Annotated in this window: 45 protein-coding genes, 2 pseudogenes and 1 riboswitch; of the genes and pseudogenes, 17 read left to right on the forward strand and 30 right to left on the reverse strand. The window is 64.6% G+C overall.

What is annotated here, in order from left to right; genetic code table 11:
* Positions 1 to 385: 385 nt before the first annotated feature.
* Entirely contained in the window at positions 386 to 1,831 is a 1,446-nt protein-coding gene (locus DL237_RS13720; RefSeq protein ID WP_233544999.1) for an efflux RND transporter periplasmic adaptor subunit, read from the forward strand.
* Positions 1,828 to 5,391 carry an efflux RND transporter permease subunit gene (locus DL237_RS13725; protein WP_119399653.1) on the forward strand — a complete coding sequence of 1,188 codons (3,564 nt, stop codon included), beginning with the start codon at positions 1,828 to 1,830 and terminating at the stop codon, positions 5,389 to 5,391. Before DL237_RS13720 ends, DL237_RS13725 begins: the two co-directional genes overlap by 4 nt.
* Before the next feature lie 211 nt (positions 5,392 to 5,602).
* On the opposite strand, the gene DL237_RS13730 is transcribed toward DL237_RS13725, so the two are convergent.
* Positions 5,603 to 7,393 carry an ABCB family ABC transporter ATP-binding protein/permease gene (locus DL237_RS13730; RefSeq protein ID WP_407691916.1) on the reverse strand — a complete coding sequence of 597 codons (1,791 nt, stop codon included), beginning with the start codon at positions 7,391 to 7,393 and terminating at the stop codon, positions 5,603 to 5,605.
* A 323-nt stretch (positions 7,394 to 7,716) separates the two neighbouring features.
* Positions 7,717 to 9,180 carry a LysM peptidoglycan-binding domain-containing protein gene (locus DL237_RS13735; RefSeq protein WP_233545000.1) on the reverse strand — a complete coding sequence of 488 codons (1,464 nt, stop codon included), beginning with the start codon at positions 9,178 to 9,180 and terminating at the stop codon, positions 7,717 to 7,719.
* Positions 9,181 to 9,281: 101 nt separating this feature from the next.
* On the opposite strand from DL237_RS13735, the gene DL237_RS13745 reads away from it, so the two are divergent.
* A complete protein-coding gene (locus DL237_RS13745; protein WP_119399656.1) occupies positions 9,282 to 9,833 on the forward strand; it encodes an LOG family protein in 552 nt (183 codons plus the stop codon).
* 24 nt (positions 9,834 to 9,857) lie between these two features.
* Here the strand turns inward: DL237_RS13745 and DL237_RS13750 are convergent, their stop codons facing one another.
* From DL237_RS13750 to DL237_RS20740, 6 genes are all read right to left on the reverse strand, one after another.
* Entirely contained in the window at positions 9,858 to 10,313 is a 456-nt protein-coding gene (locus DL237_RS13750; protein WP_119399657.1) for a host attachment family protein, read from the reverse strand.
* Between the two features lie 214 nt (positions 10,314 to 10,527).
* Positions 10,528 to 11,127: a superoxide dismutase gene (locus DL237_RS13755; protein WP_119399658.1), complete on the reverse strand. Its 600-nt coding sequence runs from the start codon at positions 11,125 to 11,127 to the stop codon at positions 10,528 to 10,530.
* A gap of 160 nt (positions 11,128 to 11,287) precedes the next feature.
* Complete coding sequence (locus DL237_RS13760) at positions 11,288 to 11,875, reverse strand: sarcosine oxidase subunit gamma (protein ID WP_119399659.1); 588 nt, start codon at positions 11,873 to 11,875, stop codon at positions 11,288 to 11,290.
* Positions 11,868 to 14,879: a sarcosine oxidase subunit alpha family protein gene (locus DL237_RS13765; protein ID WP_119399660.1), complete on the reverse strand. Its 3,012-nt coding sequence runs from the start codon at positions 14,877 to 14,879 to the stop codon at positions 11,868 to 11,870. Before DL237_RS13765 ends, DL237_RS13760 begins: the two co-directional genes overlap by 8 nt.
* A 55-nt stretch (positions 14,880 to 14,934) precedes the next feature.
* Positions 14,935 to 15,264: a sarcosine oxidase subunit delta gene (locus tag DL237_RS13770; protein WP_119399661.1), complete on the reverse strand. Its 330-nt coding sequence runs from the start codon at positions 15,262 to 15,264 to the stop codon at positions 14,935 to 14,937.
* A 111-nt stretch (positions 15,265 to 15,375) separates the two neighbouring features.
* Positions 15,376 to 15,528: a hypothetical protein gene (locus DL237_RS20740; RefSeq protein WP_199672094.1), complete on the reverse strand. Its 153-nt coding sequence runs from the start codon at positions 15,526 to 15,528 to the stop codon at positions 15,376 to 15,378.
* 467 nt (positions 15,529 to 15,995) lie between these two features.
* On the opposite strand from DL237_RS20740, the gene DL237_RS13780 reads away from it, so the two are divergent.
* A complete protein-coding gene (locus DL237_RS13780) occupies positions 15,996 to 16,397 on the forward strand; it encodes a hypothetical protein (protein ID WP_119399663.1) in 402 nt (133 codons plus the stop codon).
* A 197-nt stretch (positions 16,398 to 16,594) separates the two neighbouring features.
* On the opposite strand, the gene DL237_RS13785 is transcribed toward DL237_RS13780, so the two are convergent.
* Positions 16,595 to 17,845: a sarcosine oxidase subunit beta family protein gene (locus tag DL237_RS13785; RefSeq protein WP_119399664.1), complete on the reverse strand. Its 1,251-nt coding sequence runs from the start codon at positions 17,843 to 17,845 to the stop codon at positions 16,595 to 16,597.
* Positions 17,846 to 18,139: 294 nt separating this feature from the next.
* Here DL237_RS13785 and ccmI point away from each other — a divergent pair, with 294 nt between their 5' ends.
* From ccmI to DL237_RS13800, 3 genes are read left to right on the forward strand one after another with little or no spacing between them, the layout of a single operon-like run.
* A complete protein-coding gene (gene ccmI / locus DL237_RS13790; RefSeq protein ID WP_119399665.1) occupies positions 18,140 to 19,393 on the forward strand; it encodes a c-type cytochrome biogenesis protein CcmI in 1,254 nt (417 codons plus the stop codon).
* Positions 19,390 to 19,869, forward strand: coding sequence for a Holliday junction resolvase RuvX (gene ruvX, locus DL237_RS13795; protein ID WP_119399666.1), 480 nt, complete (start codon positions 19,390 to 19,392; stop codon positions 19,867 to 19,869). Before ccmI ends, ruvX begins: the two co-directional genes overlap by 4 nt.
* On the forward strand, positions 19,866 to 20,117 hold the full coding sequence (locus DL237_RS13800; RefSeq protein WP_119399667.1) for a DUF1289 domain-containing protein: 252 nt from the start codon (positions 19,866 to 19,868) through the stop codon (positions 20,115 to 20,117). The genes ruvX and DL237_RS13800 overlap by 4 nt, the downstream gene beginning before the upstream one ends.
* A gap of 39 nt (positions 20,118 to 20,156) precedes the next feature.
* Here DL237_RS13800 and DL237_RS13805 read toward each other — a convergent pair whose 3' ends face one another.
* Complete coding sequence (locus tag DL237_RS13805; protein ID WP_119399668.1) at positions 20,157 to 20,981, reverse strand: sulfite exporter TauE/SafE family protein; 825 nt, start codon at positions 20,979 to 20,981, stop codon at positions 20,157 to 20,159.
* 218 nt (positions 20,982 to 21,199) lie between these two features.
* Between DL237_RS13805 and DL237_RS13810 the strand changes: the two genes are divergently transcribed.
* The gene (locus DL237_RS13810; protein WP_119399669.1) at positions 21,200 to 22,378 is read left to right on the forward strand and encodes a multidrug effflux MFS transporter; all 1,179 of its coding nucleotides are present in this window, start codon (positions 21,200 to 21,202) and stop codon (positions 22,376 to 22,378) included.
* A gap of 117 nt (positions 22,379 to 22,495) precedes the next feature.
* Here DL237_RS13810 and dusA read toward each other — a convergent pair whose 3' ends face one another.
* The 10 genes from dusA to DL237_RS13860 all read right to left on the reverse strand — a co-directional run bounded on the left by dusA (position 22,496) and on the right by DL237_RS13860 (position 33,700).
* Positions 22,496 to 23,527 carry a tRNA dihydrouridine(20/20a) synthase DusA gene (gene dusA / locus DL237_RS13815; RefSeq protein ID WP_267897025.1) on the reverse strand — a complete coding sequence of 344 codons (1,032 nt, stop codon included), beginning with the start codon at positions 23,525 to 23,527 and terminating at the stop codon, positions 22,496 to 22,498.
* Positions 23,528 to 24,867: 1,340 nt separating this feature from the next.
* Positions 24,868 to 26,487 (reverse strand): hypothetical protein, encoded by a 1,620-nt coding sequence (locus DL237_RS13820; protein WP_119399671.1) that lies wholly within the window; start codon positions 26,485 to 26,487, stop codon positions 24,868 to 24,870.
* Entirely contained in the window at positions 26,484 to 27,599 is a 1,116-nt protein-coding gene (locus DL237_RS13825; RefSeq protein WP_119399672.1) for a protein-glutamate methylesterase/protein-glutamine glutaminase, read from the reverse strand. Before DL237_RS13825 ends, DL237_RS13820 begins: the two co-directional genes overlap by 4 nt.
* On the reverse strand, positions 27,596 to 28,450 hold the full coding sequence (locus tag DL237_RS13830) for a CheR family methyltransferase (protein ID WP_119399673.1): 855 nt from the start codon (positions 28,448 to 28,450) through the stop codon (positions 27,596 to 27,598). Before DL237_RS13830 ends, DL237_RS13825 begins: the two co-directional genes overlap by 4 nt.
* A 3-nt stretch (positions 28,451 to 28,453) precedes the next feature.
* Positions 28,454 to 29,023 (reverse strand): chemotaxis protein CheW, encoded by a 570-nt coding sequence (locus DL237_RS13835; protein WP_158585645.1) that lies wholly within the window; start codon positions 29,021 to 29,023, stop codon positions 28,454 to 28,456.
* Positions 28,971 to 30,608 (reverse strand): methyl-accepting chemotaxis protein, encoded by a 1,638-nt coding sequence (locus DL237_RS13840; protein WP_119399675.1) that lies wholly within the window; start codon positions 30,606 to 30,608, stop codon positions 28,971 to 28,973. Before DL237_RS13840 ends, DL237_RS13835 begins: the two co-directional genes overlap by 53 nt.
* Entirely contained in the window at positions 30,608 to 31,135 is a 528-nt protein-coding gene (locus tag DL237_RS13845; RefSeq protein ID WP_119399676.1) for a chemotaxis protein CheW, read from the reverse strand. The genes DL237_RS13840 and DL237_RS13845 overlap by 1 nt, the downstream gene beginning before the upstream one ends.
* Positions 31,132 to 33,051, reverse strand: a complete 1,920-nt coding sequence (locus tag DL237_RS13850; protein ID WP_119399677.1) for a chemotaxis protein CheA — start codon at positions 33,049 to 33,051, stop codon at positions 31,132 to 31,134. The genes DL237_RS13845 and DL237_RS13850 overlap by 4 nt, the downstream gene beginning before the upstream one ends.
* Entirely contained in the window at positions 33,048 to 33,416 is a 369-nt protein-coding gene (locus DL237_RS13855; RefSeq protein WP_119399678.1) for a response regulator, read from the reverse strand. Before DL237_RS13855 ends, DL237_RS13850 begins: the two co-directional genes overlap by 4 nt.
* Positions 33,413 to 33,700 carry a hypothetical protein gene (locus tag DL237_RS13860; RefSeq protein WP_119399679.1) on the reverse strand — a complete coding sequence of 96 codons (288 nt, stop codon included), beginning with the start codon at positions 33,698 to 33,700 and terminating at the stop codon, positions 33,413 to 33,415. Before DL237_RS13860 ends, DL237_RS13855 begins: the two co-directional genes overlap by 4 nt.
* Before the next feature lie 511 nt (positions 33,701 to 34,211).
* Between DL237_RS13860 and DL237_RS13865 the strand changes: the two genes are divergently transcribed.
* On the forward strand, positions 34,212 to 34,424 hold the full coding sequence (locus DL237_RS13865; protein ID WP_147405351.1) for a type 2 periplasmic-binding domain-containing protein: 213 nt from the start codon (positions 34,212 to 34,214) through the stop codon (positions 34,422 to 34,424).
* Between the two features lie 25 nt (positions 34,425 to 34,449).
* On the opposite strand, the gene DL237_RS13870 is transcribed toward DL237_RS13865, so the two are convergent.
* The 7 genes from DL237_RS13870 to DL237_RS13900 are packed head-to-tail and all read right to left on the reverse strand — an operon-like array spanning position 34,450 to position 43,821.
* Complete coding sequence (locus DL237_RS13870) at positions 34,450 to 35,451, reverse strand: siderophore-interacting protein (RefSeq protein WP_119399681.1); 1,002 nt, start codon at positions 35,449 to 35,451, stop codon at positions 34,450 to 34,452.
* Entirely contained in the window at positions 35,451 to 37,151 is a 1,701-nt protein-coding gene (locus DL237_RS13875) for an ABC transporter ATP-binding protein (RefSeq protein WP_119399682.1), read from the reverse strand. Before DL237_RS13875 ends, DL237_RS13870 begins: the two co-directional genes overlap by 1 nt.
* Before the next feature lie 9 nt (positions 37,152 to 37,160).
* Entirely contained in the window at positions 37,161 to 37,925 is a 765-nt protein-coding gene (locus DL237_RS13880) for an ATP-binding cassette domain-containing protein (protein WP_119399683.1), read from the reverse strand.
* Entirely contained in the window at positions 37,922 to 39,886 is a 1,965-nt protein-coding gene (gene fhuB, locus DL237_RS13885) for a Fe(3+)-hydroxamate ABC transporter permease FhuB (protein WP_119399684.1), read from the reverse strand. The genes DL237_RS13880 and fhuB overlap by 4 nt, the downstream gene beginning before the upstream one ends.
* Positions 39,883 to 40,746 (reverse strand): iron-siderophore ABC transporter substrate-binding protein, encoded by an 864-nt coding sequence (locus DL237_RS13890; RefSeq protein WP_233545010.1) that lies wholly within the window; start codon positions 40,744 to 40,746, stop codon positions 39,883 to 39,885. The genes fhuB and DL237_RS13890 overlap by 4 nt, the downstream gene beginning before the upstream one ends.
* An 8-nt stretch (positions 40,747 to 40,754) precedes the next feature.
* On the reverse strand, positions 40,755 to 42,851 hold the full coding sequence (locus DL237_RS13895) for a TonB-dependent siderophore receptor (protein WP_119399771.1): 2,097 nt from the start codon (positions 42,849 to 42,851) through the stop codon (positions 40,755 to 40,757).
* Between the two features lie 43 nt (positions 42,852 to 42,894).
* Complete coding sequence (locus tag DL237_RS13900; protein WP_119399686.1) at positions 42,895 to 43,821, reverse strand: AraC family transcriptional regulator; 927 nt, start codon at positions 43,819 to 43,821, stop codon at positions 42,895 to 42,897.
* Positions 43,822 to 44,446: 625 nt separating this feature from the next.
* Here DL237_RS13900 and DL237_RS13905 point away from each other — a divergent pair.
* Positions 44,447 to 45,007, forward strand: a complete 561-nt coding sequence (locus DL237_RS13905) for an NUDIX hydrolase (RefSeq protein WP_119399687.1) — start codon at positions 44,447 to 44,449, stop codon at positions 45,005 to 45,007.
* Positions 45,008 to 45,015: 8 nt separating this feature from the next.
* Positions 45,016 to 45,843: a bifunctional hydroxymethylpyrimidine kinase/phosphomethylpyrimidine kinase gene (thiD, locus tag DL237_RS13910; protein WP_119399688.1), complete on the forward strand. Its 828-nt coding sequence runs from the start codon at positions 45,016 to 45,018 to the stop codon at positions 45,841 to 45,843.
* A gap of 63 nt (positions 45,844 to 45,906) precedes the next feature.
* On the opposite strand, the gene thiE is transcribed toward thiD, so the two are convergent.
* Genes thiE through thiC form a run of 3 tightly spaced genes read right to left on the reverse strand, consistent with a single transcriptional unit; the run spans position 45,907 to position 49,165 of the window.
* The gene (gene thiE / locus DL237_RS13915) at positions 45,907 to 46,548 is read right to left on the reverse strand and encodes a thiamine phosphate synthase (RefSeq protein WP_119399689.1); all 642 of its coding nucleotides are present in this window, start codon (positions 46,546 to 46,548) and stop codon (positions 45,907 to 45,909) included.
* Positions 46,545 to 47,345, reverse strand: a complete 801-nt coding sequence (gene thiM, locus DL237_RS13920; RefSeq protein WP_119399690.1) for a hydroxyethylthiazole kinase — start codon at positions 47,343 to 47,345, stop codon at positions 46,545 to 46,547. The genes thiE and thiM overlap by 4 nt, the downstream gene beginning before the upstream one ends.
* Entirely contained in the window at positions 47,345 to 49,165 is a 1,821-nt protein-coding gene (gene thiC / locus DL237_RS13925; RefSeq protein WP_147405352.1) for a phosphomethylpyrimidine synthase ThiC, read from the reverse strand. The genes thiM and thiC overlap by 1 nt, the downstream gene beginning before the upstream one ends.
* A 93-nt stretch (positions 49,166 to 49,258) precedes the next feature.
* Positions 49,259 to 49,379, reverse strand: a riboswitch (TPP riboswitch).
* Positions 49,380 to 50,251: 872 nt separating this feature from the next.
* On the opposite strand from thiC, the gene DL237_RS13930 reads away from it, so the two are divergent.
* The 6 genes and pseudogenes from DL237_RS13930 (at position 50,252) to DL237_RS13955 (ending at position 57,344) form a co-directional block, all read left to right on the forward strand.
* Positions 50,252 to 51,163, forward strand: coding sequence for a metal ABC transporter substrate-binding protein (locus DL237_RS13930; RefSeq protein WP_119399773.1), 912 nt, complete (start codon positions 50,252 to 50,254; stop codon positions 51,161 to 51,163).
* Positions 51,164 to 52,105, forward strand: a pseudogene (locus tag DL237_RS13935) (manganese/iron ABC transporter ATP-binding protein); the annotation flags it as partial.
* 550 nt (positions 52,106 to 52,655) lie between these two features.
* Positions 52,656 to 53,501, forward strand: a pseudogene (locus tag DL237_RS13940) (metal ABC transporter permease); the annotation flags it as partial.
* A gap of 335 nt (positions 53,502 to 53,836) precedes the next feature.
* The gene (locus tag DL237_RS13945; RefSeq protein ID WP_199672096.1) at positions 53,837 to 54,688 is read left to right on the forward strand and encodes a metal ABC transporter permease; all 852 of its coding nucleotides are present in this window, start codon (positions 53,837 to 53,839) and stop codon (positions 54,686 to 54,688) included.
* 126 nt (positions 54,689 to 54,814) lie between these two features.
* Positions 54,815 to 55,813, forward strand: a complete 999-nt coding sequence (locus DL237_RS13950) for a hypothetical protein (RefSeq protein ID WP_147405353.1) — start codon at positions 54,815 to 54,817, stop codon at positions 55,811 to 55,813.
* A 940-nt stretch (positions 55,814 to 56,753) separates the two neighbouring features.
* Positions 56,754 to 57,344, forward strand: a complete 591-nt coding sequence (locus DL237_RS13955; RefSeq protein WP_119399693.1) for a pseudouridine synthase — start codon at positions 56,754 to 56,756, stop codon at positions 57,342 to 57,344.
* Positions 57,345 to 57,671 lie beyond the last annotated feature (327 nt).

The following is a 57,671-nucleotide window of genomic DNA, read 5'->3' on the forward strand; positions in this document are numbered from 1 at the left end:
TTGCCCCGCGCTTGCCCCGCCGCTTGCCCCGCCGCTTACCCCGCGTGGCGCCAGGTGCGCGTTTACCGAAACCCCGCGCCGCTCCACGTCCTGCGGCGCCAGCCCCCCAGCCCCCCAGCCGCGCATCCCCGCAGATCGACACGCCTGCCCTCGCCTGCCCGGCACGCCGGCGGCGTCTCGCCAGCTCAGGCCGCCCCCGGGCCGTCCGCAGGCCTGTCGCGCCCTTTCTACCCAATATCCCTGAGTTGCCTTGCGGTATCAGAATGCGCATTCTTCGCGCTTTGGTGGTGCGATTTTTCCAGGGGCGCTTGTATTGCGCAAAACGATGACCACCTGCGATCAATTCTTCGCTATAAAATAAATTTCGGAACGATGGGTACCGATCATGCGTTTGATACCGTTTATCTCTGCCCTGCTGGTCGTCGCCGCGCTTTATCTGCTGCTGCTTGAGCGTGACGCGCTGATGACCTTTGCCCGTGGCGAAGGGCTCGATCGGGCCATCGCCGTGGCCAGAAGCGCCGAGGCCGCGCCCCGCCCCTCGCCAGCCGGACAGGACGCCCAGGCGAATGCCGCACAGGACACCAACACGCAGCCCCAGGGCGCGTCGGAAAGCGCGGGCACCCAAACCATGGTACCGGATGCGACTGGCCCGGACACGACTGGCCCAGACACGACCGACACTCAAATCGCTGCCGCCGATGCTGCCGCGTCGGATGCAGAGGCAGATGACCAGGAACCGGTGCGCGTCGTGGCCTTGCACAGCACCGCCCGGATGGTCGACAGCGCCGTCCTGCTGCGCGGCCAGACCGAAGCGGCCCGCTCCGTCGAACTGCGCTCGGAAACCAGCTCGATCGTGGAATCCGAACCGCTGACCAAGGGCACGATGGTCCACAAGGGCGACCTGCTGTGCAAACTCGAATCCGGCACCCGTGAAACCGCCCTCGCCGAAGCCCAGGCGCGTCTGGCCGAAGCCGAAACCGGCCCCCCCACGGACGAGGCCCGCGTCGCCGAGGCCGAAGCCCGCCTCGAAGAGGCCCAGATCAATTTCAATGCCGCCGAAAAGCTTTCGGACAGCGGCTTCGCCTCCAACACGACCCTTGCCTCTGCCCGCGCCTCCGTCCGTTCCGCCGAGGCCACGCTGGCCGCCGCACGCGCCGGTCTTTCCAGCACCCGCGCCGCGATCCAATCGGCCCGCGCCGCCGTGGCGACCGCGCAAAAGGAAATCGACCGCCTTGCCATTCATGCCCCCTTCGACGGCCTGCTTGAATCCGACACGGCAGAGCTGGGCTCGTTCCTCCAGGCCGGCGGCCTCTGCGCCACGGTGATCGGCCTCGATCCGATCCGTCTGGTCGGCTACATGCCCGAAACGGATGTCGAACGCGCCCGCATCGGTGCACCGGCCCAGGCCCAGCTTTCGGCCAGCGGCACGCAGGTGACGGGCCAGGTCACCTTCCTGTCCCGTTCGGCCGATCCCACCACCCGCACCTTCCGGGTCGAGGTCACGGTCCCCAACCCCGATTTCGCCATCCGCGACGGCCAGACCGCATCCATCGCGATCCAGGCGCCGGGCGTCGACGCGCACCTGCTGCCGCAATCGGCCCTGACCCTGAACGATGACGGCACCCTCGGCGTCCGCGTCGTGGCCGACGACGACCGCGCGGCTTTCGTCCCCGTGTCTCTGCTGCGCGACACCGCCGACGGCGTCCTGCTGACGGGCCTTCCCGAAAACGCCGACGTCATCACCATCGGCCAGGAATACATCGTCGCCGGCGTCCCCGTGCTGCCCACCTTCACCGATCCGGACGCCCCCGCAGCGGAGCCGCTCCAATGACCAGCGTCGTCGACTGGGCCGCCTCGCGCGCCCGCATGATCCTCGCCTTCATCGCGTTGTCCCTGCTGGCCGGCGGCTATACCTACGCCAGCCTGCCGAAAGAAGGCGAGCCGGACATCGAGATCCCCGCCCTCTTCGTCTCGGTCCCCTTCCAGGGCATCTCGGCGCAGGACAGCGAAACCCTGCTGGTCAAACCGATGGAGACCCAGTTCTCCGATCTGGACGGCCTCAAGACGATGACCTCGACCGCCGCCGAAGGCTATGCAGGCGTCGCGCTCGAATTCGAATTCGGCTGGGACAAGACCAAGACCATGGCCGATGTCCGCGACGCCATGGGCAAGGCCGAAGGCGATTTCCCCGAAGGCGCCGACACCTATACCGTCAACGAAATCAACTTCTCCGAATTCCCCATCATCATCGTCAACCTGACCGGCTCGGTCCCCGAACGCACCATGGTCCGCGTTGCCAAGGCCCTTCAGGAACAGGTCGAAGGCCTGGACGCCGTCCTCGAAGCCGGCATCGCAGGCGAGCGTGACGAGATGGTCGAGGTCCTGATCGACCCCCTCCGACTTGAGAGCTACAACGTCACCGCCAACGAACTGCTCTCGGTCGTGCGCAACAACAACCAGCTGATCGCGGCCGGAGAGGTCGACAGCGCCGAGGGCACCTTCGCCATCAAGATCCCCGGCTCCTTCGACGACGTGCGCGACATCTACGCCCTGCCGGTGAAACTCAACGGCGACCGCGTCGTGACCCTGGGCGACCTCGCCACCATCCGCCGCACGTTCGAGGACCGCACCGGCACCGCCCGCTTCAACGGCACCCGGACCGTGGCCCTGCAGGTGGTCAAGCGCAAGGGCTACAACCTGATCGACACCGCGGCCGAGGTGAAACGCCTCGTCACCGACAGCGCACAGGCCTGGCCCGAGCAGTTGCGCGCCTCGGTGCACGTCGGCACCTCGAACGATCAGAGCCGCGTCGTCGCCTCGATGGTCAGCCAGCTCGAAGGTTCGGTGCTGACCGCCATCGCGCTGGTGATGATCGTCGTCCTCGCCGCCCTCGGGCCGCGTCCCGCGCTGCTGGTCGGCTTTTCCATCCCCACGTCGTTCCTGCTGTGTTTCGTGCTGCTGGGAATGATGAATATCACCATTTCCAACATCGTCATGTTCGGGCTGATCCTGGCCGTCGGGATGCTGGTCGACGGGGCCATCGTGGTGGTGGAATACGCCGACAAGCGCATATCTGAGGGCGCTGGCCCGATGCATGCCTATGTCGAGGCCGCCAAGCGCATGTTCTGGCCCGTCGTCTCCTCCACCGCGACGACGCTCTGCGCCTTTCTGCCGATGCTGTTCTGGCCCGGCGTGGTGGGGCAGTTCATGGGGATGCTGCCGGTCACGCTGATCTTCGTGCTCTCGGCCTCGCTGGTGGTGGCGCTGATCTACCTGCCGGTGATGGGCGGCGTCATCGGCCGCGTCTCGCGCAGTTTTGCGCGAAGCTCGGACGCGCTGCGGCGCGCCCTGCCCTGGGCGGCGCGCGCCGCGCTGGTGCCCCTGGCCATCTACGCGATGTTCCTCGGCGCGATGCAGGTGATCAACCCCGCCTACCTGCCCGGCGTGCCCCCGCTGCCCGGCATCCTCGCCCCTGTTCCGGGCATCGTGCTGTTCCTGCTGGCCGCCTTCGCCGCCTCGATCAGCCTTGGCGCCGCCCGCCTCGACTGGCGCAAACCGCGCATTCAGGGCGGCCACCGCCGCACCGCCTTCGGCTGGGTGATCAAGGCGATCACGGGCAATCCGATCATGCCCCTGGTCACCATCGCCGCCGTCATCGCCTTCATCATGGGCACGTTCAGCTATTACGGCACGCACAGCAAGGGCGTGGAGTTCTTTGTCGAAAGCGAACCCGAACAGGCCATCGTCTACGTGCGCGGGCGCGGCAACCTCAGCCTGGCGCAAAAGGATGCGCTCGTGGCCGAGGTCGAACAGATCGTCCTGGCCCATCCCGGCGTGAAAAACGCCTTTGCTTTCGCCGGTGACGGCGGGCTGAACTCCAACACCGGCGGCGCCGAGGCCCCCCTCGACACCATCGGCCAGGTCCAGCTTGAAATCATTCCCTGGGAAGATCGCCGCGACCGTCCCGACCTCGACGGCAACCGGGTGATCGACGAACTCACCGCCGCCGCCTCGGCTGTGCCCGGCATCAAGATCGAGATCCTGGCGGGCGACATGGGGCCGGCCTCGGCAAAACCCGTGCACCTGCGCCTGATCGGCGATGACTGGGATCAGCTCATCGCGGCCACCACGCTGGCGCGCGCCGAATTCGAACGCCTCGACGGTCTGACCCTGATCGAAGACACCCTGCCCCTGCCCGGCATCGACTGGCAGATCGACGTCGATGTCGAAAAGGCCGGGCGCTACGGCGCCGATGTCGCCACGGTCGGCGCCATGGTCCAGCTGATCACCCAGGGCCTGCTGCTCGACACCATGCCCGTCGACAGTTCCGACGAAGAGATCGAGATCCGCCTGCGCCTGCCGCCCGAAGACCGCGTGCTCTCCACCCTCGACACGCTCAAGGTGCGCACCCCGCAGGGCCTCGTGCCGCTGTCCAACTTCATCACGCGCCAACCCGTCGCCAAGCTGGCGCAGATCAAGCGGGTCGGCCAGAAACGCTTCTTCGACGTCAAGGCCGGCGTGGCCACCGGCCTGACCACCCCGGTGACGGACCCCGACACCGGCACGACGACCGAGGTTCCGGTCACCCCCTCCGAACGGATCGAAAAACTCACCACATGGCTCGACAGCGGCGTCCTTCCGCCCGGTGTCAGCTATGAATGGACCGGCGACCAGGAAGACCAGGAAGAAAGCCAGACCTTCCTGATGACCGCCTTCTCGGCAGCGCTGGCCCTGATGTTCATCATCCTGCTGGCGCAGTTCAACAGCTTCTACAACGCGGCCCTGGTGCTGCTGGCGGTGGTGATGTCGACGGCCGGCGTGCTGATCGGCATGCTGGTGATGGACCAGGCGTTCTCGATCATCATGACCGGCACCGGCATCGTCGCGCTGGCGGGCATCGTGGTGAACAACAACATCGTGCTGATCGACACCTACCAGGAATACTCCGGCTACATGCCCCGGATCGAAGCGATCATCCGCACAGCCGAGGATCGCATCCGCCCGGTGCTGCTGACCACCATCACCACCATGGCGGGCCTCGCCCCGATGATGTTCGGCCTCAGCCTCGATTTCATCGGCGGCGGCTACTCGATCGACAGCCCGACGGCGCTCTGGTGGAAACAGCTCGCCACGGCAGTGGTCTTCGGGCTCGGCATCGCCACGGTGCTGACGCTGGTCTTCACCCCGTCGATGCTGGCGCTGCGCGTCTGGCTCACCACCTACGCGCACTGGGTGGCGCGCCTGCTGGCGCGGCTTTCCTTCGGACGCGGCAGTCGTGCGGCGCAGGACTGGGCCTTGCGCCGGGCCGCGCGGCGCACCCGTGCCCCCGAAATCCTCTGGCCGCTGGAGGACCAGGACACGCCCCGCTCCACCCTGCGCGCCGCGGAATAGTCCGCAAGCGCCGCACCGCTCGGCTACCGTTCAGATACCGCCCAAATACCGACGTCCGAAATCAGCGTTTTCAAGGGCTTGTACCCCGTATACCGACGTGTCTCACCGACACGCCCGGCTCCCTCGTCATCTGGCCCCAAATACCCAAACGGCAGTCGCACCAACCAGGCGCGACATCGACCCGTCAGCGCCCCCCGGACGGGCTGTAAAATCAGGCCGCGTCCTCTGCCTCCGCCGATTGCTTCTGCCACAAGGACGCATAGCGCCCATTGCGCATCAGCAGCTCGACGTGGGTTCCCTCCTCCACGACAAGCCCCTGTTCCAGAACGACAATCCGGTCGGCATCGGCAATCGTCGACAAACGGTGCGCAATGGTCAGCACCGTCCGCCCCTCACCGGCCAGGGTCAGCGCCGACTGGATCTCGCCCTCGGTATCGGTATCAAGCGCCGACGTCGCCTCGTCCAGCAACAGGATCGGCGGGTTCTTCAGCAGCGTACGCGCAATGCCGACCCGCTGCTTTTCCCCGCCCGACAGCTTCAGCCCACGCTCGCCCACACGGGTGTCGTACCCCTCCGGCAAGGACAGGATGAAATCGTGGATCTGCGCCGCCCGCGCCGCCGCTTCCACCTGCTCCCGCGTGGCATGATCGTGGCCGTAGGCGATGTTGTAACCCACTGTATCGTTGAACAAAACAGTATCCTGCGGCACCACGCCGATGGCCTCGTGCAGACTGTCCTGCGTCACGTCGCGCAGGTCTTGACCATCGATGCGGATGGCCCCGCCGGTGACGTCGTAGAACCGGAACAACAGCCGCCCGATGGTGGATTTCCCCGACCCGGATGACCCGACCAGCGCCACCTTCTGCCCCGGCGCCACCCGCAGCGACACGCCCTTCAGGATCACCCGCTCCGGGTCATAGCCAAAGATCACATCATCCAGCTCGATCGCCCCGCCCGTCACCGCCAGACGCTTGGCGCCCGGCTTGTTCTGCACTTCGGCAGGCTGGTCCAGCAGCAGGAACATTTCGCCCATGTCCACCAATGCCTGACGGATCTCGCGGTACACGGTGCCCAGCATGTTCAGCGGCAGGGTGATCTGGATCATGTAGGAATTCACCAGCACGAAATCGCCCACGGTCAGCGTGCCATTCTGCACCCCGATCGCCGCCATCACCATCACGGCAACAAGGCCGATCGTGATCAGCAACGACTGCCCAAAGTTCAGAAAAGCCAGCGAATACGCGGTCTTGACCGCTGCTGCCTCGTACCCCGCCTGCGCATGATCATAGCGCCGCGCCTCGCGCGCCTCGGCGCCGAAATACTTGACCGTCTCGAAATTCAGCAGGCTGTCGACGGCCTTCTGGTTGGCGTCCGTGTCCTGATCGTTCATCACCTTGCGCAGCTTGACCCGCCACTCGGTCACCTTGAACGTGAACACGGTATAAAGCGCAATCACCGCCGCGACGACGACCAGGTAGCTGATATCGAACAGCGTCGCCAGGACGATGGCGATCATCAGCAGTTCGATGATAAGCGGCCCGATGGAGAAAAGCAGGAATCTCAGAAGGAATTCAACGCCCTTCACCCCACGCTCCACGATGCGGCTCAGCCCGCCGGTCTTGCGCGTCAGATGATAGCGCATCGACAGACGGTGAATATGCACGAAGGTTTCCAGCGCCAGCTTGCGCAGCGCACGCTGCCCGACACGCGCAAAGATCACGTCGCGCAGCTGTTGGAAGCCGACGCCCATCAGCCGCGCCATGCCATAAGCCACGGTTAACCCGACTGCGCCATAACCCAGCATCCAGGCCGCGCTGTCGCCGCCATCCTTTGCCAGCGCATCGACCGCCGCCTTGTAGAGAAACGGAGTCCCCACCGCCACGAGCTTGGCAATGAACAACACGAACAACGACAAGGCCACCCGACGTTTGATCCAGGGATGTTCAGCGGGCCACAGATAAGGCACGACGCGCGCCACGATCTTGCCACCGTTCTTGGGCATTTCGGTCGTCGTCAGCACGGAATGTCGCGGACTCATGCAGTTGGCTCCTTGTTCTGGCTGGCGCGATGGCTGGCCTGCCGCCCCTGCTTGCGGGCGTGGTCACGCAGATGCCGGTAGACGGCTCTGTCGCATCCGGCCGCTCCGGGCCGGGGCGAGGTATACCTTATCACCGCGGGAGTCCAACATTCCATGCGTATTTTGGCGGGTGCCACAGGTGACAGGGCGCACCGCTCATCCACAACCCCGCAGCGGCAGGTCAGAATTATTTCAAATCAATTCAACAGGATAGATGGAGATCCCGGCGTTCAGACCCACCGATCCGGCTATTCCGCCTCGGGGACGGTGAAAATCTGCCCCGGATAGATCAGATCGGGGTCACGGATCAGATCGCGGTTCGCCTCGAAAACCCGCACGTACAGAATACCTGCCCCATAGTTCTGCCGCGCAATCGCCCAAAGGGTCGAACCAGGCTGCACCGTGACCTGTGACACCTGGCCCCGGCTCATCAGCTCCGCTGCCTCCGGCTCGGCGCGTTTGAAGGGCGTTTCGACCCGGCTCAGCACCGTTCCGGCCTCATCCACCTCGTCGACCCGCAAACGGTAGACCCCGGTATCGACCTCCGGCAGCGTGGTCCCCCATTGGCCGTCGGTTTCGATCTGCGTCGTCGTGTTGGGCCTGTCATCCAGGTAGACCCGCACAAAGGCCCCCGGCGTTCCCCGGCCCGACAACACCACCTCGCCAACCGCATCATACGAGATCGTGTCGAGCTGCACGGACCCCGGCACACTTGGCGCCGCGCCGTTTTGCAGCACACGCACGCCGTCGGGGTCCGCCAGCAGCACCGTCGCAGCACCGTTGGGCGGCAAGGCAGCACCTGTCTCGGTCGCCCCCTCCGCCGGCGGCAGAACGGACGTGGGGGCAGCCACGTTCGCTGCAACGGGTGCGGCGCTCGGCAGCTCGCCGGTCTGATCCGCCTGCTCAATGGCAGGATCAGTATCGACAGGCGCAGGCGTCGGCGCGGCACCTGCGGTGGCTTCGCCGGTACCAGATGCCGATGCACTGACATCCCGTTCGGCCGCGCCCGCCAACTGCGCGTCTGCGACATCGCCAGTAAGTTGTTCACCTTCCTCGGCTTCAGGTCCCTCGGTCACTTCGGGCTGTTCGGCAGCTTGCGCCAGCGCCTCGCCTGCCGCAGCGGCCTCGCTCGGTGCCAGGATCACCTGCTCGACAGAGCTGACCTCGCCCTCCCCCTTCGGGCCGTGCATGATCAACGTCATCACCCGCGGCGCATCGCTCTGCCCCAGGTCCAGAAACGAGACAAAGCGCCCGTCCCCGCCGGCAATCGGGCGATCCATCTCCGTTCCGTCCAGCAGCACGGACACCGGCCAATCCGGCGCGCCAGCCCCTGCCACCAGGGCCGTGCCATCCGGTTCGATCCGCACCACGTCGAAACGCGGCGGTGCGGGCAAAGGGGGCAAGGGCGCGGTTTGTCCGACGACGCTGTCGTCTGCCGCTTGTCCCGCATCTTCGGTCACCGCTTCAGGGGCTGTTGCCGCAGTTTCGGTAGCCTGCTGCGCCGTGGTTTGCGAGGCGGGGGTTTGCGAGGCGGTGGTTTGCGCCGACGTCGCTTCGACCTGGGCCGCGGGGGCCGAGATGACAGGACCGGCGGTCTCAGGGGCGGGTGTTTTGGGACCGATCCAGCCGAACTGAATGGCCGCCGCCCCTCCGACGACGAAAACCGTCGCGGCGGCAACGCCCGGCCATCCTGCAAATTCCCCCGATTTCACGTGTCATCCCCCAACAACATCGCCGCTGAACGCGGTTGAGCACATATATCAAGCGGGTTAACAACGGTCAAAAGCGCAATGGTCTCAAGGAGTGCCCAGCCATGACGAAACCCTCGATCTGTGTCTATTGCGGCTCACGTCCGGGGGTCCGGCCCGTATATGTGGCACAAGCTGCGCGGTTCGGGCGGTTGTTGGCAGAGAGGGATTGGCGACTGGTGTATGGTGCCGGGGATGTCGGCCTGATGGGAGAGGTCGCCCGCGCCGCACAAGCAGGCGGCGCCGAAACCTTTGGCGTGATCCCGACCCACCTTGTTTCCGCCGAGGCCGGAAAGCGCGACCTGACCCGTTTCGTGATCACCGAAACCATGCACGAGCGCAAGAAGGTGATGTTCATGAACAGCGACGCGATCGTCGTGCTGCCGGGTGGCGCGGGTACGCTGGATGAATTTTTTGAAGTTCTGACATGGCGCCAACTGGGTCTGCACGCCAAACCCATCATCCTGCTAAATCCCGATGATTACTGGACCCCGCTGACCGACATGATGGCGCGGATCGTACAGGAAGGATTCGCAGATGCCTCGATGCTGGACATGACGCGCAGTGTGGATGATGCCGAGGCCGCGATGAACGCCCTCGCCACCATGCTTTCCTGACGCGCCGTCCTGAACGGCCCGAGGTCAGGCGGCGATCAGCCCATTGCGCAACTGGCGCTCGATTTCGTCAATGGGATGGTTCGTCAGGGTCTTCGGAACCTCTGCGATCACGCGCGCCGCAACTTCCTTGTGAAGCACCTGGCGCAGTTCTCCCAGTGTCTTGGGGGGCGCGATCAGGACGATCTGGTCGAACGCGCCGCGATGTGCACGCGCATACAGCAAGTGCGCCAGATCATCGGCAAACCGCTCTTTTGCCAATTCGTGCCAATCAGTGTCATCCAACGCGGATCGCTGTCCGGGGCCGCCGTCGCTCATCCGGCCGGGTCGGTTTGCGGATTGGTCTATGTCCTTGGGGTTTTCCTGTTCTTCCTTGCGAATGACCTGAAGAAACGGATCGGCCTCATCGGTCACGTTGCGCAGGAACAGGGCCTTTTCGCCATCTGCGACCAGAACCCATGCCTTGTGTGGAAGTCCGCTCATCTCAATTCCCCCGTCTCTGCTCTCTGGATCGAGTTACGTGTCATTTTGTGCGTCCTTTCATGCGGTTGCACGAGAATGAAACGCCCCCGGATCTGCGGCAGTTCCTGAACGACAAACCCCCGCGCATTGCTGCGCGGGGGTTTGCTCAAACGCGGTGTGGATTGCGCCGAAATCGGCCCGGGGCGCGCCAGGCATCCGGCGCAATCGCGTCAGATCACATGCGCGATGCGACGTTTTCCCAGTTCACCAGCTTGTCGAGGAAGTTCGACAGGTAGGCGGGACGCTTGTTGCGGAAATCGATGTAGTAGGAGTGTTCCCACACATCACAGCCCAGCAGCGCGGTTTGGCCAAAGCACAGCGGGTTGACGCCGTTTTCGGTCTTGGTGACCTTCAGCGCGCCATCTGTATCCTTGACCAGCCATGCCCAGCCGGAGCCGAACTGACCTGCACCGGCAGCGGAGAATTCTTCTTTGAATTTATCAACGGATCCGAACGCTTCGACCAGCGCCTTTTCCAGTTCGCCCGGCATGGCGGAGGTGCCCGGGCCCATCATTTCCCAGAACTGGTTGTGGTTCCAGAACTGCGAGGCGTTGTTGAAGATACCGTTCTGGGCAACGGCCTTGGGGTCGTAGGTGCCCTTGATGATCTCTTCGACGGACTTGCCTTCCCATTCGGTGCCGGCAATCGCCTTGTTGCCGTTGTCGACATAGGCCTTGTGGTGAATGTCGTGGTGATATTCCAGCGTTTCCTTGGACATGCCGAGGTCAGCAAGAGCATCGTGTGCATAGGGAAGATCAGGAAGTTCAAAAGCCATTTCTAGGGCCCCCTTTTCTGGAGTTCGTTAATGCGATGTGGCCTAAATGGTATTCCTGCACGGTGAAGGTCAAGGGGCGACACCCCTGCATCAATGCACAGGCGCCTCCCGGAGCGTTGCAGGGTTGTTTTCCCGACAACCCTGCTAAGCCCTTGTGCAGTCAGGCGAAAAGCCCGGCTTCGCTGCCCGGTTTTGCCGCATCCGCAAGAATGGTGAAAACATAGTCTGCGACCGAGCGGAAGCAGATCAGCTCGACCCGTCCCGGTGCGGGCAACCACAGCGCTGCGGGCACCTGCGCCAGGCGGGTACGGCGGAACATGCCCGGGCGGAACTGCTGCGGATCCATGTCGACCGGCGCCAGCTTGGCCACCACTTCGCGCACCAGCGCATCCGGGCCGGTGATCGAAAAGATCGAGCGCGCCTGGCTGACATCGACCGCCGTAGCGAACGGGTCGCGCAGCGTCGTGTCCAGCGTTTCCAGTGCCGCGGGAAGGTCCGCCAGCGGAACCATCACCATCAGCTCGTCCGGTGACATCCAGGCGATCGCCTTTTCCGTCATCACCGTCACTTCGCGTGGCCCGGGCATGTCCAACCCGGTCACCGTGGTTGCCCCCTTAGCCAGCGGGCCTGAAAGATCGCCCCGCAGGGTAATCATCCCGCGCATCGGTTCTTCGGCGATACGCACGTAGCCGTCATAGCTGGCACCGTGCAGTGCGCCCACTGGCGTCGGTCCTGTCATGTCAGACATTCTGCTTGTCTCCCGCCTTGTCGTAGAACACCGGGTCGACGACCTTGGCCGCCACCGCATTGCCGCTTATCCGGGTCACCTGCACGATGTCGCCCATCCGTGTCATGCCACCCTTGAGAAGGCCCATGGCGATGCCGCGCCCCAGCGTCGGGGAATAATAGGTCGAGGTGATGCGGCCCTGCATGTTGCGCTGGTCCTTGTCGTTCTGGCCGTCGGCCAACACATAGGCACCATCCTCGATGACGCTGCCGTCAACCGTTTCCAGCCCGACCAGCTTCCAGCGGTTCGGGTCTGCCAGGTGGCTGCGCAACTGACCCCGCTTGCCCAGAAAATCCTCTTTCTTCTTCGAGATCGCCCAATCCAGGTTCAGATCCTGCGGAATGACTGTCCCGTCCGTTTCGTCCCCGATCATGATAAAGCCCTTTTCGGCGCGCATCACGTGCAGCGCCTCGGTGCCATAGGTCACGGCATCAAACGCCCGCCCTGCCTCGACCAGCGACTGCCACAGCGCCATGCCCTGTCCGGCAGGCACTGCCAGTTCATAGCTCAGTTCGCCGGAAAAGCTGATCCGGTAGAGGCGCGCGGGAATGCCCGCAACGGTGCGATCGACCCAGGTCATGAATGGCAGCGTTTCCGCATCGATGCCCGGTGTGCCCAGCACCTCCAGCAGTTGCCGCGCTTGCGGTCCGACGACGCCGATCTGGGCGTATTGTTCGGTCACGTTGACGACATGCGCCTTGAGATCCCACCATTCGGTTTGCAGCCATTCCTCCATGTGGGCCTGAATGCGGTCGGCACCGCCGGTGGTGGTGTGGCAAAGGAAGGTGTTTTCGTCGATCCGCGCGACCACGCCATCGTCCATCAGGAAACCGTTTTCGTCGCACATGAGGCCATAACGGCAGCGGCCGGGTTTCAGTGTGCTCATCATGTTGGTGTAGAGCAGATCCAGGAACTTGCCTGCATCCGGCCCCTTGACGATCAGCTTGCCAAGGGTCGACGCATCCAGCAGACCGACACGATTGCGGGTTCCGTTCACCTCCCGGATCACCGCATCATGCGCGCTTTCCCCGGCCTGAAGATAGCAGTAGGGCCGTCGCCAGTGGCCCACGGGTTCCCATTTCACGCCATGTTCCTCGTGCCAGGCATGAAGCGGAGTCCGCCGCAGCGGCTGAAAGGCGGCGTCGCGTGCGCCCCCCGCGATCGAGCCGAGCGAAATTGGCGTGTAGGGCGGGCGGAACGTGGTTGTCCCCACCTGCGGAATGGCCTCATTCAAAGCATTAGAAAGAACAGCAAGGCCGTTGATATTGCTCAACTTCCCTTGATCCGTCGCCATGCCGAGCGTTGTATAACGCTTGGCGTGCTCGACGCTCTCGAAGCCTTCTTGGGCCGCCAGCTGAATATCGGACACCTTCACATCGTTCTGATAATCCAGCCAGGATTTCGAGCGCAGTTTTTCTGTCGCTCCTGCGGGCATCACCCAAACCGGGGCAAGCGGAATTTCCGCAACATCCTCGACACTTGGCGCAGCCTGTTCAACCGGGTCGTAACCGGCGGCCTGCACGGCAGAGTGCCCGGCGGAACGGGCATCGTCCAACACCTCGGACAGGCTCAGTGCGCCGTTTGCGGAACCTGCGCAGGTCACGAAGGGTTTGCCGTCGTGACTGGTCGGCGCGCGCGATCCGTCTGGGCGGAACATGGCCTTCGTATCATCCCAAACCAGCTTGCCACCGCAGTGCGACCACAGGTGCACGACAGGCGACCAGCCGCCCGACATCGCCACGGCGTCGCAGGCGATCTCCTCGATCACCGCGCCGCCGCCCGCTTGCGCGCAGATGGCAACGCCAGTCACGCGCTTGCCGCCCGACACATGCGCCACGGCCCGATTGTGTTCGACACGGATGCCCATCTCGCGGGCGCGGATCGCCAGGTCACCGCCCCCGGCGCTGCGCGCGTCAAGGATGATCGGAACCTCCAGCCCTGCGTCTTTCACCGCAAACGCAGTGCGATAGGCGTCGTCATTGTTGGTGACGATGGCAACCCGGTCGCCGGGTGAAACACCCAGGTCGACGATATAGTCGCGTACGGCAGCAGCCAGCATGACACCGGGAATATCGTTACCGGCAAACGCCAGCGGCCGTTCGATCGCGCCGGTTGCGGTCACGACCTGCGCGGCGCGGATGCGCCACAGACGGTGCCGCGGCACACCCGATTGCGGCGCGTGGTCTGTCAGGCGCTCATACCCCAGAACATAGCCATGATCATAAACCCCGGCCCCCATGCAGCGCAGGCGCATGGTGACGTTGGCCATTCCGGACAATTCACCCACCAGCGCGTCGATATGCGCGGCCACCGGGGCTCCGTCGACGTCGCCGCCATCTACGGGTGCGCGACCGCCCCAATGGGCGGTTTGTTCCATCAGCAGCACACGCGCACCGGCACGACCGGCCGCAACGGCAGCTGTCAGGCCTGCAATACCGCCGCCAATCACCAGGACATCCGCAAAGGCGTAGAGGTGCTCGTAGGTGTCCGCATCCTTTTCAGTCGGCGCCTTGCCCAGACCCGCCGACTTACGGATGATCGGCTCGTAAACATGCTTCCAAAAGGCGCGCGGCCCCATGAAGGTCTTGTAGTAGAAGCCCGCCGGAAAAAATCTCGACAACTTGCTGTTGATCGCACCAACATCGAATTCCAGGCTGGGCCAGTGGTTCTGGCTTGTCGCGCTCAGCCCGTCGAACAGCTCGGTCGTGGTGGCGCGCTGGTTCGGCTCGAACCGCCCACCTTCGCCCAGCCCGACCAGGGCGTTCGGCTCCTCCGCGCCCGACGCGACGATGCCACGCGGACGGTGATACTTGAACGACCGCCCCACCAGCATCTGGTCATTCGCCAGCAGCGCCGAGGCAAGCGTATCGCCCGCATAGCCGCTCATCTGCCGTCCGTTGAAGGTGAAACTCACCTTCTGGCTGCGGTCGATCTTACGTCCGCCTTTCGCAAGCCTGCTGCTCATCGCGCCTGCGCTCCCTTGTTGTCTGCTTTTGCATTGATTGCGTGAAAAACTGCGCTCACTGGACATCCCGCCATTTGAAGCCCGGACGTTTGTCGCGGATCTGTTTCAGCAGGTCTTCGGGCGGGGCCAGGGTTTGTGCAGAATAGGTGCCAAAAACTTCAAGCGTTGCCGTATCGCGCGCCGCCATGAACCATTTTCCGCATCCCGTCACATGGCGCCAGCGTTCGAAATGAACGCCCTTTGGATTTTCGCGGTGGAACAGATAGGTCTCGAACGCGGCATCCTCCGACGATGGGCCTGCGCGTTTGACATGGGCTTCACCGCCGCCATGAAATTCGGTTTCCTCGGCGGTGACACCGCAGCAGGGACATTCAAGCAGCAGCATCACGCAACTCCATAGCTGAAGAAACGCCCGCAAACGATTGGATTGCGAACGAAAAAAGACCGGACGCACGAAGCGCCCGGCCAAAAGGACAGGTTAGGGACAAGGTCGAAGTCAGGACCCGTCAGGAAGATCGATCTGAATTTCCGGCTCATCCGCGCCAGGCAGATCGCCGCCGGAATAGAGATACCAGATAAGGCCCGCCAAAACGACGACCACTGCGCCAAGAATAAAGGCGATACCGCTATTCCCAGATTTTTCAGCCATTTGAATCCCTTTCTTCTTCCAGGCAGTGAAAGAAGAACGCCGGATTGCGCCGCTCGGTTCCCGCGCACGGGCAGACAAAGCCGAACCTGGGCGCCAACCTGATATCGAAGGCCGATATTATCCTGAAACGACGACACGTCGACTTGATCCTTTTCCGCATCCTTTTCCGCGCCGCGTTCTGCGTCAGACGTGCCGGCGCATGTCGCACCCGCACCGTCGCGCGGCGAGGGATGGAAAAGAGCGGACCCAGTGATCGCATCATCGCAAAGCCGTCCCTGCGCGATCGCGCCCGCGCCCTTCGATGACCGGGAACCAAAAGGCGGGCTCGCGCGTTGTGCTTCATATTTGGGCGACCAAAGCGTCGCCGCCCCCCTCAGAACTGTTGGCGTTAACCGGACCTCAGTGGTTTGCTGTACCTTGGAGGAGCAACGCAGACATTTCTGAAACTGCGATGGAGATTGAGCAGCATGACTGACACGATCGACTTCCCAATCGAACACGCCACACGCAAGGCGATCCGTTTTACCATCCTCGACACGCTGGACGAACTGCCGGACGCCCCGGGCCTCTACGTCCTGATGGGCGCAGAACCGGGCGGGACGCCCCGTCCGCTGGCCTTCGGCCACGTTGACGGCAAGCTGTCGCGGCATCTTCCCCATCAACCGGAATTCGCGGCGGCGCTGCGTCAGGGGTTCACCTTTGCCGCCGTTGCCGAACCTGTTCCGGGATGTGACAGCGCCCGGCTCGCGGACCAGCTGGGACGCGCGCACGACGCCCCGATCAACGCGATGCAGAACGCCTTGCGCGATATCGAAGCCGCCCAGTTGATCAGCGTGCCGAATACGATGATGCCCCTCGCGGCGGAATAACGGACTCAGCCGCGCCGGGGTGGAGACAACAGATGGCAAGGCACGGTGCCGCGTCAGCGTGCCAACGACGCTGACGTCTGCGTTCTTGCACAACATGGAATTCAGTCCAGCAAACATGATCCGCCCCGACACTTTCACCAGCTCACCATGATCCGACCAGCAGGGTCACGCGGTGAGCTGAATATTCGCTCGCTCTTCTAATGTGCCACGCCCGCGGCCACGCTTTCATCGATAAAGCGCCCCTCGCGGAACCGATCCAGACCGAACCCCTTTGCCAGAGGCCCCGGCGTCCCTTTTGCCATCATGTCGGCCATCGCCCAGCCGGATCCGGGGATCGCCTTGAAGCCGCCCGTTCCCCAACCGCAGTTGATGAAACAATTGCCAAGTGGCGTGCGCGAGATGATGGGCGAACGATCCCCGGTCATGTCCACGATCCCGCCCCACTGGCGCAACATCTTGAGCCGCGACACCATCGGAAACGTCTCGACAAGCGAGCGTACGGTTTCCTCGACATGATGGAAGGACCCGCGCTGCGTGTAATTGTTGTAGCCGTCCGCCCCGCCACCAATCACCATCTCGCCCTTGTCGGACTGGCTCATGTATCCGTGGACTGTATTGGCCATGACGACCACGTCCATGCAGGGCTTGATCGGTTCGCTGACCAGCGCCTGCAAGGCGACACTCTCGATCGGCAGACGGAACCCGGCCATCTGCGCCAGCACACCGGAATGCCCCGCCACGACGATGCCCAGCTTGCCGCATCCGATCCGGCCCTTGGTCGTCTGGACACCCGAGACATTGCCATCCGCGCCGGTTTCGACACCTGTGACCTCGCATTGCTGAATGATGTCCATCCCCATGCCGGAACACGCCCGGGCATAGCCCCACGCCACGGCATCGTGCCGCGCGGTACCGCCGCGCGCCTGGTACAATCCGCCCAGAACCGGATAACGCGGTCCATGCAGGTTGATGATCGGCACCAATTCCTTGACGCGTTCCGGAGTGATGTATTCCGTCGTGACGCCTTGATGGGCATTGGCATGGGCGGTTCGCTTGTACCCGCGCACTTCGTGTTCGGTCTGCGCCAGCATGATAACGCCGCGCGGGCTGAACATGATGTTATAGTTCAGGTCCTGGCTCAGCCCTTCGTAGAGTGAGCGGGCTTTTTCATAGATCGCCGCGGAATCGTCCTGAAGATAATTCGACCGGATGATCGTCGTGTTGCGCCCGGTATTGCCGCCGCCCAGCCAACCCTTTTCGATGATCGCGACATTCGTGATGCCGAAATTCTTGCCCAGGTAATACGCCGTGGCCAAACCATGCCCCCCTGCGCCCACGATGACCACGTCATAGCGGTCCTTGGGTTTGGGGGACCGCCATGCACGCTCCCATCCGGTGTGATGGCGGGCCGCTTCGCGGGCGATGGCAAAGGCAGAGTAACGTTTCATCGGCATCTCACTGAGGACAGAGAAGTCAGGGGGAACGGGCGTCGGGGCGGCGGTATTTTCAAGGCGGGCCGTGCAATCGGGCACGCGGTTTTGGGCAAGAGACTCAGCGGCAGACCAGCGGCCCTCCGTTTCGCAGACCCTAGCCATTTGACCGTCGTTGCCACGCCGCAAACCGTCACAATACCGTGCGCTTGCGACATGGCCTGTCGTTGCGCGGATTTGCCTCTTTTTTGCAGGCGGGTGGCAGGATAGATCAGGGACGATACGAAAGTCGCTGAAAAAGGTCGCCCCTGCATGGTCTTCTGGTTCGTCACGATCGCCCTGGCCTTTGGAGTGGCGCTGCTGCTGGGCCGCGCGGCGCTGCATGGTGGTGCGGGCGCAACCGGCCCGGCTGCGCAATTCGATATCCAAGTCTACCGCGATCAGCTGTCCGAGGTCGACCGCGACATGGCCCGCGGCGTCATCCCCCCGGCAGAAGCTGAGCGCCTTCGTACCGAGATATCGCGCCGCGTGCTGAGCGCGGACAGCGCCATGCGCAGTACCCGGCACACATTCGACGGGCCACTGCAACCTGCGACCGGTGGCGTGCGCCTTGTCACTGTGGCGCTTGCAGGTGTCCTGTTCCTGGCCGCGCTCGGGCTGTATGTCTGGATGGGCGCACCGGGGTATCCCGACCTGCCCCGCACGGCGCGCATCGACGCCGCAAAGGTCGCTCTGGAAAGCCGCCCCACGCAGGCCCAGGCCGAATCGCGCATGGATGGTCCCGTCACCGTTCCCGGCCTTAACCCATCTGACGATTATGCCGACCTGATGGGCAAGCTGCGTGCGACCGTCGCGGACCGCCCCGACGACATTCGCGGTTTTCGCCTGCTGGCCCAGAACGAAGCGACCCTTGGCAACTTCAAGGCGGGGTACGAGGCACAGGGGCGTGTCATCAAGCTGGCCGATGGTACGGCGACCGGCCAGGATTACGCAGATTACGCCGACATGATGATCCTGTCCGCAGGCGGCTTGATCTCTGCGCAGGCATCAGATGCGCTTCAGGCGGCGCTGCAACGCGATCCCTCGAACGGTACCGCCACCTATTACACCGGCCTGCTGATGGCTCAGACAGGGCGGCCCGACATTGCCTTCCGCCTCTGGGATGGCCTGCTGCGCCGCAGCGACGAAGATGCGCCCTGGGTGCCGCCGATCCGCAGCCAGATCGATCAGGTTGCACAGCGCGCCGGTCAGCCACGCTATACCCAACCCACGCCGCCAGAGATGCTGTCCGGTCCATCGGCTGCCGATATCGACGCCGCGGGCGACCTGAGTGTCGAGCAGCGCCAACAGATGGTTCAGGGCATGGTCGACAGCCTGTCGTCACGCCTTGCAAGCCAGGGCGGAAGCGTTCAGGAATGGGCCCGCCTGATCAGTGCCCTCGGCGTTCTGGAAGAAACTGCGCGTGCGCGGGCCATCTACGAAGAGTCAGTGCAGGTTTTTGCCGGGCAGACATCTGCGCTGGCCACCCTTGCCGCCGCCGCAAACCAAGCAGGAATTGCCGAATGATCGCCGACACAATCGAAGACTTCGCCACGCACCTGCCGCAAATGCGCGCCGTTGCAGGTCTCGACCTTGGGGAAAAGACCATCGGAGTCGCGGTCAGCGATACGTTTCTCAGTGTCGCCAGCCCGCTTGAAACCATCCGCCGCCGCAAGTTCACAGTGGATGCAGAGGCGCTGCTTGCCATCCTGTCCAAGCGCAATATCGGGGGTATCGTCATGGGCCTGCCGCGCAACATGGACGGCTCCGAAGGGCCACGGTGCCAGTCGACCCGCGCCTTTGCACGCAACCTGTCGCGCCTGACCGAAATCCCGATCTCATTCTGGGATGAACGCCTGTCGACCGTGGCCGCGGAACGCGCGCTGCTTGAAGCTGATACCTCTCGTCGGCGCCGCGCCGAAGTCATCGACCACGTCGCGGCCTCCTACATCCTGCAAGGCGCGCTGGACCGCCTCCGCTACCTGCGCGGGGGTGCCTTATGAGCCATGGCAAGGATATATGGCAGCGTGACGAGGTCTCCTCGCCCTGTATCAATGTCTGTATCATCCACCCCGAGGCCCGTCTGTGCACCGGGTGCCTACGCTCGATAGACGAAATTGCCAGCTGGTCGGGGATGACTCAGGACGAACGGCGCGCGGTGATGTCGCAACTGCCCTCGCGCGGACCACTCAAGGCAACGCGCAAGGGTGGGCGCAGCGGACGGCTGCGGCGTCAGGGCGATCAGGACTGACCCAGTGAAAAGGCGGGGACTGCGCCCCGCCCTGCCAACTCAGCCGTAAAACGTCTTGCGCAGCATGTTCAGCGCGACCAGGAACAGGAACCCTGCAAAGATCCGGCGCAACGGCCTGGGGTCGGTCGCATGGGCAAGCTTGGCCCCAAGGGGCGCTGTCAGCGTCGTCATGCAGATCACGACAAGGAACGCAGGCAGGTTCACGGCGCCTATGGTATAGGGCGGGCGCGATCCATCCGGAACGCTGACCAGAAGAAACCCCAGCACCGACGGCACGGCAATCAGCAGGCCAAAGCCCGCAGCCGTCGCCACGGCGCGGTGGATCGGGCGGCCAAACAACGTCATCGTCGGAACGCCAAAGCTACCGCCGCCGATCCCCATCAGCACGGACAGGAACCCCATCGATGGCGACAGGATCGCCCGCGTCACGCCGCCGGGCATTTCCGTGCCGATGCGCCATTCGCTTTTGCCAAAGGCCAGATACAGGCTGATGATCAGCGCAAGACATCCGAACAGCGCCTGCAATTCACGTGACGCCAGCTTCGACGCGATGAACACGCCGACCAATGCGCCAATGGCGATACCGGGCGCCCAGGTTTTCAGGATGTACCAATCGACCGCACCTTTCCTGTTGTGGCTTTGCAGCGACCGCATCGAGGTGACGATGATCGTGGCGAGCGAGGTTCCAAGACAGACCTGCATCAATGACGACCCGCCGCAACCAAGCGTCTGGAACGCATAAAAGAACGAAGGCACCAGCACGATACCGCCGCCGACCCCCAGCAACCCTGCCAGAACCCCGGCGATCCCTCCGATCACCACCAACAGGGCCACCATCGCCAAGACCAGTCCCATGTCGTCCATACCCGTTCCTTTCCCGAACCTTTTCCTGCGCAGACCTCAAGCAAGTTTCGCCTGAACTTGCAAGCAAGGTGATCACAGGATGTCCCACCGGGGCAAAGCCTCTTGCAAGGGCATCTGTGCATTCAAGCACCACGGGTTGTGCACAAACCCCGCTTGGCTTTGCCGCATTGCAGCGATACTGATCGAACTCACTGCGCCTAACAGAACCGGTTTTCCAAATGCTCAGATTTGCCCTCGTGCTGGGAGTTCTCGCTCTCACCAGCCCGCTTGCCATTGATATGTACCTGCCCGCCCTACCCCAGCTTGCCCGTGATTTCGGGGCGACCGAGGCTGCGGTACAGGCAACCTTGATCGGCTATTTCATTCCTTTCGGCCTCGCTCAGCTGTTCTACGGCCCACTTGCCGACGCGCGGGGACGCAAGCTGCCCCTGTTGCTGGGCCTCGGCATCTTCCTGGTCGGCTCGCTCGGCGCGCTGTTCAGCACGACCCTGCCCGGCCTTGTCGCATGGCGCGCGCTTCAGGGGCTTGGCGGCGCGTCTCTCATGGTGATCCCGCGCGCTGTCGTGCGCGACCGCTATACCGGACCGGACGCGACCAAGCTGATGGCCATGGTCATGCTCGTGATCTCGATTTCACCGATGCTGGCCCCGTTGTTCGGCACCCTGGTGCTTAACTTTGGCAACTGGCGCGCGATCTTTGCCGCGCTCGCGGTTCTGGCCGCCGTCGGGATTGCGCTGACAACCTTCGTGCTGCCCGAAACCATGGAGAAAGAGCGGCGGCGCCCGGTATCGTTCAGCCATATGGCGCGCGGTGCGAAGGTGCTGTTCACCGATCCGACGTTCATGGGACTTACCCTGGTCGGTGGTTTCGGCATGGCCAGCTTCTTTGTCTTCATCGCCTCTGCCTCCTTTGTCTACATGGGCAGCTTCGGCCTGACCCAGACGCAGTTCTCACTGGCCTTCGCCGTCAACGCCATCGGCTTTTTCGGCGCCAGCCAGGGTGCCGGAACCGTGGCGCAAAGCGTCGGCATGTCCCGGATGGTGCGCCTGGCCGTAACGGGGTTCTTCCTGTTCACGCTGTTGCTGTTCCTGCTGGTCCTTGCGGGCTACGGCTCCGTTTTCGTCATGGGCGGCTGCCTCATCCTGGCGAATGCATGTCTTGGTCTGGTCATTCCCACCTCGATGGTGCTGGCCTTGGACGAACATGGTGACATCGCAGGCCTCGCGTCGTCCATCGGCGGCACGATGCAGATGGTTGCAGGTGGTCTCATGATCGCGCTGACCGGACCGTTCTTTGACGGCACCGCCCTGCCGATGGCGGCCGCCATCGCGGTTTGCGGTCTCATCGCCTTCCTGTTGACGACACTCGTGCTCAACCGTCGCACGGCCACCGCCTGATTACCGCGAGTAACGTGCAAATGAAAAACGCCGGCTTCGACCGGCGTTTTTTATTGCTGCCCCATTGAGTTGGCGTCGTGCGCTAAGGTCCGGCCTTGCACGAAATGCGCCTTGCTTTCAGGCGGCATCACTGTCTGCCGCTTCGGCCTGCGCCCGCTGAAACGCTGCCAGTGCCTGCTCGACCAACGCCGGTCCCGCATCTTTGCGATGCGCGCCCTCCGATAGCATGCGCCGCCACACCCGTGCGCCGGGACGGCCCTGGAACATCCCCAGCATATGCCGCGTGACCTGTGCCAGCTTGCCGCCCGTCGTAAGATGGCCCTCGATATATGGTATCATTGCCAGCACGGCGTCTTCGGCGCTCAGGCCCGGTGCGGTGTCGCCAAAGATCCGCCGGTCCGCGTCGATCAGGACGCTGGCCGGATCGTGGTACGCCGCGCGCCCGATCATCACGCCGTCCAGACCTGCCGCGAGAAACGCCTCAGCCTGATCCAGAGAGGTCACGCCGCCATTCACCGACAGGTGCAACCCGGAAAACAACCCGCGCATCTGCTGCACCAACCCATAATCCAGCGGTGGGATGTCGCGGTTTTCCTTGGGGCTCAGCCCTTGCAGCCAGGCCTTGCGCGCGTGGATGGTAAACCGTTTACAGCCCGCAGCACCAACCCGCGACAGGAACTCGGGCAGGACCTCTTCGGGGATCTGCTCATCGACCCCGATCCGGCACTTCACTGTAACTTCGACATCCACCGCGTCGCGCATCGCACGCACGCAATCGGCCACCAAACCCGGATCCTGCATCAGGACAGCCCCGAAAGTGCCTGACTGCACACGATCCGACGGGCAGCCGCAGTTCAGGTTGATCTCGTCATAGCCGGCGTCCTGTCCCAACCGGGCCGCCTTTGCCAGCTCAGCCGGGTCCGAGCCCCCCAGTTGCAGGGCCACAGGATGTTCCGCCAGATCGAAATCCAGCAGGTGCAATGCCCCGCCGCGTACCAGCGCAGGCGCGGTCACCATTTCAGTGTACAACAGCGTATTTCGGCTCAGAAGGCGGTGCAGATACCGGCAATGGCGGTCCGTCCAGTCCATCATAGGCGCCACGGACAAGCGCGATGCGCGGCTTAGTTCGGACTCTGAATACTTTTTCACTATATCAGCTGCCCTTCTCGACGCAGAACATCACATGAATATTGCCCGTGCAGGCCCATCTAAGATCTTGGTTTTGCCAGACGCCATGAACAAGATCGGGATACCATAACCCACGACTAGGAGTCGAAGGCCGGCACAGAACGATGGTTCAGGCACCTATATGGTACAAATCATCTTTGCGCAAAAGGGGGGGGCCGACAGGCGGGAAGCTCGAACGTCAAGGTGCTGCCGCAGTCTCGGCCGGTAAAAGGGCCTACCTCTCCCCTGTCGACCCCTCATTCATAACGACGGCCGACGGCTTGGATTTTGGTATTCGCCCCCCCCCTCGCTGCGGCAAACGCGCGGGACGCATCACCCGTAAATGCCCCCCGCGCAATTGCCGCAGCGTCTGGTTGCGCAGCGTTGTCTGCGGTCTCACCCTGTCGGAGTCATAGCGTCGTGCCCCGCGTTTCGAACGCGCCGTCTTTTCACCCACAAACCTTCCTCGAATGAGAGGCGATACAGTTTCTTGTAGTCCATGATCATGCCCTATCGTCCCTGCCGGCCGCAGATCCGGGAGGGAGCCGAACCAAAGCCGCTTTTCGCTTATCCGCTGCATCCAGTTACCGATCTCGCCATAGTCCAGCAGGTATTCGCGCCGAACTGTCTTGGGGGCAGCAAAGGTCAGACCGCAGCCCCGCCACGTCGAGATGTCATCCTCACACATCCACCGGCGCGCCGCGTCTCGCCCCCTGGGTCGATGTCGTCAACTCTTGCCCGGGAGCACTGTCTGCGAGGCATTGTCGAGCGTGGTGTGGGCCAGCAATCGCTTGAGATTGGCATACTCGTCTTCCCATCCCTTCAGTACGGTCACCTCGGATCGTCCATTGCGCCAGCTTGCGGAAGGCCGCCGAGTCGAGGCCCCGCTCACAAGGCAACTCGGCGCGCCAAGAGGTCATCTGTCCGGGCCTTGACGTCACCTTATGGCAATATGACCAGATCAGACCCAACCCCACTGAAAGTGTCGAACAACCGACGATATTCCCGGATGTGTATCGCAATGCGTTGCTGACGTTCGGCACCAGACCGATGGATTTATCGCCATCGCGCGGTCAAGGAGACTTGGTGATGGACGCGATCCAGCCCAACGAGTTTTTTGGCACGTCCCCACACGGCCCGCATGCTCCATTGCCAGCGGTACGTCGCGAAGTCGGTGGCCCAAGACCGGGCCGCATATCGAGGCGACGTTCGCCTATCTCGCGCAGGACCTGGAAGCGCGAAGGACCCCGTCAGGCGGACATTCGGCAGCGTGAAGGCAAAGTTCGGCAGTCGGTCTTCAACTGACATCGTCAGACCCGGCCTTATCCGAAGAACACGTCGTCGGCCTCCTCCGGGACAGACATTGATCCGTGCTCCGGGAACAAGCGGTCATGAAGAACGCGCTCGGACTGCATCGTATAAGTCGCGCGGAGAGTGGCCAACAGCGTCTGCAACCCAGGGTCGGTTACGGCCATTGGCGCCATATGCCTGATTGGTGCAAAGACTCGGTTCATGCTGTCGACGAACCCCTCCAGACCATGTTGGGCCTCTAGCACCGGATCTCCCGAACCGATCTTTTCCATTGTCGCGGTCATGATTTCCAGTGTCTCACGAAGTTGCTGAACCTCCTTCTCCAGACTGGCCGCCCGTGCATGTGTTTCCAGATCTTCGTTCGATGTCAGCGACACGCTGAATATGTTCGCGTTCATCTCCTGCAAGGCCGCCAGTTCAACGATGCGCGATGTCTTGCTTCCAATCTGCGCGGTGGCGTCACGCAGCTGACGCGACACTTCCATCATCGCCTGCCCCTGCTGGCCGATGCGCCCCGAAACGAGGATGGCATTGACCCCGAGCAGGTGCATCTCCTGGTCCATCAGTGATGTGGCCTGCGACGCCACAGCTACGCTGCCGTAGTATTCCGCCAAAACGGACATCCCCGGTGCGATATCGCCCAGATCACCCGACATCTTTGTCAGATTGGCCGAAATCGCCGCCACAAGATTGGCAACCTCGCTCAGCGTATGGCCAACACCGCTACCCGCGATCGCCGCCATGTGACCAAGCGACCTGTGCCAGCTGTCTGAAATCCGGCGTAGTTCCGGGAGCAGATCAGCGTGCGCGACCAGCACAGCCTCACGCGTATCCAAGACCTGTTCGACCGCCAATGCCACGATGACCTGCCGCCATGCGGCGGGCCCTTCATCGGCTTTTTCCAAGATCGCCTGCGCATGTTCCAAACGCTGGCGCGACGCGTCGCCGACCTGCAACAGGGAAACGGCAATCTCCAGTTCCTTCGACATGCGATCAAGATCGCGCTCCGATTTTTGCGCGGCCATTTCCAGTTCTTCCGCGCGCACCGAGGCAACCAACTCGTTCAGGCGCAAGCGCAATCGCGTATGCCCAGACACGATCAATTTCATTGATCGGATCTCGGGCAGCATCCGGATCAGCTGGGCGTCCGCCTCAAACAGACGCACCTTCAGATTGGCCAGTTCGCGCACCGTCGCATTCAACAAAGTGCTTACATCCGACGCGAAATTGGCAAGGGATCCGTCGCTCTCCATGATCGAGCAACTGACAACCCGCGCGTTCGTGGCGATCATCGCCGCGGCCTTGATATCGCTGCTTTGATCCTTCAACTGGTTGCGCAGATCCGTCGCCTGCGACAGCATCTTGTCGGCCGTCTCAGACAGGAACAAGAACTGGTTCTCGACGCGCAGCAAATGCTGCTCGATCATCTCGGAGGAGCGCGCCAGTTTCTCCTGCCCCTTCAGTCCACCAAATTCCGCGACCTCTGACAAATTGTCGGTGACCGCGCGCACATCATCCAATAGCGCGAACAATCGGTCCGCTGCCGAACTGTAAGTTGGTTCGATCTGCATGAGCACATAGGCAATCGCGTCCCGAAGCTGCTTGGCTGCGCCTTCCGTGGTGTCACTCATAGGCGCCTGACCTTCCTTCCGGCATTTTGTATTTCCGCCGAGATACGCCCTAACGGAACCGCGCGATCAGAGGCGCCAAGTCGGCTGGCCTCGCCCGGCATGCCCCAAACGATCGAGCTGGCCTCGTCTTGGATCAACGTATCGGCGCCGGCGTCGCGCATTTCCAGCAAGCCTTGGGCACCGTCATCGCCCATGCCTGTCATGAGTATTCCCGTCGCCACCGCCCCCGCGGCAATCGCAACCGATCGGAACAGCACGTCGACCGATGGACGGTGCCGCGACACCTGCGGCCCTCGCATGACCTCCACGCGATATCCCTTGCCCTGGCGTTTCACGATCATATGGCTGTCACCGGGCGCTATCAGCACCAGGCCCCGTTCCGGTCGGTCACCATTCGCGGCCTCCCGGACATCGCAGGCGCAGAGCCCATTCAACCGATTGGCAAAGGCGGCGGTAAATTTTTCGGGCATGTGCTGGACGATGACCACCGGCGGGGTCGATCGGTCAAGCTTTGGCAGAACCTGCGCCAGCGCCTCGGTCCCCCCGGTCGAGGCGCCAACGGCAACAATCACCGGCAAATCCGGGGGCATGATCACACCCTTGCGCGGTGCGGGCAGGATTGCATCGGCTGTCAGCTTCGGACTGGGAGTGAACGGCACTGGCGGCGCGACTGGCATGGCGCGGGCCTGGCTGGTATAGCCGCGCATTCTCCCGGCGTGGGCTGCGGCCCGCACCGCATCCGTCAGCAGGATCTGCGCCTCCATCCGGGTTTCGCGGCTGCTCATGCGGGGTTTGCCGATGACCTCACAAGCGCCGATTTCCAGCGCCTTCATCGCGGCCTGGGATCCCGCTTCGGTATGGCTGGAGCAGATCACCACCGGAATGGGTCGCTGCGCCATGATCTTGGCCAGAAACGTCAGCCCGTCCATCCGCGGCAATTCCAGATCGAGCAGGATGACGTCGGGCAGTTCCGCGCGCATCTTTGCCGCTGCGTCAAAGGCATCGGCGGCACTGGCCAGTACGTTGATGCCCGGATCCTCTGAGAGGATCTCGGTCAGGGCGCGCCGGGCGCTTGCACTGTCATCCACGATCAGAACACGGATCCGGTTCATATTCTCCGTCCCTCTTGGCAAAAGACGCCTGGCGCGACCTGCATGAGATCGGGTTGCCGCACGATCATCGACTCGGAATGCCCCACGATCAGATATCCGCCGGGACGCAGCTGCCGCGCGCAGGCAGCCACGACCTTGCGCTGCAGCTCGGGTTTGAAATAGATCAGCACATTGCGCAGAAAGACCACGTCCAACCCCTGCTCCAGCACGTAGGGGAAATCCGTCAGGTTCAAATGCGCGAACCTGACCCTCGCGCGCAGTTCCGGTGCAATGCGGCACAGGTCTTCGCCATGTTTCCCTTTCCCGGTCATGACATAGGCCGCGCGCATGTCCGCCGGTACAGGTGCCATATCCGACGGCGCGTAGATCGCGCGCCGCGCAATTGCCAGTACCCGGCTCGAGATATCCGTGCCGAGGATTTTCCAATTCAGCCGTCGATCTGCCTCGGTCGCGCGCGCCAAGATCATGGCGATCGTCCAGGCCTCCGCTCCTGTCGAAGACGCCGCGCTCCAAACCTTGAAATTAACCGGCCTGCCGGGACGTTCACGGACCAGCGCTTCAGGGATCAGCCGTTCGGCCAACATGTCGAAATGCGCATTTTCACGAAAGAAATCCGTCTTGTTCGTGGTGAGCAGGTCCACGATGTCGGGCAGCTCGCTCTCCAATCCGCCGGCGTCGAACAGATAAGAAAAATACTCCGCCAAATTATTCAGCTCGAGCGCGATCAGTCGGCGTTTCAACCGGGATTCAATCATCACGTCCTTTGACGCGGATAGATTGATCCCGGTCTCCGACAGCATCATCTGGCGAAATTGCTGAACGTGCCGACTGTCCGCTTGCGATACGGCCATTTCTCAGGCTGCCTCGACGACGTGAGCAGCAATCGCGCGGACACCCTGACCGAAAAGGTTGTCCACATCCAGGCAGGTCACGAATAATCCATCCCGGCGCGCAATGCCGGCCACCATCCGTTCATTCCATTGCAAAAGTTCGGCCTCGGGCAACATGCCATCCCCGGCATCCTCCAGCTCGGCCACCTCGATGACCCGGTCGACCCGTAGCCCGACCAACCCCATGCGTTCGCCGCCAAGGGACATGCGCAACACGACGATGCGCGTCTCATGGGTATCTTCCTGCGGCGCCTGTGCCAGCATCAGTCGCATGTCGACCACCGGCACCGACACGCCGCGTCGGTCAATCAAGCCCAGAACGTGCGGCGGCGTACGCGGCAAGGGCGCGATCTCGCGGATGTCGAGGATCTCGACCACAGGGGCAACGGGCACGGCAAACAGCGCCTTTGCGATGGCGAAGGTGACCGATACCCGGGACTGTACCCCCGCCGCCCCTTTTGCGGGCATACCTGGACGGGCGTCATGCAGCATGGCTGCCAGCTCGGGCGAAATCTGCATCCAATTCGTCTTCATTGACATCCATGTCAAAGTCGAAGCCAGCCGGTTTGCGGAGCTTCTTGCTCGCCTTGCCTTTCACCTTGGGCAATGTCGCACGGCTTGCAGCCCCCTCCGCCAGCCGAAAGAATTCTATCGAGGCGCGCAAGGTCTCCGCCTGCGCAGCCAGTTCCTCGGCGGTCGAAGACATCTCTTCGGCAGCCGAGGTATTTTCCTGCGTGACCTTGTCGAGCTGCTGGATCGCCATGTTGACCTGACTCGCACCGGTGGCGAGTTCCTGGCTCGCGCCAGAGATCTGGCTGACCAGCTGTGCCGTGCGTTCAATATCCGGCACCAGCCCTTCCAGCATACGCCCGGCCTCCTCTGCTGCACGGACCGTATCGGCGGAAAGACCACTGATTTCGCCGGCAGCCGTCTGGCTCCGCTCGGCCAGCTTACGCACCTCCGACGCGACGACCGCGAAACCACGGCCATGCTCGCCAGCACGCGCGGCCTCGACGGCGGCGTTGAGCGCCAGAAGATCTGTCTGACGGGCGATTTCCTGCACCACGAGAATACGTTCTGCAATGGTCTTCATCGCTGCGACGGCTTCGGCCACAGCCCGGCCCGACACGCGTGCATCCTCGGCGGACTTCTGAGCCATGTTTTCGGTTTCGGATGCGTTGTCAGCGGTTTGGCGGATATTCGACGTCATCTGTTCCATTGAGCTTGAGGCCTCTTCAGTGGAACTCGCCTGCTCTGTCGCGCCCTGGCTAAGCTCTTCCGAGGTTGAGGCCATCTCGCCTGCGCCCGAGGCCACGTTGCCTGTCCCCAAACTGACCTCGCCAACCACCTTTCGCAGCTTTTCGACCATGCCATTCAACGCTCTCAGCAGGTCTGTCACTTCGTCATTGCCTGACAGGTTCACCGTTTCTATCAGATCTCCATTTGCAACTTTCGAGGCCAGAGCGACCCCACGCTGTAGACCCCGGCTAATCGAAACCGTAATCCAGACCGCGCCGACGATGCCAACGATCGATGTGCCGATCAGCAGCGCAATCAGGGTGATGCGGGCCGTATCATAGCGTTCATTGGAGCTTGCTTCGGCATTGCCCATCGACTCGCGGTTTCCGGCTACGATATCGGCCATGGAGGCTTCCATTTCCTGCCACGACCGCTTGCCCTCACCCGTGGCGAGCCGAAACGCCGCCACGGCATTTCCGTCCCGCGCAAGGGACTGCGCGCGTTCGTCGACATCGTTCAACCGTGCAAGCGCCGCACGATAGACCATGAGCTTTTCCAGGCCCTGCGGGCTGGCGATATCGGTCAGGGTCTCGAGGGTCTGATCATGCACCCTGCGTGAGGCATTCATTTCCTCCTGAATTGCCTCCCGCGCCGCGACCGTTTCCGACAGGATAAAATTGCGCAAGTTTCGCTGCAGTCGCAGCTGCTCTATGGTGAGCTCCTCTGAAAGGCGCAACCGTTCGGCATCCAGCTTTACAATCGCGGTCATCCGGTCACTCATGGCGGACAGGTTCGACAGGGCGAGCAGCATGGTGACCGTGGATCCCAACAAGAGAATCGTGAAGATCACGGCGAGTTTAAGTTTTATCGACAGACGCATCAGACGGGCTCCGCTTCGGATTGCGTGATGGCACCACTGGCGCCGGAGGAAGGCCGACTTTGCTGGCTCGCAAGATAATCGGCGAATATCGTGGGAAGGTCGGGAATAGTGACAAAGGCGCCGGACCAGCGCCCCACATACGCGACGAAACGCGGCGGCCAGCGGCTTCCCACTGTGGGAATGGCCTCCATCGTTGCGGCATCCAGCCGGGTGACCTCATGAACACTGTCGGCATAGATCCCGACGACCGCGTCTTGCCCCTCAAGCGGCAGATCCAGCACCATAATTCGGGCTCCGGCGCCAATCTCATCGCGGGGCATCCGCAGCGGCACCCGCAGGTCCGCCAGCGGCACGACGGTACCGCGCACGTTGATCAAGCTCGATACGAACTCTGGCGCACCCGGAACGCGCGCGATATCAACAGGTTCCAGTACTTCGCGCAGCAGAGACGCGGGAACTGCAAGGACCTCTCCGCTCAGCCGGAAGGTAACGACATCGGTGGTCGTCGCATCTTTTCGAAGGGTCATGCGGCCTGCCTTCCATTGTCCGACATGGTGCGGCCGCGCTGGACCAGCTGTGCCACATCAAGGATCAGCGACACCGTGCCATCCCCCAAGATTGTCGCGCCGGAAAACGCCTTTACCCCGGCATGCAGTGGCGACAGCTGCTTGATAACCGTTTGGTGCGACCCGATGATGCGGTCGACCACGATGCCCACCCGCCCCTCTGACGAGGTGACGACGACCACTTTCTGGTAGGCTCCGGCCTGGCCCGGACTGTCAAGGATCCGCCTCAGTCGCAGAAAGGGCACCAGGCTGTCGCGGATATCCAGAAAAGCATTGCCCGCGCCTTCTGCTGCCAGCGCCTCGGGCAGTTCGACAATCTCATCGACCGCTGCCAGAGGAATGACAAAACGTTCTTTGGCGGTTTCCACCAGCAAGCCATCAATGATCGCCAGCGTCAGCGGCAGTCGTAGCGTGATGGTGGCACCGTGGCCGGGTTCGGATTGGACCTCGATCGTGCCCCGCAGATCCTCGATGGTCCGGCGTACCACGTCCATGCCTACCCCGCGCCCTGACAGGTCCGAAACCTCGTCGGTGGTGGAAAAGCCGGGTGCAAAGATCAGGTCGAACAAGGTGGCGTCGTCGGGCTCGGCCCCCTCAGGCAAAAGGCCGCGTTCGATAGCGCGGGCGCGTACCGCATCGCGATTGATACCCCGCCCGTCGTCGGAAAGAGAGATCAGCACTTCGGCCCCGGAATAGCGTGCGCTCAGGTGGATCGTGCCACAGGCCGGTTTGCCCATGGCGCAGCGTTCCTGCGCAGGTTCCAGTCCATGATCGGCGGCATTGCGCACGATATGCATCAGTGGTTCGGTCAGCCGTTCGACAACCGTCTTGTCCAGCTCTGTTTCCTCACCGCTGATGGTAAAGGCAATCGGGCGCCCCAGCCGGTCGGACAGATCATGGGCCAGCCGTCGAAACCGCCCGGCAATCGTGCCGATGGGCGTCATCCGGATTGACATGGTGGTGTCACGCATGGCCGAGGCCAGGCGCTGAATATCCTCTGCTACGGCAACCAGCGCAGGGTCGCCGGAGCGACCAGCAATCTCGATCAGCCGCGCCTCGGCGATGACAAGCTCACCGACGCGGTCCATCATGTCGTCCAGCCGCTCGGCCGGCACGCGCATCAACGCCTGGCCGCTCCGGGGCGAGCGGGCGCCCTCTTCTGGTTTGTGATCGGCAACCGGGACCGCGTCGACCGTGGCTGCATCTTCAGGGGCCTCGGCCTTCTCCATTTCCAGCCGCAAGCCCTGTTCGTGGAACAGGAACACCGCGCGAATATCGTCCTCGGACACGGACCCTGGCAGCGCGACTTCCCAGCCAAGATGGAGGTTCAGCGGATCCAGCTCATCGAAGGGCGGAATTTCATTGATCAGCGCCCTCGTCCGGGTCGCTCCGAGGTCGCGCAATTCCTGCAATGCCAGGTCCGGACGCCCCCCCAGCGTCAGCGTGTCAGGGGGCAGATAAAACCGTAGCATCCACTCGCCGGCGTCCGCGCCATCAGCCACCGGGCCACCTTTCAGATGCGCCGCAAGACGCTGGAGAATCGCCTCTTCGCCGCTGCCGGCGCCGCCGTCCGCCGCCAGCAGCGCGGCTACGTGATCGCGCGCGGCAAGGCTGATCATGATCAGCTCGTCATCGACCGCGAAAGACCCGCTGCGGACCGCTTCGAAGGCACTTTCGAAGTCATGCAGAAATCCTGCGATATCCGTACGCCCGAACATCGCTCCGGACCCCTTGAGCGTGTGAAGGTCGCGAAAAACGCCGTCGATCAGCTCCCGGTCGGTCGGTCGGGTCTGGAGCGTCAGAAGGCGTGCCTCCAGGCTCTCGATCAGCCCCTCCGCCTCGGAACGGAAAAGAGCCAGGGTTTCTTCATCCATCATGGCCCGACCACCCGTGCCATCACGCTCAGCAGCTTTTGTTGATCAAACGGCTTCACCATCCAGCCGATGGCCCCTGCCTCCCGGGCTTTTTCCTTGATGCTTGTCTCGCTTTCCGTCGACAGGAACACCACCGGCACGCCCTGGTTTCCCGGTTGCGCGCGGAAAGCCCGACAAAAACCGATGCCGTCCAGGTTGGGCATGTTCTGGTCCGTAATGACGGCATCCAGGCGCTGGCCACGGGTGCGATCCAGCGCCTCGCGCCCGTCATTTGCGGTCAGCACCGCATAGCCCGCACCTTTCAGCGTATTCGCGATCATCTGCCGGACCGAGGCCGAGTCATCCACCACAAGAACAGTTCGCGTCACTGAACCTCCCTCCCGCCAGAACCCCGGACATCGCGCCCGAGGGCAATCGCGCCGTCTGCGCAATCGTCCAGGGCAAGCGCCTGCCAAAGGGGGTTCAAAGTCGCCGCATCGAGGATTTTCTGGGGAACATCTCGTCCGCTCCGCAGTGCGGCGATGATCAGTTGCAGACCCGATGTATCGACCGTGTCCGGGTCCGGCCAAGCGGTGTTGTCGGACACAAGACGGGCATGGGCGTCTCTTATGCCACTGATGACAAGGCGCCCTGTGGCGTCTTCTTTCACCATCTCGCTATTCCTCTTTTCCGATTTTCTTTTCGTTGATGCCTAAATCGGAAATCTTAAGGCCGACCTAATGCTCAAAATGATAGAAATCCGGCCCGGAAAATCGTCACATGACTGCGCGGCGAGACAGAAAGTTGACCATCCCCACGGTACAGGCCCCTCAGGGCACCGTGCGGATTTATCATTTGCATATCTGTAGTTAGCAGAACGACGCTGGATCAGAGATCCGATACCGCTCAGCGTGTTTGACGACCCTCGCAAGGTCACCGGCGCATCCGCAATCTGATCATCGAAACCGCTGAGACGGCACCGCCACAGACAGTCAGAATTCCCTTATCGTTTTAGCCAGATTGTTTTATCAGTGATCAGGTCTTGTCACGGGCGCCACGCTATCTGTGGTGACGGGCGGGACGGGAAAGACCCTCTGCGTCAAACGATCACTGACCGGTTGATCTGCAATTCCTCCGACCTCGCGCGGGCCCTCTCTCGGACAGGTATTTGCGCAAGTCGGCTTTTGGAGGAGGACATCTCCTCCGCCGCGCTGAAAGCAATCCTCGACGATCGGATGCCAGCCTTCGACAGCGTCACGCTGTACCCCTCCGGCCGCCGACAGGCGCCCCCGGCCCTAGGTGCCGTCATCCACCTTCTGAAACCCCGCAGTGACGGTCAAAGCAGCTACATCTGCGCCACCACCGACCGCACCGACCGCGCCCGCGCGGGAGCGTAAATCACTCGGCCTCCCCCAGACACGCCTACGGACGGGCCCAATACCCTGAAAAATAGCCCTCGGTGCGGGCCAGGCCGCAACTGCGGAACAGCGCTTTCATGCGTCGTGCCATCCCCTGTTCACCGGCCACCCACACGTGGCGATCGGTCGACGGCAACACAGCCTGTTCCAGGCACGTCTCAAGCGACCTGTCGCGCCCCCGGATCAGCCAGGTCAGGGTCATGCCAGCGGGTTTCGGCAGATCCCGGACCATTGCCGCATCCCCGATTTCGATAAAAGCCTCGCCACGCCGCCCCGGGTCCGAGGTGGCGAGTATGCGCCGGATCGCGGGCAAGGCCGTTTCATCGCCACCAATCAACAGGTGTGCACCACCGGGGAAATCTCCGCCACCGGGGCCGGTCACCCCGACCTGTGCCCCGGGTTTGACCTGCCTTGCCCACTCCGTCACGCGTCCCCCCTCATGTTCGAATACATCAAAGGAAAACTGCCCGTCGCGCAGGGACACAAACGTGTAGACCGCCCGATGCAAGGCCTGCGCGCCACTGGGCCAGATCGTCTTTCCCCGATGATCCAGACGCGGCCAGACCGGCACTGCGGGCGCCAGAAGCAATGTAAAGTGCATCCCCCCGACGCGCAGCGCCTCGACACTGTCGCAGGCCATCGTGACGCGCAGAAACCGCGGCCCCGCGCGATGCACCGACACCACGTTGCACAGGTGAAAGTTCGGCGGCATGGTGTCGCGCTGCACATCACCGCTCCACTCCGGCTCGGCCCCCTCCAACAGATAGGCCATCAGGAATCCGACCGCCTCGCGCGCCTGATGCAACTGCACGGCATAGGCCGCGCGCACCATGATCTGCAGACCATCCTGCACCGGTCGATACACAACGCGCGCCGTGGCAAGGTCGACGTCCAGCGCCGTGCCCTCGGTCCGCGTCGGCACCCCGAAATCGGCATACCATGCCTCGAGGCGTGGCCCGAAATCACCCGGCAACGGCGCGCTCATATGACCGATGGCCTGCAGCATCAGCTTGCCAGCCTCGCATAGATACCGGCCTGCGACAGCAGTTCGTCATGCGTGCCGCTTTCACGCAATTGCCCGGCATCCATCACGATGATCCGGTCGGCATTTCGGATCGTGCCCAAACGGTGCGCAATGACCAGCGTGGTGCGCCCGACCGACAGCCGCTCCAGCGCGATCTGGATCTCCCGCTCCGTCTCGCTGTCCAGGGCGCTCGTCGCCTCGTCCAGCACCAGGATCGGCGGGTTCTTCAGAAACGCCCGGGCGATGGCGACCCGCTGCTTTTGTCCGCCCGACAGCATGACGCCACGCTCTCCCACAACGGTGTCCAGGCCTTCGGGCAAACGCTCGACCAGGGTGGTCAGCTGGGCCTTGTCGACCGCGTCGAGGATATCGGCCTCGGTGGCACCAAGCCGCCCGTAGGCGATATTTTCACGCAGCGTGGATCCGAACAGGAACACGTCCTGCGACACGGTCCCGATCTGGTTGCGCAGGCTTTCCAGCGTCATGTCGGCCAGGGCGATACCGTCGATGGTGATGTTGCCGCCCGAGGGTTCGTAAAAGCGCGGCAGCAGCGCCAGCAGGGTCGTCTTGCCCGCGCCGGACGGGCCGACAAAGGCAACGGTTTCGCCGGGTGCGACATCGAACGACACGTCCCGCAGGATCGGCAAGGGCGAGTCATAGCCGAACGACACATGATCAAAGCGGATCGCCCCTCTCAGCGAAGGCGCGGGGCGGGCCGCCGCACTGTCGGTGATATCCGGTTCGGTCTCCATCAGGTCAAGGTAACGACGGAAGCCCGCGATGCCGCGCGGATAGGTCTCGATAACGGCGGCGATCTTTTCCAACGGGCGGAAGAACACGTTGACCAGCAACAGAAACCCCACGAAGGCCCCGGTCGACAGGCTTCCCTGCAACACGTAGCCCGCGCCGACCACCATCACCACGACCTGCACGAAACGCAGACCCATGTAGTGTATCGCCGTGGCCTTGGCCATCACGCTGTAGGCGTTCAGCTTGGTCGCCCGATACGCCGCGTTGTCGCGGGCGAAAAGCCGCTCTTCGTGGCGTTCGTTGCCAAAGGCCTGCACCACGCGAATGCCGCCGATTGCCTCTTCCAGACGTACGTTGAAATCCCCGACGCGACCGTAGATCTCGTGCCATGTGCGCGTCATGCGCGCGCCATAGACCGACACCACCCAGACCGTCACCGGCACGATCACCGCCGTCACCAGCGCCAGCGCCGGATGCAAGGCCACCATCAGAACGAAGGCACCGACAAAGGTCACCACCGCGATCATCAGATCCTCGGGCCCGTGGTGGGCAACTTCGCCGATCTCCTCCAGATCGCGGGTGACGCGGGCGACCAGCTTGCCAGTGCGCGACCGGTCATACCAGCGCCAGCTCAGCCGGGTCAGGTGGCGAAAGGCCCGGGCACGCATCTCGGTCTCGATTTCGATTCCCAGCTTGTGGCCCCAATAGATCACCACACCCATCAGCGCAGTGTTCAGCACATAAACCGCCAGCAGCCCGACAGCGGCCAGCACCGTCAGCCCCCAATCCCCCAGCGGCAACAGCCGGTCGATGAACCCGGTGATCGCCAGGGGAAAGGCAAGCTCCAGCAACCCCGAGGCGATGGCGCAACCGAAATCGAGCCAGAACAAGCGTTTGTGCGGTTTGTAATAGTCAAAGATCTGGCGAAGCATGGCTGTCTTTCAAAAAGGGTGAACAACGGGAATGGGGGTGGCCGGGATCACCTGCATCGGCAAACCGTAGATCCGGTTCAGGGTGTCAGGGTCCAGCAGATCCGCGATGGGCCCGTCCAGCAGAACCTGCCCGTCACCAAGGGCGATAACGTGGTCGCAGAACCGCGCCGCCATGTTGACGTCATGCAGCACGACAATCGCCGAAAGGCGCCGCGCGCGGCTCATCCGCTGGACAAGGCCCAGAACCTCGACCTGGTGCGCGACGTCCAGCGCCGAAATCGGCTCGTCCAGCAGCAGGGTTTGCGCGCCCTGCGCCAGCATCATGGCGATCCAGGCCCGCTGCCGCTCTCCGCCCGACAGGGTGTCGACGATGCGACGGCGCAGCGGGTCGAGGCCACACAGCGCAATTGCCTCGTCGATGGCGCTGCGGTCCGTGCGCCCCAACCGGCCAAGCGCGCCGCGCCAGGGGTAACGACCAAGGGCGACCAGTTCCTCCAGACGCATGCCTTCGGTTGGCGGTGTCACCTGCGGCAGAAAGGCAAGGTCGCGCGCCAGCGACCGGCCAGTCCAGTGGCGCAGGTCACGGCCCCGATAGCGTACCGTGCCGCCTGTCGGCGCGGCCTGCGCCGCCAGCATCTTCAGCAGGGTCGACTTGCCTGAGCCATTTCGTCCGATCAGGGCCGTGACCCCGGGACCAATATCCAGCGACAGGGTACTGATCAGGCGGCGGTCGGCCACGTCGAAATCGACGCGTTCCAGTTGAAACAGGGTCATCTGCGGCGTCCTCTCAGCAAGGTTGCGAACAGCCAGGGCGCGCCGATCAGGGTCGCGAACAGGCCAAGCGGCAGGTCGTAGGGATAGCTCAGCGTGCGGGCCCCAAACGCGGCGGCGATCATCAGCGCCGCTCCGGTCAGCCAGCTGGCCACCAGAAAGGGTGCGGCACGCAGCAGGCCAAGGCTGCGCGCGATATGCGGCGCCATCAGCCCGACAAAGCTGACGGGCCCGACCAGCACGCTGGCCGCCCCGGTTGCCAGCCCCGCCCCAAGGATCAGCACCAGACGGATGCGTGCCACCGGCAGGCCCAGCCCGCGCGCGATCTCCGGCCCCAGCGGCAGGATCTCTAGCCAACGCGCAGCGACAAGCGACGCGGCAAGCGCCACAAGCGCCAGGACGCCCAGCAGCATCGCGGACCCCGGCGTCGCCCGCGCGGCGCTTCCCGCCATCCAGCCCAGCAGGCTCCAGGCGCGCGGGTCGGCGGACGCCATGATCGCCGCCAGCACGGCGGTGGCCAGCGCCCCGATCGCCAACCCTGCCAGCAACAGCCGCGCCGGGGCCAGATCGGCCCGCATTGCATGGACAGACAGCAATCCCAGCGACAGCGCCCCGCCCCCGGCGCAACCAAGCGCCAGCATCACCGGGCCGGGCTCTGGCACCAGAAAGATCACCGCGGCATAGCCCAGCGACGCCCCCCCGGTCACACCCAGAACCTCGGGCGCTGCCATGGGGTTGGCCGTCAATCGCTGCAACACGGCCCCCGAAGTTGCCAGCAGGGCACCAGCAGCGGCGGCGGCAAGGATCGCAGTGGCGCGCAGCGGCAGAAAGGTCGCGGCCAGATCGCCCCGGATCACCGTCCAGCCGCCAGGGCCACGCCCTGCGACCAACGTCACCACCGCCGCGGCAATGGTCAGCACGGCCAGCACCCCCACCCGCCGCCAGGGCGATGGCGCCCGACGCGGCGCGGTGTCTCCGGCCTCCGCACCCGGCGGCACGATGGCACGTAATTTCGGCAGCAACGCGATCAGCAGCGGCCCACCTATCAACCCGGTCAATGCGCCTGTGGGCAGGTCCGGCCCGCCAAGCGCCGCGACCGCCATCAGCGCACTGTCGCACAGCGACAGGACAACCGCGCCGGCCAGCGGGGCCGACATCAGCACCTGCCCGACGGTACGCGCGCCAAGACGCCGCACGATGGCCGGGGCGGCAAGCCCGACAAACCCGACCAGCCCGACCTCGGCAGAAACCACCGCAGACAGGACCACCGCCAGCGCCATTGCCGCCAGCCGGATCAGCCCGACGCGCGCGCCAAGGGCCGCAGCCCCTGCGCCACCAAGGCTCAGCACGACCAGCGGCCGCGCCAGCGCACCGGCCAGCAGCAGCGCCGGGATCAGGGCCAGCCCAAGGTGCAGGCCGCCGCTCCACCCCTCCTGCGTCAGCGCGCCGCCGTTCCAGATCACCAGCGACAACAAGTAGTACCCCTGGCTCAGCGTCAGCGCGGTGGCGATGGCGGCGGCCAGCATCCCAACCAGCATCCCCGCGATGGTGACGGTCACCGGCGCAAAGCCGCGCCGCGCCCCAAGCGCCATGACCAGACACGCCGCCGTACCCGCCCCGACCAGCGCCACCGCCCCCCGCCCCAGGTCGAGGCTCGCAGGCCACAGGATCGTCGCGGCCACCAGAGCCAGTTGCGCCCCCGAAGAGACGCCCAGCGTGGTCGGATCGGCCAGCGGATTGCGCAGCACCGCCTGCATCAGCGCGCCCGACAGGCCCAGCAACGCCCCCGCCAGCAGCGCCACCACCGCGCGCGGCAACTGGCCATAGGCCAACAGGATCTGCTGCGGGCGCAGCGAAAGCGGATCGGCCCAGGGCAGCGGCCAGTCCGACAGCGGCAGCGCAACCACCGCCGCCAGCCCCCACAACGCGACCGACATCAACAGGGCAGCAGCGGCCAGCTTCATGCGGCCTCCAACGCGGCAACGACATGGCGGGCCAGCCGCAACGCCGAAGGCGCTCCGCCGAACGGGTTCTCGTCCGGCAGGAAATGCACGCGCCCGGCACGTACCGCAGGCAGGCTGTTCCACAGCACGGACCCGGCAAGCGCATGGCGCACCGCCACCGGAACGGCCCCGCAGACCACGATCCGCGCGTCTGGAAAATCAGCCAGCCGCGCAAGGGGAACCGGCGCGGTAAAGGCAAAGCGGGTCCCTTCGGACCACCCATTGCTCAGCCCCAGCCGCGTCAACACGCCGCCGTACAGGCTGTCGGCCCCGAACATCTGCACATGACGCGCATCCCCGATGGCCAGCAGGCAAATCGCACGATCACCCAACGACGCCGCACGACGCGCCAGCGCGTCCAGCTCTGCCTCGATCCCCGCGCGCCGCGTCCGCCCCGCGTCCGCCATGCCCAATTGCGCTGCCAGTGTCTCCAGCGCAACAAGGGTCTTGGGCAAGGGGGCCTCGCCGGCGACGAACAGGTCTCGGGCATAGACCGGCGCGATCCGCTCCAGCTGCGGCGTGATGAAACCATAGAAATTCGACGACAGCACCAGATCCGGGGCGACAAGGCTCAGCGCCTCCAGGTTGGGCGCCCCCCGCAGCCCAAGATCGGCCACGGAGCCCGGCACCCTCACCGCGCTGACCTGTGCCAGCCGGATCCGCTCCGCCACCGCAACCGGCGTGACGCCGATGGCCACGGCCGTTTCGTACATGCCCCAGTCGATCGCCGCGAGCCTTGCCTGCGGCTGTGCAAACGCCCGGCACGCGCCGCCGGACCACAGGGCCAGCGCCCCGCAGCCGACAAACGCGCGCCGGGTCAGCACACCTGTCACCAGTCGTAGGTCAGGCTGGCGGAAACCGTCCGTCCGTCGCCGTAGTAGGTCGAGAAATAGCCGACCGCCGAAACATAGACCTCATCCGTCAGGTTGGTCACGTTCAGCTGCACCTTGGCGCCATTCCACTCCCACGACGCGCCTGCATCCAGCAGCGTCACCGCGTCCAGCGCACTTGTATTGGCGTTCGAAGCGTAGCGTTCACCGATATAGCGGACACCGCCCCCCAACGTCACACCGCTCAGCGGGCCGGTCTGAATATCACGCGACAGCCACAGCGATGCCGTCTGTTCCGGCGTATTGGCCAGTTCGTTGCCGTCATTGTCCCCTTCAAGGATCTCGCTATGGGTCAGCGAATAGGCCGCCGTCAGGTTCCAGCCTTCGGCCAGGTTGGCACGGCCTTCCAGCTCCAGTCCCTGCAAATGCGCCTCACCGATCTGTTCGGTCCGGGTCACACCGCCGACAACGACGTCCGTATTCCGGTTTGTCTCGCGCAGATCGAACAGCGCGGCGGTGAAAAATCCATCGAACCCGGCAGGTTCGTATTTCACGCCCGCTTCCCACTGTGCGCCCTCGGTCGGGTCCAGCAGATCGCCGTTGACGTCCACGTCAGCCTTCGGCGCAAACGATGTCGCATAGGACAGGTAGGTCGACACGCCATTGCCAAAGACATAGCCCAGACCGGCGCGCCCCGTGGTGGCCTGATCATCGCGGGTCAGGTCCGTGGTGCCGAAGTTGGTGACATTTGCCCCCTCGGCACTGTTCCAGTCATGGCGCAACGCCAAAGACGCCCGCCATGGACCAAGCGCCACCTCGTCCATCGCGTAGACGCCCAGTTGCTTGACCGTCGCCTGCTTGTCGGCGGCATAATAAGGCGCATCGACAGTCGCGACGCCGTAGACCGGAGCACTGTAATCCAGTGCCGAGACGGTGGAAAACGCGCTGGTCGCGTGTTCCTCGAACCGGCTGGCGTCCAGGCCGAAGGTCAGTTCGTGATGCACTGCCCCGGTTTCAACCGCGCCGCTCAGCCGCAGATCGGTAGCAAAGGCGGTAACATCCTCCTCCTGCTCCAACAGGGTACGTGGCACCGAACTGCCCGTCGGTGTCCCGACCGACACGTTGGCATAGCTCCAGTCGAAGTCGGTATAGCGCGTGTTGCTGGTCAGGCTCCAGTTGCCCATGTCGTGGGTGACCTGCATACCGATATTCGCGGTCTGGCGGTCGCTTTTTTCCAGCGCCTCCTCACCGAAATAGAAATCCCGCAGGTCACGATCGGGATATGTCCCGACATAGCTGTTGGGCACCCCGGCGGGCGATCCGGGCGCATCATCCTGGTACGATCCCAGCACCTCGACCGTGGTATCGGGCGTGGCAAGGTATTTGGTGGCAAAGCCGAAATAGCCGCCCTTGTTGTCATATTGCCCGATCTCGCCCTTCTGGTTACCGACCTTGCCCGTGACGCGATAGGCAAAGCGGTCGTCCACGACCCGGTTGAAATCGCCGAATGCCGCACCCGACCCGTTGCTGTCGGTGCTCAGACCCGCCTGGTTCGTGTCACCGCCAAACTGCGCACGCTTCTGCACCATGTCGATGATCCCCGCAGGCGATCCCGCCCCGTACAGCACCGACGCCGGGCCGCGCAGCAGCTCGACCCGCTCCAGCCCGTACAGATCCTGTGACGGCGCACCATAGTCGGGCCGCGAGGAGCGTTGCAGGCGCAGCCCGTTCAGGTACTGTTCATTTTGCAGATCATAGCCGCGCACCACGACCGAATTGTAGCGCGGATCATTGCCATAGGTTTCCGCGACCACCCCGGCGGAATAGCCCAGGACCTCTGACAGGTTCTGCGCGCCCTGGTCGCGGAACTGGTCGCCCGTCACCACGCTGACCGATCCTTGCTGCTCAAGCAGCGGCGTGTCGGTCTTGCCTGCGGCCGAAGCCCCGGCAGCATAGCCTGCCACGGGGCCTGTCGGATCTTCCTCCCCCTGCACGCTGATCGGATCCAACGTCACGGCGTCCTGCGCAAGGGCACCACCGGCGACAAGGGCCAGCACGCTGGCACCCAGAAAGAGGGGGAAGTTCTTATGTGTCATGATCACCATTCCGCGTTTGATTTCCGAGCGTTTAACTCGGGTACTACGCCCTGTCTTGAACAGGACCACCGCGATTTGTCCGGTTCTGTTCCAAAATGGCACTTCGTGGCCCCTGTTCCCGCCGCCAGGCCGACGGCGGCTGTCCGAACCGCCCGCGAAACGCCCGCGACAGATGTGCCTGATCGGCAAAGCCGGTCGCATCCGCAATCTCGGCCAGCGCAAGGTCGGGGTCGCGCATCAGCTCACGCGCCGCCTCCAGGCGCAGCCGCGCCTGCCAGCGTTGCGGGGTTTCACCCATCGACAGCTTGAAGGCCCGCGCGAACCAGCTTTCAGACAGCCCGGCTGTTTCGGCCAGCTCGGACACCCCGACGTGACGGGCAAGGTTGCTCTGCACGTGGGCCTGCACCGCCGCCAGCAGGTGCGGGCTCAATCCGCCCTTGCTGATGTCGTGTACCGGCGCGACGGAACGCTCCGGCTCCGTGGCAAAAACCTCGCCCAGCAAGGCGGTCAGCAAACCGTCGATCAGCATCTCACCGCGCCTCGGCCGTTCAACCTCATCTGCGGCAAGCCGCGCGATATCGCTCAACTGCGCGCCACCCGCCAGGAACCGGGCCTGATCCGGCACGCGGCCCAGACCCGCGTCGGACAGGCGGTTGTGCAATCCCTGCGCCTCAAGGTGAAAGTCGATATGCGACAGACGCTGCGACGGCCCCAGCCTGCTCCACAACGGCACCCCTGCCGGAATGAACATCGCGCGCGCCCCTGTCTGAACTGGCACCAGCCTGGCATCGGTACTCAGCGCCATCTGCGGCACCTCGCCCAGAAAAACCACCAGCCGGGGATCGGGCGCGATGTAATACCCGCCGCCGCCAGCGTCGCCCTGCACATGCCAGACATCGGCAATGGCACCCTGCAACCGTCGGAACGACAACGGCTTCAGCGTGTGCAACTTGGAGGTTTCAGCCTGCATCCGTGGCAAGAAGGCTCCGGAGGAAGCTCGGGTTTTGGCGCGTGATATCGGCATGGGGCGCTATGTCTGGGGGAACGGTGACTGACACCGTGTAAAGATCGCGCCGTTACCTGACCAAATTACTATGAATTGTCAAGGCAACCGGCGACGCGGCCTCTGCACCGCTCGGATACCGTCAAGATACCGACGTGAATACCGCCGAATTCATCAGCGCGCGGACAAGCCGCAAGGACCACCTGCCCCCCCTTTCGCGCCCCGGCAAAATCGTCACATCTTGGCGACGCGATATATCCTTTTCGGTATCGCCACCGCCATCCACAGCCACACGGCGCATCAACCCGCAGCACATAGGCAAAGACCCGCCCCAACCGCCCGCCCGCGCAAGCCACGGTAATTCATCACCTTTGGGCGAAACGCAGGGCCCGGAGGGCAGGATGCAGGCCGGAAAACAGCGCTCATCAACCACGACGGCCGGAACTTCTTTATCAGAGGTTAATATGTGCTAGGGTGTAGGGAACGGGTGACCGCCCCGGTGTGGCGCAAGCCCAGTGATCGTGGCGGCGGTGGCGCAGGGCGATCCACGTTCCTCCGTGACAGACCATGCCGAAAAGGACGTGGTAGCGACATGTACGACCCCAGCCATCCACTCTATCCCGGCGATCCCGCTGTTGGTGCGCGCAGCGCCTGCGGTCCACAGGCCACCGATACCACGGTCGCAAGGCCCGCAACGCACGCGCCCGTGCCCCCCGTCGCGGCCCACCCCGTCGCAGCCCGCCCGGTTGCCGCCGTGATCGCGGTCGTGCCACATGGCAACCAGGTGCTTCTGGTGCGCCGGGCCAATCCGCCCGACGCGGGCCTGTGGGGATTTCCGGGTGGCAAGATCGAACCGGGCGAAACCGTCGCGCAGGCCAGCTTGCGCGAATTGTCCGAAGAAACCGGCATTGCCGCCGACGTAGGACCCCTTCTGGACGTGCTCGATATTTTCGACCACGACGCCACTGGTCAGACCCTGCGGCAGCACTACGTCCTCATCGCCATGCTTTGTCATTGGCGCAGGGGTGACCCGGCGGCGGCCGACGATGCGCTCGATGCGGGCTGGTTCACACTCGACCAGCTTCGCAGCGGTGATCTTAGCCTCAGCGATGACGTGCTGCGTCTGGCTGAACTTGCGGCGTTGAAAGGATGACAGATCTCATGATTGCCAACGTGTTGACCATCGCCGGCACCGATCCGACGGGCGGAGCAGGTATCCAGGCCGATATCAAGGCCATTTCCGCCCTCGGCGCCTACGCGATGAGCGCGGTCACCGCAGTCGTGGCCCAGAACACACAGGGCGTGCGCAGCTTTACGGCCATGCAGCCCTGCCTCGTCGCAGACCAGATCGACGCCGTGTTTGAAGACGTGCGCGTTGACGCGGTCAAGATCGGCATGGTTGCGAACGCAGACATCGCCCGCGTGATTGCCGAACGCCTGACGCTGCATGGCGCGCGCAATATCGTGTTCGATCCGGTGATGATCGCCTCCAGCGGCGACTCCCTTCTGGACCGCGATGCCCTGCGTGCGCTGCGCGACCACCTGATCCCGCTGGCCACCGTCATCACCCCGAACCTGCCAGAGGCCGACACGCTGCTGAAATCCTCCGGTGCCTGGAGTGATCAACGGTTGCACGACGCGATGGAGGATCTGCTGTTGCTGGGGCCGAAATGGGTGCTGCTCAAGGGCGGGCACCTGGATGGCAGCAGCGAAAGCACGGATCTGCTGCTCGGCCCCGACGGCGCGTCCCGCCGCTTTCCCGCGCCCCGCGTCGACACCCGCAACGATCATGGCACCGGCTGCACCCTGTCCTCGGCGATCGCAGCGCTCCTCCCCTATTTTCCGGTCCCTGAGGCGGTTTCGCGGGCCAAGGCCTATCTTCATGCCGCGCTCATCGCGTCGGACATGCTCGACGTGGGCGAGGGGCGCGGGCCGGTGCACCACTTCCATGCCCTCTGGCCGACGCCGCTGGACAAGGCGGGCGAATAGGCCCGCCCTGACCGGCACACTTCCGGCCACCCCGCACCGGGGCAACCGCATCATCACCTTTGCTCAGCCGCCGGCAGCCACCGCCGCCTGCCAGGCCTGCGCCATCGCGCGGGCCGCGGCACGGGGATCGGCCTGCCCGCAAATGGCCGAAACAACGGCCATCCCCATTGCGCCACTGGCCCGCACGGCATCAGCATGGCCCGCAGCCAGCCCACCGATGGCCACCACCGGCACCGGACAGGCGCGTACGATCTCCGCCAGCCCGGCAAAGCCGACCGGCGGCTTGTGGTCCGGCTTGGTCGCCGTGGCAAAGACCGGCCCGGCACCGGCGTAATCCACCAGCACCGGATCGACCCGCTGCGCCGCATCCACCGTTTCGACGGAAAGACCCAGCAGAGCGCGCGGCCCCAGACGCCTGCGCACCTCGCCCGGGTCCATGTCATCCTGCCCGACATGCACGCCGTCCGCGCCGATCGCCAATGCCGCCTCCACGTCGTCGTTCACGATCAGCATCGCGCCGCTGCCTGCCAGCGCCGTGCGCAGCGCCCGTCCCGCCTCGATCAGCCGCGCCGTATCAGCGTCCTTGTCGCGCAACTGAACAATCGTGGCGCCCCCCGCCACCGCCAGTCGCGCCGTCTCGACCATCCCCCGATCCCGGCAAAGACCGGGATCGAGGACGAGGTACAGACCCAGATCGAGCGTCATGCCGCGGCGACCTCCAGCACCTCGATCCGGGCTTCGCGGTCCAGATCGTCCGGGCCGACCTGGTGCAGCGCATCCAGGAACAGCGGCGCGAAACTGCCCGGTCCTTCTGCTGCACCATGCGCCCGCCTGCCTGCCACCGCAAACAATGCCAGCGCGGCGACCGAGGCCTCGAACGGTGCGGCCACCGCCGCAAAGGCCCCGCACAGCCCGGTCAGCGAACAGCCAAGCGCGGTGTTCAGCGGCATCCAGGACGACCCGCCCGCGATCCGCACAGCCCGCATGCCATCGGTGACGAAATCGACCGCGCCGGTCATCGCGACGACGCCGCCCGTGCGCTGCGCCAGCCGGCTGGCCGCGCCTTGCGCCGCTGCGGTACTGTCGCGTCCGTCAACGCCCTGCCCCCGGCTCGCCTCGCCCGCAAGGCTCAGGATTTCCGAGGCATTGGCCCGGATGATCGTCGGCTTCAGCGCCACCAGATCCGCCGCCACGCGCCGCCGCAGCGCCGTCGCCTGACAGGCCACCGGGTCCAGCACCCAAGGGGTGCCCGTGCCCTCCGCCCCTGCAATCGCCGCGCGCATCCCCGCCACGAACGGGGCCGACAGCGTGCCGATATTCACCGTCAGCGCGCCCGCGATCGCGGCAAATTCGCCCGCTTCCTCGGCGTCGCTGACCATCGCCGGGCTGGCCCCTGCTGCCAGCAACACGTTGGCGGCCACGTTCATCGCCACGTAGTTGGTGATGCACTGCACCAGCGGCGTCGCGGCGCGCATCGCGCCCAAAGTTGTCCCAACCTGCATCACACGTCCTCCGTCCCTGCATCGACCGGCATGTAAAGATCGCCCCCCTCGCGGTATTTCTCGGCCATCTTCGCCATGCCCTCCTTCTGCGCCTCGGCGCGGATGTCGTGGCTGATCCTCATCGAACAGAACTTCGGCCCGCACATCGAACAGAAATGCGCCACCTTGTGCGCCTCTTTCGGCAGCGTCTCGTCATGCAGGGCACGCGCGGTTTCGGGGTCGAGGCTCAGGTTGAACTGATCCTCCCAGCGGAACTCGAACCGCGCCCGGCTCAGCGCATCGTCGCGCACCTGCGCACCGGGATGCCCCTTGGCCAGATCGGCGGCATGGGCGGCGATCTTGTAGGTGATCACACCGACCTTCACGTCGTCGCGGTCCGGCAGGCCAAGGTGCTCTTTCGGCGTGACATAGCACAGCATCGCGCAGCCGAACCATCCGATCATCGCCGCGCCGATGCCGCTGGTGATATGGTCGTACCCCGGCGCAATATCCGTCGTCAGCGGCCCGAGGGTATAGAACGGCGCCTCGTCGCAAACCGCCAGCTGCTTGTCCATGTTCTCCTTGATCTTGTGCATCGGCACATGGCCCGGCCCCTCGATCATCACCTGACAGTCCTTCGCCCAGGCAATGTGCGTCAGCTCGCCCAGCGTCTCCAGCTCGGCGAACTGCGCCGCGTCATTGGCATCCGCGATGGAACCGGGGCGCAACCCGTCGCCGAGGCTGAACGACACGTCGTAGGCGCGGCAAATGTCGCAGATCTCCTCGAAATGCTCATATAGGAAGCTTTCCCTGTGATGATGCAGGCACCACTTGGCCATGATCGAACCGCCCCGGCTGACAATCCCCGTGACCCGATCCACGGTCAGCGGGATCATGTGCAGACGCACCCCGGCGTGGATGGTGAAATAATCCACCCCCTGCTCGGCCTGTTCGATCAGGGTGTCACGATAGACCTCCCAAGTCAGATCCTCGGCGATGCCGCCGACCTTTTCCAGCGCCTGATACAGCGGCACCGTGCCGATCGGCACCGCGCTGTTGCGGATGATCCAGTCGCGGATGTTGTGGATATTGCGCCCCGTCGACAGGTCCATCACGGTGTCCGCACCCCACCGCGTCGCCCAGACCATCTTTTCCACCTCTTCGGCCATCGACGAGGTGACGGCGCTGTTGCCGATATTGGCGTTGATCTTGACCAGAAAGTTGCGCCCGATCGCCATCGGCTCCACCTCGGGGTGGTTGATGTTGCACGGGATGATCGCCCGACCGCGCGCGATCTCGTCACGCACGAACTCCCCCGTGACATGATCGGGGATCGCCGCACCCCAGTCCTGACCATCCCGCGCCGCGGCCTCGCGCGCCGCTTTCCGCCCGAGGTTTTCGCGGATCGCCACGAACTCCATCTCGGCCGTCACGATACCCGCACGGGCATAGGCCAGCTGCGTCACCGCGACGCCCCCTCTGGCACGCAAAGGGCTGTGGCGCACCGGAAACTCAGGTACCAGCCGCGCACCATCGGCAAAGCCGTTGTCCTCGGGCCGCACATGCCGCCCGTCATAGACCTCGACATCGCCGCGCGCCTCGACCCAGGCCCGGCGGACACGCGCAATGCCTGCGCCGATGTCGATCCGCGCCTCGGGGTCGGTGTACGGGCCGGAACTGTCGTAGACAGGGACCGGCGGTTCGCCCGCACTCGGGTGCAGATCGATCTCGCGCATCGGCACGCGGATCTCCGGGTGCAGCACACCCGCGTGCCAGACCTTGCGGGACGCGGGCAAGGGCCCCTGCGTGACCTCGGGGGTGGGAAGGTTGGACATATTCATCGGCTTCAGGCCTCCTTGGCAAAGAAGACCCAGTTCCGCGCTGAATGGAGGAAAGCCCGATACGGGATGCCAGGGGGAATCGCCCCCACCTGCCCGCAACGCGCAACACCATCCCTACGCCAGTGTGAACTGGATCAGGTTCATCGGGTCACTGCGCTGCGCGGGTGCGCGATCAGTATCTCAGCCCCTTGTCGGGACCCCCCGGGTGACACCGCAAACCTGCGCGCATCGCCGCGTACTGTCAAGCGCCCGTCCCGAGCCCGTCCCGAGCCCGGCCATCGCAGCCCCGAAGAGGCCTGAACACCGCCTCATCTTCGCCGTGCAACCCCCTGACCTCCAAGGCATTTGCCTCAATCACCCCACCTGCACCCCGCCTGACCCCGGCTTCACACTGGTTTCAAACCGGCCCCGCTGCCCGCCCCGCTCCCTCATGTGATCCCAGCCCAATCGAGACCCGCCCCAATCCTGAGTATTTTACTTTCCAGAAACACCCGACAGAAATAGTCAACTATATGTTTTTATTGTGTTTTTTCTTGCAGCGGCGCGAACGTCAGGTTATAAGCACCCCAAGACAGCAAGCAAGCTACGGCCCCGCGCCCCGCCAGCCAGCTATCCGCGCCGCTCACGGAAATCGGCCGCCATGTCCCATACATCGCCACGCAGCTCGCCAGGCCGGACCGCAAACCGGTCCACCCCAGCCCTGCCCCGCAGCCCGGACATCGCCCCTGATCGCGTCCCACCGACAGGGCCGCATTGACCCGGCACCACCAACGGCACCCTCCGATCAGCACCGACAAGCCGCGCCCCTTCCGGGCTTCGCGCGCCAGCCTTCCATGCCAGCCTTTCATGCCAGCCTTCCATGCCCGCCGACCAAAGCGTCAGCCCCTTCCCGCCAGCGACTGCCGCCCATCAGCGCCGCTTTCTTTGGCACCTGTCTGCCGCGCAATTCGCCCGGCGGCACCTATTCCTGAAATTTCCGTGAATTCTCGCCCGATCCGCATGGTGCCCCTTGCCTTTTTGCAAATGCCTCTCAATTACATATGGAACCGCGATGCCCCAAACACCGTGATGCCCGAAAGGACGACCATGCCCCTGCCCCGCGCCGCCCTGCTGGCCCTGACACTGGCCCCGACGCTGGCCCTTTCGGCCGCGTCCCCGGCTCTGGCCGACCGGCTCAAGGTCGTGACCACCTTCACCGTGCTCGCCGACATGGCGCAGAACGTCGCGGGCGACGCCGCCGATGTCGTCTCGATCACCAAGCCCGGCGCCGAGATCCACGGCTACGAACCCACCCCGCGCGACATCGTGCGCGCCGCCAAATCCGACCTGATCCTCTACAATGGCCTGGGATTGGAGCTCTGGTTCGATCAGTTCATCGCCAACCTCGGCATCATCCCCTCCGAAACGCTCTCCACCGGCATCGACCCGATCCCCGTCGCCCTCGGCGCTTATGAGGGCAAGCCGAACCCCCACGCATGGATGGGCCTCTCCAACGCCCAGGTCTATGTCGACAACATCGCCGCAGCCCTCTCCGCGCATGACCCCGACAATGCCGCGACGTATGCCGCCAATGCGACCGCCTACAAACAGCAGCTCACCGACACGATCGAACCGCTGCGCGCCCGCGTTGCAAAGATCCCCGCCGCCCAGCGCTGGCTGGTCACCTGCGAAGGCGCGTTTTCCTACCTTGCCCGCGATTTCGCGATGCAGGAACTCTACCTCTGGCCGATGAACGCCGATCAGGTCGGCACACCACAGCAGGTCCGCGCCGTCATCGACGGCGTGCGCGCCCACGATATCCCTGTGGTTTTCTGCGAAAGCACCGTCAACACCTCTCCCGCCGAACAGGTGGCGCGCGAAACCGGTGCCCGTTTCGGCGGCGTGCTCTACGTCGACAGCCTGTCCGGCCCCGAGGGTCCGGTGCCAAGCTACCTCGACCTGCTGCGCGCCACTGCCCAGACCATTGCCGACGGCCTCGATGCAAAGGCGACCAACTAGATGCCCCCTGAAACCGCCCGCACCTCTCCCACTGGCACCTCTCCCACTGGCACCGCACCCCTGGACGCCGCCTCGCGCACCACCGCCCCCCATGACGGCCCCCAGGACGCCCCCCAGAACGCCGGCATCTCGGCGCGCAACGTCACCGTGACCTATCGCAACGGCCTGACCGCCCTGCGCGATGCCAGCTTCGAAATCCCGCGCGGCACCATCACGGCACTTGTCGGTGTCAACGGCGCGGGCAAATCCACCCTGTTCAAGGCCATCATGGGCTTCGTTCCGGCGGCGCGCGGCGATATCCAGCTGCTCGGCCTGACCGTGAAGCAGGCGCTCAAGGCCAACCTAGTCGCCTACGTCCCCCAGTCCGAGGACGTCGACTGGGCCTTCCCCGTCCTCGTCGAAGACGTGGTGATGATGGGCCGCTACGGCCACATGGGGTTCCTGCGCCGGCCGCGCCCCGCCGATCACGCCGCCGTCACGGAGGCTCTGCACCGCGTCAACATGACCGACTTCCGCACCCGCCAGATCGGGGAACTCTCCGGCGGCCAGAAAAAGCGCGTCTTCCTCGCCCGCGCACTGGCCCAGAACGGCCAGGTCATCCTGCTGGACGAACCCTTCACCGGTGTCGACGTCGGCACCGAGGAACAGATCATCGCCCTGCTGCGCGAGCTGCGCGCCGAAGGCCGTGTCATGCTGGTCTCCACCCACAATCTCGGGTCGGTTCCCGAATTCTGCGACCGCACCGTGCTGATCAAGGGCACCGTCCTGGCCTACGGGCCGACCGAAGATACCTTCACGCACAAGAACCTGGCGGCGGCCTTCGGTGGCGTGTTGCGCCACTTCACCCTCGGCGGCGACGTCCTGCACGACGACGACGACCCGCGCCAGGTCTCCATCTTCACCGACGATGAACGCCCCCTGGTCCAGTACGGCGACAAGATGCACCGACGCGACGCCCGCCCGAAAGTGACCCCGCCGACCCGACCCACCCGCGATGCGTCTTCAACGGCCGATGATCGCGCCCACCGCGGTGAACCCCCAGACATCGATACCGATACCGGCGCCAACTCCGACACCACCGACCGCCCCACCAGCACGCCCGCCCCGAAAGACCCGGTCAGATGACCCGCCCGCCTCGCACGCCCGGCACGGCCCGCGACGGCCTGTTGCGGCCCGGCGCCGCTGCCACCCCGCCTCGATGCGGCCCCCATGCCCCCGGAACACCCCCCTGCATGTTTCCCTGTCGGAAATATCCCGGGGGAGTCCGCGCCCCGCGCGGACGGGGGCAGCGCCCCCCTGCCACATCCCCGGTCCCTGCCCCAGCCCCGGCGCAGACCCCAGTCCCGGCCCCTGCCGCCCCCTGTACCCGACCCCACCGCGCCGCGCGCGCCCTCACGTCCCCCGGCCTGTCCACCATGGCGCCCACCTGCGCCTCACTCCTTGCGCCCCACGTCGCGCGCCGTGGCGCGCCCTGCTGCCCTGCGGACCACGCATGACCCTCCTGCTTGAACCCTTCTCCTACGGCTACATGACCAACGCGATGTGGGTCTCGGCGCTGATCGGCGGCGTCTGCGCCTTCCTGTCGGCCTACCTGATGCTCAAGGGGTGGTCGCTGATCGGCGATGCGCTGTCGCATTCCGTTGTGCCGGGCGTGGCCGGGGCCTACATGCTCGGCCTGCCCTTCGCGCTGGGCGCCTTCCTGTCGGGCGGCCTTGCGGCGGCCGCGATGCTGTTCCTGTCGGACCGCTCGGGTCTCAAGGTCGACGTGGTGATCGGCATGATCTTCACCTCGTTCTTCGGGATCGGGCTGTTCATGATCTCGATCAATCCGATGTCGGTCTCGGTACAGACGATCACCATGGGCAACATCCTCGCGATCACCCCGCAGGACACCCTGCAACTGGTGATCATCGGCGTCGTCACGCTGGTGGTCCTGCTGGCCAAGTGGCGCGACCTCATGGTCACCTTCTTCGATGAAAACCACGCCCGCTCGATCGGCCTGCGCCCGACGCTGCTCAAGGCGGTCTTCTTCATGCTCCTCTCGGCCTGCGTCGTCGCCGCGATGCAGACTGTCGGCGCATTCCTCGTCATCGCCATGGTGGTGACCCCCGGGGCGACGGCCTACCTGCTGTGCGACAGGTTCTCGCGGCTGATCCTGACCGCCGTCTGCATCGGCGCTCTGACCGGCTTTTTCGGGGCCTATGCCAGCTACTTTCTCGACGGCGCGACCGGCGGCATCATCACCACGCTGCAAACGCTGATCTTCCTCGCGGCCTTCACCTTCGCACCAAAGCACGGCATTCTCGCCGCCCGTGCCCGGGCCCGCGCCGCCCTGCGCAGGCCCCTCCCGCAGCAGCCCCCCCTCTCGCAACAGCGCCCCGCCGACCAACACCTCGCGCCCTCCCAACCACGCCGGGACACCCAGCCGACCTCGCAACCGACCTCGCAGCCAGCCTCCCGGGCGACCTCCCGGGCTGGCGCCTCGCCCGACGGCCCCGACGGCCCCGTCCACCGCGCAGGCGCGGCCGAGCACGACTCCACCCCCCTCGCCCCCGCACACGCCGACCGCCCTGCGGCGCCATCGGCGCCTGCGGACCCTCCCGCGCCATCCTCCGCGCCCGCCCGCACCTCCGGGAAAGGTGCCCCCGCGTCCCCCAAGCCGAGGCGCCAGCCATGATCGACCTGATCCGAGAGGACGGACTGCTGTTTCCGTTCCAGTTTCCCTTCATGCAACACGCCTTCCTGATCTGCCTGATCGTCTCGGTGCCCACGGCATTGCTGTCGTGCTTCCTTGTGCTCAAGAGCTGGGCGCTGATGGGCGATGCGGTCAGCCATGCCACGCTGCCGGGTATCGTCATCGCCTATGCCTCCGGGCTGCCGCTGATCTTCGGCGCCTTCGCGGCCGGCATGGTCACCTCCCTGGTGACCGGCTTTCTGGCGTATAATTCGCGGGTCAAGCAGGACACGGTGATGGGGGTCGTGTTTTCGGGCATGTTCGGGATCGGGATCATCCTCTATACCTCGATCGACACCAACGCCCACCTCGACCACATCCTGTTCGGCAACATGCTGGGCGTCGGGCCGGGCGACCTGTGGACCGCCGGTGCCATCTCGCTCGTGGTGACACTGGCCCTGGTGCTGAAATGGAAGGACCTGCTGCTGCATGCCTTCGATCCGGCGCAGGCCCGCGCATCCGGCCTGCCGGTCAACCTGCTGCACTATGGGCTGCTGACCATCCTGTCGATGACCATCGTGGCCACCCTGTCGGCCACCGGGCTGATCCTGGCCGTCGGCCTGCTGATCGCACCGGGCGCCATCGCCTTTCTCAGCGTGCGCCGCTTTTCCGTGATGCTGCCCGTCTCTGTCGCAGTCTGCACCCTGTCCATGCTGCTGGGCACCTACGCCAGCTTCTGGCTCGACAGCGCCCCGGCGCCCACCATCATCCTGATCCTGACCGCATTGTTCCTCGTCGCCTTCGCGCGCCGGATGATCCTGACCCGCCGGGCCGCCACCCACCCGGGATAAGCCCCGAATGACGCAGGAAAGCACGCGGGATCGGACGCGGGACCGGACGCTGACACATTCCGGCGAATTGACACAACCAAGGCGCTCGTGAAAGGTGGTGGCATTCAACCGGGGAGCGCCCGTGCCATGCCCAGATCACAACCCAGCCCCCACCCCGGACAACAGCCCGCACGTTTGACCGCGCCCGGCGCCCTGCCGCTGCTCCCCTCACCCCACGCGGCCTCTGACGGCGCACCGCAGGCCAGCCCGCAGACCTCCGCACTGCCCTCCCCTCAGGCCGCGCTTGTCACGCCCCGGCGCAACGCACCGCTCCGCCTCGGTCTGGCCGGGCGTCCCGCTGCGCGTCTCCAGGCCGAAGGGATACTGCTCGCAAAGGCCGCGGCCTGGCGACAACCGCTGACCCTGCATCACTTTGCCGACGACGACGCACCCGCCGCCCTGCTGCACCGCGCCCGTGCCGCCGGCCTCGACGCCCTGCACGTCACCGGCGCGCTGACCGAAACGATGCTGCCCCTGCTCGACCAGCTCAGCCCGGTGGCGCAGCAGCAGCACAGCGTCGACCTTATCCTGTTCCAAGGGGGCCTCTCCTTCGGTGTCAATGCCGCCGCCTGGGCACACAAGCGGGCCATCACGCGCTTTCTGGCGCCCCTGCCGCACGATCACGCACTGTTGCTGGGGGCGGGACGACGCGGACGCGCCGCCGCCTGCGCCCTTGCCTCGGCCGGCGTGCGCAAACTGGCGATCTACGATCCGCGCCGCGACCGCGCCCTTGCGCTTTCGCTGTTCCTGACCCAGGGCAGCGGGATGCGCAGCGTCACCCTGCCCAGCCTCGACAGCCTGTGCGACCACCGGTTCGACGGCATCATCCGCGCCATGCCCGCCGCCACGCCAACCGCGCTGGACCGCCCCTGCAACCTGTCCCCCCGCCACTGGGTCATCGACACCGGGCAAGAGACCAGCGCCCTGACCGCCCAGGCCCGCACCCTGGGATGTCGCGCCCTGTCGGGGGGCGACCTGGCGCAATTGCTGGCCCGCAGGCTGCTCGATCACCTGACCCCGGCCACGACGCAGCCGGCCTCGGGCCCACTACGCACCCAGCGCCCCTTCCCCTATCGCAACCTCTGACGCCGCGCGCCGGCCATCAGGCAGCCGCACAGCGAACAGCGAACAGCGAACAGCGAACAGCGAACAGCGAACAGCGAACAGCGAACAGCGGGGCAAATCCAGGCCTTCAACGCAAGGCTCAATTGCTCGTGCCCCGGCCGCTGAAGGCGCGTCACTGAAAGCCAGCCACTGAAGGCCAGTCACCGAAGGCAAGCCACTCGCCCCCGGCCTTTCAGCCCCAAGCCTTCAACCCGAGCCATCCGGATCCGGTTGCGCAGTCCGAGCCGCTCGCTACCCTGCGCAAATCGCGCAGGCCAGCTCCGGACGGCCCCGCGGCAAAGAAACCGGCCTACAGCGTCCAGACGCCGGCCCGCACCAGCAACCATTCCGTATACCCGCCCTTGCGAGGGGCAATCAGGCAATGCAGCACAAAGCGCAGTGGTGAAATCTCGGTCATCTCAAGGTCTCCGGGGCAACCTGTATCAAATCCCATCAAGGGACATTCCCATGATGGGCCCTTGATGGGGATCCCATACGTGCCACCGGTAACACAGCCGTGACACGACCATTACGGGTGCATGACGGTGATATCTCCGCCCAGCGCCACACCCAACACGCCACACCCGACTCACCCGCGCCAACACGCCCACACCCATCCCGCCCACCCCCGGCACGCCCACACCCGACTCACCCGCGCCCATGCGCTCACACCCAACACACCTTCACCCGACTCACCCCGCCCATGCGCTCACACCAGACCCACCACCATCCGCCCCCCCCCGGTTCCCGCCCGGCAACAATTTGCAAATTGCCCGACCCGATTTTGCAAATCTGGCGCAAAGCCGCACGCTGCGCCCGTCGCCCGCCAGCTCGCCGCCTGCCTGCCTGCGCCCTTGGCGAAACCTCCGGCGATGCCCTCAGGCCACTGGATTTTTCCCCGCCCACGCGCTAGGCCGCGCAGATGGCCCGTACCATCCTGTTCAACAAACCCTTCGACACGCTGCCCCAGTTCACCGACAAGGGCACGGCAGGTCAGCCGCGCCCGACGCTCAGCGCCTATATCGACCTGCCGGGGGTCTACCCCGCCGGGCGACTGGACCGAGACAGCGAAGGTCTGATGGTGCTGACCGACGATGGCCGCCTGCAAGCGCGCATCGCCGACCCCCGGCACAAGCTGGCCAAGCTTTACTGGGTGCAGGTCGAAGGGCTGCCGGATGACGCGGCCCTTGCCGCCCTGCGCACGGGCGTCACGCTGAAGGATGGCCCGACGCGCCCCGCAGGGGTCGAACGGATTGACCCGCCCGACACGCTCTGGCCGCGCACGCCGCCGATCCGGGTGCGCAAATCCGTCCCCGATTGCTGGATCTCGCTTGAAATAACCGAAGGGCGCAATCGACAGGTCCGGCGCATGGTGGCCCACGTGGGCCATCCTTGCCTGCGCCTGATCCGCGCCCGCATCGGACCGTGGAGCCTGGGCACCCTCGCCTCCGGCGCATGGTGCGACGCCCCCGACCTGCCCTTGCGCCCATCCCTACACCCGTCCCGTCGCTAGGCGGCCCGCGCCGTACAGTCCGCCGCGATCCCATCACGCCGGCGGGATGCCGGTGGCAGGCGCGCCGCGATACCCCGACTTTTCTCTCGCCCGACCCCATGCGCGTCAGACGCACCGCGCGCCCCTGCCCGGCCGCCCCGTGACCGCTCGACGCCCGAACCGGAGGCGCGAGCCGGCCACGCACAGCGGGCCATTGATCTGCGTGCCTCTCGGTCCGGCATCGCTCTCCGATCTGCCGGCACGGCCTGCCGCCCCAACGACCCGCGCCAACACCCGCCGCAAAGATGCACAGACCGCGCAATCGCAGCGTACTCTGCGTTAACCTTC

This window comes from Pseudooceanicola sediminis (genome assembly GCF_003575965.1).
GTDB classification, from domain to species: Bacteria; Pseudomonadota; Alphaproteobacteria; order Rhodobacterales; family Rhodobacteraceae; genus Pseudooceanicola; species Pseudooceanicola sediminis.

Bases quoted from the DNA above. Each gene is read 5' to 3' on its own strand.
- DL237_RS13720 (WP_233544999.1), top strand. From the start codon at position 386: ATGCGTTTGATACCGTTTATCTCTGCCCTGCTGGTCGTCGCCGCGCTT.
- DL237_RS13725 (WP_119399653.1), top strand. From the start codon at position 1,828: ATGACCAGCGTCGTCGACTGGGCCGCCTCGCGCGCCCGCATGATCCTC.
- DL237_RS13730 (WP_407691916.1), bottom strand. From the start codon at position 7,393: ATGCCCAAGAACGGTGGCAAGATCGTGGCGCGCGTCGTGCCTTATCTG.
- DL237_RS13745 (WP_119399656.1), top strand. From the start codon at position 9,282: ATGACGAAACCCTCGATCTGTGTCTATTGCGGCTCACGTCCGGGGGTC.
- DL237_RS13750 (WP_119399657.1), bottom strand. From the start codon at position 10,313: ATGAGCGGACTTCCACACAAGGCATGGGTTCTGGTCGCAGATGGCGAA.
- DL237_RS13755 (WP_119399658.1), bottom strand. From the start codon at position 11,127: ATGGCTTTTGAACTTCCTGATCTTCCCTATGCACACGATGCTCTTGCT.
- DL237_RS13760 (WP_119399659.1), bottom strand. From the start codon at position 11,875: ATGTCTGACATGACAGGACCGACGCCAGTGGGCGCACTGCACGGTGCC.
- DL237_RS13765 (WP_119399660.1), bottom strand. From the start codon at position 14,879: ATGAGCAGCAGGCTTGCGAAAGGCGGACGTAAGATCGACCGCAGCCAG.
- DL237_RS13770 (WP_119399661.1), bottom strand. From the start codon at position 15,264: ATGCTGCTGCTTGAATGTCCCTGCTGCGGTGTCACCGCCGAGGAAACC.
- DL237_RS20740 (WP_199672094.1), bottom strand. From the start codon at position 15,528: ATGGCTGAAAAATCTGGGAATAGCGGTATCGCCTTTATTCTTGGCGCA.
- DL237_RS13780 (WP_119399663.1), top strand. From the start codon at position 15,996: ATGACTGACACGATCGACTTCCCAATCGAACACGCCACACGCAAGGCG.
- DL237_RS13785 (WP_119399664.1), bottom strand. From the start codon at position 17,845: ATGAAACGTTACTCTGCCTTTGCCATCGCCCGCGAAGCGGCCCGCCAT.
- ccmI (WP_119399665.1), top strand. From the start codon at position 18,140: ATGGTCTTCTGGTTCGTCACGATCGCCCTGGCCTTTGGAGTGGCGCTG.
- ruvX (WP_119399666.1), top strand. From the start codon at position 19,390: ATGATCGCCGACACAATCGAAGACTTCGCCACGCACCTGCCGCAAATG.
- DL237_RS13800 (WP_119399667.1), top strand. From the start codon at position 19,866: ATGAGCCATGGCAAGGATATATGGCAGCGTGACGAGGTCTCCTCGCCC.
- DL237_RS13805 (WP_119399668.1), bottom strand. From the start codon at position 20,981: ATGGACGACATGGGACTGGTCTTGGCGATGGTGGCCCTGTTGGTGGTG.
- DL237_RS13810 (WP_119399669.1), top strand. From the start codon at position 21,200: ATGCTCAGATTTGCCCTCGTGCTGGGAGTTCTCGCTCTCACCAGCCCG.
- DL237_RS13820 (WP_119399671.1), bottom strand. From the start codon at position 26,487: ATGAGTGACACCACGGAAGGCGCAGCCAAGCAGCTTCGGGACGCGATT.
- DL237_RS13825 (WP_119399672.1), bottom strand. From the start codon at position 27,599: ATGAACCGGATCCGTGTTCTGATCGTGGATGACAGTGCAAGCGCCCGG.
- DL237_RS13830 (WP_119399673.1), bottom strand. From the start codon at position 28,450: ATGGCCGTATCGCAAGCGGACAGTCGGCACGTTCAGCAATTTCGCCAG.
- DL237_RS13835 (WP_158585645.1), bottom strand. From the start codon at position 29,023: ATGAAGACGAATTGGATGCAGATTTCGCCCGAGCTGGCAGCCATGCTG.
- DL237_RS13840 (WP_119399675.1), bottom strand. From the start codon at position 30,608: ATGCGTCTGTCGATAAAACTTAAACTCGCCGTGATCTTCACGATTCTC.
- DL237_RS13845 (WP_119399676.1), bottom strand. From the start codon at position 31,135: ATGACCCTTCGAAAAGATGCGACGACCACCGATGTCGTTACCTTCCGG.
- DL237_RS13850 (WP_119399677.1), bottom strand. From the start codon at position 33,051: ATGATGGATGAAGAAACCCTGGCTCTTTTCCGTTCCGAGGCGGAGGGG.
- DL237_RS13860 (WP_119399679.1), bottom strand. From the start codon at position 33,700: ATGGTGAAAGAAGACGCCACAGGGCGCCTTGTCATCAGTGGCATAAGA.
- DL237_RS13870 (WP_119399681.1), bottom strand. From the start codon at position 35,451: ATGCTGCAGGCCATCGGTCATATGAGCGCGCCGTTGCCGGGTGATTTC.
- DL237_RS13875 (WP_119399682.1), bottom strand. From the start codon at position 37,151: ATGCTTCGCCAGATCTTTGACTATTACAAACCGCACAAACGCTTGTTC.
- DL237_RS13880 (WP_119399683.1), bottom strand. From the start codon at position 37,925: ATGACCCTGTTTCAACTGGAACGCGTCGATTTCGACGTGGCCGACCGC.
- fhuB (WP_119399684.1), bottom strand. From the start codon at position 39,886: ATGAAGCTGGCCGCTGCTGCCCTGTTGATGTCGGTCGCGTTGTGGGGG.
- DL237_RS13895 (WP_119399771.1), bottom strand. From the start codon at position 42,851: ATGACACATAAGAACTTCCCCCTCTTTCTGGGTGCCAGCGTGCTGGCC.
- DL237_RS13900 (WP_119399686.1), bottom strand. From the start codon at position 43,821: ATGCAGGCTGAAACCTCCAAGTTGCACACGCTGAAGCCGTTGTCGTTC.
- DL237_RS13905 (WP_119399687.1), top strand. From the start codon at position 44,447: ATGTACGACCCCAGCCATCCACTCTATCCCGGCGATCCCGCTGTTGGT.
- thiD (WP_119399688.1), top strand. From the start codon at position 45,016: ATGATTGCCAACGTGTTGACCATCGCCGGCACCGATCCGACGGGCGGA.
- thiE (WP_119399689.1), bottom strand. From the start codon at position 46,548: ATGACGCTCGATCTGGGTCTGTACCTCGTCCTCGATCCCGGTCTTTGC.
- thiM (WP_119399690.1), bottom strand. From the start codon at position 47,345: ATGCAGGTTGGGACAACTTTGGGCGCGATGCGCGCCGCGACGCCGCTG.
- thiC (WP_147405352.1), bottom strand. From the start codon at position 49,165: ATGAATATGTCCAACCTTCCCACCCCCGAGGTCACGCAGGGGCCCTTG.
- DL237_RS13930 (WP_119399773.1), top strand. From the start codon at position 50,252: ATGCCCCTGCCCCGCGCCGCCCTGCTGGCCCTGACACTGGCCCCGACG.
- DL237_RS13945 (WP_199672096.1), top strand. From the start codon at position 53,837: ATGATCGACCTGATCCGAGAGGACGGACTGCTGTTTCCGTTCCAGTTT.
- DL237_RS13950 (WP_147405353.1), top strand. From the start codon at position 54,815: ATGCCCAGATCACAACCCAGCCCCCACCCCGGACAACAGCCCGCACGT.
- DL237_RS13955 (WP_119399693.1), top strand. From the start codon at position 56,754: ATGGCCCGTACCATCCTGTTCAACAAACCCTTCGACACGCTGCCCCAG.